The organism is Microtetraspora fusca, assembly GCF_001570365.1.
Taxonomy (GTDB): Bacteria; Actinomycetota; Actinomycetes; order Streptosporangiales; family Streptosporangiaceae; genus Microtetraspora; species Microtetraspora fusca.
This window is the reverse complement of record NZ_BBYK01000046.1, coordinates 1-57,251: the sequence shown is the minus strand read 5'-3', so window position 1 is coordinate 57,251 and position 57,251 is coordinate 1. Positions and strand designations below refer to the sequence as shown.

At 70.6% G+C, this 57,251-nt stretch carries 49 protein-coding genes and 1 pseudogene (1 of these 50 running past the window's edge); 31 read left to right on the top strand and 19 right to left on the bottom strand.

Annotated features, from left to right (window positions below; genetic code table 11):
* A protein-coding gene (locus AWQ68_RS15625) for a cyclodeaminase/cyclohydrolase family protein (protein ID WP_245655931.1) crosses the window boundary here: on the bottom strand, nt 1-343 show its 5' portion. It extends 311 nt beyond the left edge of the window; the window shows 343 of its 654 coding nt (coding positions 1-343); it begins with the start codon at nt 341-343; its stop codon lies off the left edge, out of view.
* Between the two features lie 92 nt (nt 344-435).
* On the opposite strand from AWQ68_RS15625, the gene AWQ68_RS40850 reads away from it, so the two are divergent.
* Nucleotides 436-1,812, top strand: coding sequence for a CoA transferase (locus AWQ68_RS40850; RefSeq protein ID WP_084464039.1), 1,377 nt, complete (start codon nt 436-438; stop codon nt 1,810-1,812).
* Here AWQ68_RS40850 and AWQ68_RS15620 read toward each other — a convergent pair.
* Entirely contained in the window at nt 1,703-3,001 is a 1,299-nt protein-coding gene (locus AWQ68_RS15620; protein ID WP_084464038.1) for an MFS transporter, read from the bottom strand. The two genes, AWQ68_RS40850 and AWQ68_RS15620, sit on opposite strands and share 110 nt — an antisense overlap.
* 70 nt (nt 3,002-3,071) lie before the next feature.
* On the opposite strand from AWQ68_RS15620, the gene AWQ68_RS15615 reads away from it, so the two are divergent.
* The 7 genes from AWQ68_RS15615 (at nt 3,072) to rlmN (ending at nt 9,696) form a co-directional block, all read left to right on the top strand.
* Nucleotides 3,072-3,716, top strand: coding sequence for an ArsR/SmtB family transcription factor (locus AWQ68_RS15615; RefSeq protein ID WP_066940996.1), 645 nt, complete (start codon nt 3,072-3,074; stop codon nt 3,714-3,716).
* Nucleotides 3,717-3,999: 283 nt separating this feature from the next.
* Complete coding sequence (gene rpsB / locus AWQ68_RS15610; protein WP_066940994.1) at nt 4,000-4,911, top strand: 30S ribosomal protein S2; 912 nt, start codon at nt 4,000-4,002, stop codon at nt 4,909-4,911.
* 156 nt (nt 4,912-5,067) lie between these two features.
* Complete coding sequence (gene tsf, locus AWQ68_RS15605) at nt 5,068-5,901, top strand: translation elongation factor Ts (RefSeq protein ID WP_066940992.1); 834 nt, start codon at nt 5,068-5,070, stop codon at nt 5,899-5,901.
* A 138-nt stretch (nt 5,902-6,039) separates the two neighbouring features.
* Entirely contained in the window at nt 6,040-6,738 is a 699-nt protein-coding gene (gene pyrH, locus AWQ68_RS15600; RefSeq protein ID WP_066941298.1) for a UMP kinase, read from the top strand.
* 9 nt (nt 6,739-6,747) lie between these two features.
* Nucleotides 6,748-7,305, top strand: a complete 558-nt coding sequence (frr, locus tag AWQ68_RS15595) for a ribosome recycling factor (RefSeq protein WP_066940990.1) — start codon at nt 6,748-6,750, stop codon at nt 7,303-7,305.
* 132 nt (nt 7,306-7,437) lie between these two features.
* Nucleotides 7,438-8,340, top strand: a complete 903-nt coding sequence (locus AWQ68_RS15590) for a phosphatidate cytidylyltransferase (RefSeq protein WP_084464036.1) — start codon at nt 7,438-7,440, stop codon at nt 8,338-8,340.
* Between the two features lie 231 nt (nt 8,341-8,571).
* Complete coding sequence (gene rlmN, locus AWQ68_RS15585; protein ID WP_066940988.1) at nt 8,572-9,696, top strand: dual-specificity RNA methyltransferase RlmN; 1,125 nt, start codon at nt 8,572-8,574, stop codon at nt 9,694-9,696.
* Between the two features lie 18 nt (nt 9,697-9,714).
* Here rlmN and AWQ68_RS15580 read toward each other — a convergent pair whose 3' ends face one another.
* Both AWQ68_RS15580 and AWQ68_RS15575 read right to left on the bottom strand, forming a co-directional pair.
* The gene (locus AWQ68_RS15580; protein WP_066940986.1) at nt 9,715-10,377 is read right to left on the bottom strand and encodes a hypothetical protein; all 663 of its coding nucleotides are present in this window, start codon (nt 10,375-10,377) and stop codon (nt 9,715-9,717) included.
* On the bottom strand, nt 10,374-11,141 hold the full coding sequence (locus AWQ68_RS15575) for an ATP-binding cassette domain-containing protein (RefSeq protein WP_066940985.1): 768 nt from the start codon (nt 11,139-11,141) through the stop codon (nt 10,374-10,376). Before AWQ68_RS15575 ends, AWQ68_RS15580 begins: the two co-directional genes overlap by 4 nt.
* An 89-nt stretch (nt 11,142-11,230) precedes the next feature.
* Between AWQ68_RS15575 and AWQ68_RS15570 the strand changes: the two genes are divergently transcribed.
* Nucleotides 11,231-12,163 carry a DivIVA domain-containing protein gene (locus tag AWQ68_RS15570; protein ID WP_157545341.1) on the top strand — a complete coding sequence of 311 codons (933 nt, stop codon included), beginning with the start codon at nt 11,231-11,233 and terminating at the stop codon, nt 12,161-12,163.
* A gap of 76 nt (nt 12,164-12,239) precedes the next feature.
* Complete coding sequence (locus AWQ68_RS15565; RefSeq protein ID WP_066940981.1) at nt 12,240-13,628, top strand: M1 family metallopeptidase; 1,389 nt, start codon at nt 12,240-12,242, stop codon at nt 13,626-13,628.
* 9 nt (nt 13,629-13,637) lie between these two features.
* On the opposite strand, the gene AWQ68_RS15560 is transcribed toward AWQ68_RS15565, so the two are convergent.
* A complete protein-coding gene (locus AWQ68_RS15560) occupies nt 13,638-15,092 on the bottom strand; it encodes a PucR family transcriptional regulator (RefSeq protein ID WP_066940979.1) in 1,455 nt (484 codons plus the stop codon).
* A gap of 256 nt (nt 15,093-15,348) precedes the next feature.
* Here AWQ68_RS15560 and AWQ68_RS15555 point away from each other — a divergent pair, with 256 nt between their 5' ends.
* The 4 genes from AWQ68_RS15555 to speB all read left to right on the top strand — a co-directional run bounded on the left by AWQ68_RS15555 (nt 15,349) and on the right by speB (nt 19,763).
* Complete coding sequence (locus AWQ68_RS15555) at nt 15,349-16,146, top strand: MHYT domain-containing protein (RefSeq protein WP_066940978.1); 798 nt, start codon at nt 15,349-15,351, stop codon at nt 16,144-16,146.
* 383 nt (nt 16,147-16,529) lie between these two features.
* Nucleotides 16,530-18,056: a purine-cytosine permease family protein gene (locus AWQ68_RS15550; RefSeq protein WP_066940976.1), complete on the top strand. Its 1,527-nt coding sequence runs from the start codon at nt 16,530-16,532 to the stop codon at nt 18,054-18,056.
* Between the two features lie 45 nt (nt 18,057-18,101).
* Nucleotides 18,102-18,809 carry a cyclase family protein gene (locus AWQ68_RS15545; RefSeq protein ID WP_066940974.1) on the top strand — a complete coding sequence of 236 codons (708 nt, stop codon included), beginning with the start codon at nt 18,102-18,104 and terminating at the stop codon, nt 18,807-18,809.
* Between the two features lie 6 nt (nt 18,810-18,815).
* A complete protein-coding gene (gene speB, locus AWQ68_RS15540) occupies nt 18,816-19,763 on the top strand; it encodes an agmatinase (RefSeq protein ID WP_066940973.1) in 948 nt (315 codons plus the stop codon).
* Nucleotides 19,764-19,776: 13 nt separating this feature from the next.
* Here the strand turns inward: speB and AWQ68_RS15535 are convergent, their stop codons facing one another.
* The 3 genes from AWQ68_RS15535 to AWQ68_RS15525 are packed head-to-tail and all read right to left on the bottom strand — an operon-like array spanning nt 19,777 to nt 20,892.
* Complete coding sequence (locus AWQ68_RS15535; protein ID WP_066940971.1) at nt 19,777-20,073, bottom strand: type II toxin-antitoxin system RelE family toxin; 297 nt, start codon at nt 20,071-20,073, stop codon at nt 19,777-19,779.
* Nucleotides 20,070-20,354: a type II toxin-antitoxin system Phd/YefM family antitoxin gene (locus AWQ68_RS15530; protein ID WP_066940969.1), complete on the bottom strand. Its 285-nt coding sequence runs from the start codon at nt 20,352-20,354 to the stop codon at nt 20,070-20,072. The genes AWQ68_RS15535 and AWQ68_RS15530 overlap by 4 nt, the downstream gene beginning before the upstream one ends.
* A 49-nt stretch (nt 20,355-20,403) precedes the next feature.
* Complete coding sequence (locus AWQ68_RS15525; RefSeq protein WP_066940968.1) at nt 20,404-20,892, bottom strand: Lrp/AsnC family transcriptional regulator; 489 nt, start codon at nt 20,890-20,892, stop codon at nt 20,404-20,406.
* Nucleotides 20,893-21,115: 223 nt separating this feature from the next.
* On the opposite strand from AWQ68_RS15525, the gene AWQ68_RS15520 reads away from it, so the two are divergent.
* From AWQ68_RS15520 to AWQ68_RS15495, 6 genes are all read left to right on the top strand, one after another.
* Nucleotides 21,116-22,549, top strand: coding sequence for a gamma-aminobutyraldehyde dehydrogenase (locus AWQ68_RS15520; protein ID WP_066940966.1), 1,434 nt, complete (start codon nt 21,116-21,118; stop codon nt 22,547-22,549).
* Between the two features lie 48 nt (nt 22,550-22,597).
* The gene (locus AWQ68_RS15515) at nt 22,598-23,740 is read left to right on the top strand and encodes an ABC transporter ATP-binding protein (RefSeq protein WP_066940965.1); all 1,143 of its coding nucleotides are present in this window, start codon (nt 22,598-22,600) and stop codon (nt 23,738-23,740) included.
* 28 nt (nt 23,741-23,768) lie between these two features.
* Nucleotides 23,769-25,028, top strand: coding sequence for a polyamine ABC transporter substrate-binding protein (locus tag AWQ68_RS15510; RefSeq protein WP_066940964.1), 1,260 nt, complete (start codon nt 23,769-23,771; stop codon nt 25,026-25,028).
* Nucleotides 25,025-25,888, top strand: coding sequence for an ABC transporter permease (locus AWQ68_RS15505; RefSeq protein ID WP_066940963.1), 864 nt, complete (start codon nt 25,025-25,027; stop codon nt 25,886-25,888). Before AWQ68_RS15510 ends, AWQ68_RS15505 begins: the two co-directional genes overlap by 4 nt.
* Nucleotides 25,885-26,664 (top strand): ABC transporter permease, encoded by a 780-nt coding sequence (locus tag AWQ68_RS15500; protein ID WP_066940962.1) that lies wholly within the window; start codon nt 25,885-25,887, stop codon nt 26,662-26,664. Before AWQ68_RS15505 ends, AWQ68_RS15500 begins: the two co-directional genes overlap by 4 nt.
* A 161-nt stretch (nt 26,665-26,825) precedes the next feature.
* Complete coding sequence (locus AWQ68_RS15495; RefSeq protein WP_084464033.1) at nt 26,826-28,220, top strand: NAD(P)/FAD-dependent oxidoreductase; 1,395 nt, start codon at nt 26,826-26,828, stop codon at nt 28,218-28,220.
* 51 nt (nt 28,221-28,271) lie between these two features.
* Here AWQ68_RS15495 and AWQ68_RS15490 read toward each other — a convergent pair whose 3' ends face one another.
* From AWQ68_RS15490 to AWQ68_RS15475, 4 genes are all read right to left on the bottom strand, one after another.
* A complete protein-coding gene (locus tag AWQ68_RS15490; protein WP_066940960.1) occupies nt 28,272-29,153 on the bottom strand; it encodes a phosphotriesterase family protein in 882 nt (293 codons plus the stop codon).
* A gap of 9 nt (nt 29,154-29,162) precedes the next feature.
* Entirely contained in the window at nt 29,163-29,819 is a 657-nt protein-coding gene (locus tag AWQ68_RS15485) for a DUF998 domain-containing protein (protein WP_066940959.1), read from the bottom strand.
* Between the two features lie 158 nt (nt 29,820-29,977).
* Complete coding sequence (locus tag AWQ68_RS15480; protein ID WP_066940958.1) at nt 29,978-30,703, bottom strand: SDR family oxidoreductase; 726 nt, start codon at nt 30,701-30,703, stop codon at nt 29,978-29,980.
* A 133-nt stretch (nt 30,704-30,836) separates the two neighbouring features.
* Nucleotides 30,837-34,019: an ATP-binding protein gene (locus AWQ68_RS15475; protein WP_066940957.1), complete on the bottom strand. Its 3,183-nt coding sequence runs from the start codon at nt 34,017-34,019 to the stop codon at nt 30,837-30,839.
* An 86-nt stretch (nt 34,020-34,105) separates the two neighbouring features.
* Between AWQ68_RS15475 and AWQ68_RS15470 the strand changes: the two genes are divergently transcribed.
* On the top strand, nt 34,106-35,356 hold the full coding sequence (locus AWQ68_RS15470; RefSeq protein ID WP_066940956.1) for an FAD-binding oxidoreductase: 1,251 nt from the start codon (nt 34,106-34,108) through the stop codon (nt 35,354-35,356).
* 96 nt (nt 35,357-35,452) lie between these two features.
* A pseudogene (locus AWQ68_RS15465) lies at nt 35,453-36,121 on the top strand (SDR family oxidoreductase).
* Nucleotides 36,122-36,164: 43 nt separating this feature from the next.
* Here AWQ68_RS15465 and AWQ68_RS15460 read toward each other — a convergent pair.
* Together AWQ68_RS15460 and leuE are read right to left on the bottom strand one after the other, a co-directional pair.
* Complete coding sequence (locus AWQ68_RS15460; protein WP_066940955.1) at nt 36,165-36,800, bottom strand: VC0807 family protein; 636 nt, start codon at nt 36,798-36,800, stop codon at nt 36,165-36,167.
* Nucleotides 36,801-37,012: 212 nt separating this feature from the next.
* Nucleotides 37,013-37,705, bottom strand: a complete 693-nt coding sequence (leuE, locus tag AWQ68_RS15455; RefSeq protein WP_066940953.1) for a leucine efflux protein LeuE — start codon at nt 37,703-37,705, stop codon at nt 37,013-37,015.
* A gap of 202 nt (nt 37,706-37,907) precedes the next feature.
* Here leuE and AWQ68_RS15450 point away from each other — a divergent pair, with 202 nt between their 5' ends.
* The 7 genes from AWQ68_RS15450 to AWQ68_RS15425 all read left to right on the top strand — a co-directional run bounded on the left by AWQ68_RS15450 (nt 37,908) and on the right by AWQ68_RS15425 (nt 49,575).
* On the top strand, nt 37,908-39,296 hold the full coding sequence (locus tag AWQ68_RS15450) for a selenium-binding protein SBP56-related protein (RefSeq protein WP_066940951.1): 1,389 nt from the start codon (nt 37,908-37,910) through the stop codon (nt 39,294-39,296).
* On the top strand, nt 39,293-39,895 hold the full coding sequence (locus tag AWQ68_RS15445; protein ID WP_066940949.1) for a hypothetical protein: 603 nt from the start codon (nt 39,293-39,295) through the stop codon (nt 39,893-39,895). Before AWQ68_RS15450 ends, AWQ68_RS15445 begins: the two co-directional genes overlap by 4 nt.
* A 179-nt stretch (nt 39,896-40,074) precedes the next feature.
* Nucleotides 40,075-40,224, top strand: coding sequence for a putative ATP-grasp target RiPP (locus AWQ68_RS42490; protein ID WP_157545339.1), 150 nt, complete (start codon nt 40,075-40,077; stop codon nt 40,222-40,224).
* An 82-nt stretch (nt 40,225-40,306) separates the two neighbouring features.
* The gene (locus AWQ68_RS15440) at nt 40,307-41,314 is read left to right on the top strand and encodes an MvdC/MvdD family ATP grasp protein (RefSeq protein WP_066940948.1); all 1,008 of its coding nucleotides are present in this window, start codon (nt 40,307-40,309) and stop codon (nt 41,312-41,314) included.
* Nucleotides 41,315-41,483: 169 nt separating this feature from the next.
* Nucleotides 41,484-43,301 (top strand): TIGR04500 family putative peptide maturation system protein, encoded by a 1,818-nt coding sequence (locus tag AWQ68_RS15435; RefSeq protein ID WP_169808926.1) that lies wholly within the window; start codon nt 41,484-41,486, stop codon nt 43,299-43,301.
* 112 nt (nt 43,302-43,413) lie between these two features.
* A complete protein-coding gene (locus tag AWQ68_RS15430; RefSeq protein ID WP_066940944.1) occupies nt 43,414-45,561 on the top strand; it encodes a peptidase domain-containing ABC transporter in 2,148 nt (715 codons plus the stop codon).
* Nucleotides 45,562-45,942: 381 nt separating this feature from the next.
* A complete protein-coding gene (locus AWQ68_RS15425) occupies nt 45,943-49,575 on the top strand; it encodes a BTAD domain-containing putative transcriptional regulator (RefSeq protein WP_169808925.1) in 3,633 nt (1,210 codons plus the stop codon).
* A 239-nt stretch (nt 49,576-49,814) separates the two neighbouring features.
* Here the strand turns inward: AWQ68_RS15425 and AWQ68_RS15420 are convergent, their stop codons facing one another.
* Together AWQ68_RS15420 and AWQ68_RS15415 are read right to left on the bottom strand one after the other, a co-directional pair.
* A complete protein-coding gene (locus AWQ68_RS15420; RefSeq protein ID WP_066940940.1) occupies nt 49,815-50,606 on the bottom strand; it encodes an ABC transporter permease in 792 nt (263 codons plus the stop codon).
* On the bottom strand, nt 50,603-51,829 hold the full coding sequence (locus AWQ68_RS15415) for an ATP-binding cassette domain-containing protein (RefSeq protein ID WP_066940939.1): 1,227 nt from the start codon (nt 51,827-51,829) through the stop codon (nt 50,603-50,605). Before AWQ68_RS15415 ends, AWQ68_RS15420 begins: the two co-directional genes overlap by 4 nt.
* Nucleotides 51,830-52,195: 366 nt before the next feature.
* Here AWQ68_RS15415 and AWQ68_RS15410 point away from each other — a divergent pair, with 366 nt between their 5' ends.
* The gene (locus AWQ68_RS15410; RefSeq protein ID WP_066940937.1) at nt 52,196-53,821 is read left to right on the top strand and encodes a chitinase; all 1,626 of its coding nucleotides are present in this window, start codon (nt 52,196-52,198) and stop codon (nt 53,819-53,821) included.
* 93 nt (nt 53,822-53,914) lie between these two features.
* Here the strand turns inward: AWQ68_RS15410 and AWQ68_RS42485 are convergent, their stop codons facing one another.
* Nucleotides 53,915-54,097: a hypothetical protein gene (locus AWQ68_RS42485; protein ID WP_157545337.1), complete on the bottom strand. Its 183-nt coding sequence runs from the start codon at nt 54,095-54,097 to the stop codon at nt 53,915-53,917.
* Between the two features lie 119 nt (nt 54,098-54,216).
* Here AWQ68_RS42485 and AWQ68_RS15405 point away from each other — a divergent pair, with 119 nt between their 5' ends.
* Complete coding sequence (locus AWQ68_RS15405; protein WP_066940936.1) at nt 54,217-55,557, top strand: glycosyltransferase family protein; 1,341 nt, start codon at nt 54,217-54,219, stop codon at nt 55,555-55,557.
* An 18-nt stretch (nt 55,558-55,575) separates the two neighbouring features.
* Here the strand turns inward: AWQ68_RS15405 and AWQ68_RS15400 are convergent, their stop codons facing one another.
* Nucleotides 55,576-55,986: a hypothetical protein gene (locus tag AWQ68_RS15400; protein ID WP_066940934.1), complete on the bottom strand. Its 411-nt coding sequence runs from the start codon at nt 55,984-55,986 to the stop codon at nt 55,576-55,578.
* Between the two features lie 61 nt (nt 55,987-56,047).
* Nucleotides 56,048-57,112, bottom strand: a complete 1,065-nt coding sequence (locus tag AWQ68_RS15395; protein ID WP_066940932.1) for an AI-2E family transporter — start codon at nt 57,110-57,112, stop codon at nt 56,048-56,050.
* Between the last annotated feature and the right edge of the window lie 139 nt (nt 57,113-57,251).

Below are 57,251 nucleotides of genomic sequence, written 5' to 3'. Positions count from 1 at the left end.
CGGCGGATCTGGCGGCTTTCGCCTCGTCGGTGTCCCTGGGCAGCTTGTACGCGTCGGCGACGGCGGTGAACGCGGCCGCGTCCTCCCCGGCGAGCCGCAGCGCCGCGTTCCGCAGGCCGTCCGTCTCGGAGATGGCGCGCTCGACAGCCGCCCGGTGGTCGGCGTACTTCTCGCCCGTGCTGTAGCGGGCCACCATCCCCAGCAGGGCGGCGGCGTTCGCGGCGTGCAGGGCGGCGACCGCCCCGCCGCCGGGAGCCGGTACGCGGTCGGCGAGCCGGGTCAGGAAGTCGCTGATCTTCTCGTCGCGCATGAGCGCTCGTCCTCCGTCAGGAATGGTCACCACGCGCGGGAAATCCTCCCACGTGCCGCTCGGCGGGCGACGACAACGGCCTCGCGTCGGGAGGACACTGTCATGGACGGCCAAGAGGGGGTCCGGTGACGGAAAAGCTGATCAAAAGCCTCGGCGAGGAGGTCGGAGTCGGGCTCCCCGATGTACGGATCTCCGGGGTGGAACCTGGGCTGCCGTCGGTGTTCCGCCTCGCCACGGCCGCCGCCGTGAGCGTGGGGGCGGTCACCGCCGCAGTGGCGCGGTACAAGGCGCCGGAGCGGACACCGCGAGAGGTGAGTGTCGACGTGCGGCACGCCGCCGCCGCGTTCATGAGCGAGCGGCACTTCCGGATCGACGGCGAGGAGATCGGCCTGTGGGCGCCCCTTTCGGGCGATTACCGGACGTCCGACGGCTGGGTCCGGCTGCACTGCAACTTCGATCACCACCGGGAGGCCGCGCTCAGAGCGCTAAGGCTCCCGCCTGACGCCGGCCGAGACGCCGTCTCCCGGGCCTGCGAGAGCCGTACGAGCGTGGAGATCGAGGACGCAGTGATCCGCGAGGACGGATGCGCGGCCGCCATGCGCAGCCGGAAGGAGTGGCTGGCCCACCCGCAGGCCGAAGCGGTGGCCCGTACGCCGCTGGTCGCGCTCTCGCGCCTCGATTCCACGGGGCCCTCTCCGGACAGGGCCGCACGCACGGGTAGCCGTCCCCTGGACGGAGTACGGGTGCTCGACCTGACCAGGGTGATCGCGGGTCCGGTCGCGGCGCGGATCCTGGCGGCGCATGGCGCGGAGGTGCTCCGCGTCGGGGCCGCGCATCTGCCCGAGGTGCCCGGGTTGGTGGTGGAGACGGCGTTCGGGAAGCGGTCCTGCCACATCGACCTGCGGACCGAGGCGGACACGCTGCGCGAGCTGGTACGGCAGGCCGACGTGGTCATCCAGGCGTACCGTCCCGGGTCACTCGCCGAGCGAGGGTTCGGGCCGGAAGAGCTCGCCGGGCTGCGGCCGGGCGTGGTGTGCGTCGAGATCTCCGCGTACGGCTCGCGCGGCCCATGGGGGCGGCGCAGGGGGTTCGACAGCCTCGTCCAGATGGCGTGCGGCATCGCCCACGAAGGCGGCGACGGGACCCGCCCGTCTCCCTTGCCGTGCCAGGCGCTCGACCACGCCACCGGGTATCTGGCCGCCTTCGGCGCCGTGGCCGGGTTGCTCCGCCGTAGAGACGAGGGGGGTTCCTGGCGGGTGGAGCTGTCCCTCGCCAGGACCGCGCGGTGGCTGGATGAACTCGGCAGGATCGACCGCGCCGAGTCCGCGGACGGCGAGCCCGGGCTCGGGGTGGACGATCTGCTGGAGCGCATGGACAGCGCGTTCGGCCCGCTCACGTATGTGAGGCCGCCGGGTCGGATTGAGGGTGCTGAGCCGTACTGGGCGAGTCCTCCGCCGCGGCCGGGCGAGCACCTCGCCGGATGGGCGACAGCCACAGGCTGACGATGCAGAGCAGCGACCCGGCCGCGCAGACCCAGAGCGCGGGACGCAGCCCGAGCAACTCGCCGAGCACGCCTCCGAGAATGCCGCCCAGGGCCATCACTCCCTGGGTGGCGAAGTTCGTCGTGGCGTTGACCCGGCCGAGCAGCCCGTCGGGCGCCTCCCGCATGGTGACCGAGCCGGCGCACACGCTGTAGGACACGACGGCCACGCCAGTGATCACCTCGGCTCCGGCGATCTGGCAGAGGGCGAGCCAGAGCGGGCCGCCCGCTCCCGCCGTCGCGGCGAACCCGAGAGGGAAGAAGAGCACGGAGCCGAGGAGCACCTTGTTCTCGCCGAACCTGGCGGCCAGCCGGGACGCGAGCACGGCGCCGATCAGGCCGCCGACGCCGAAGCCGATCGCCGCGACGCCCACCAGAGGCGCGGGCAGTCCCAGGATGTTCACCGCGAAGAGGACGTAGAGCGCCATCTCGGCCGCGCCGAGCACGTTCACGATCATGCCGGTCATGCAGAGCGCGCGCAGGACGGGGTGGTTCACCAGGACGCGCATGCCCTCGCCGATCTCCCGGGCCAGCCCGCGCTTCGCGGTCGCGGCGGCGTTCTCGGGGGTCCGGATCGCCCGCAGGCAGACGGCGGACACCAGGAACGTGATCGCGTTGACCACGACCGCGACGGGCGCGGTGAGCAGGGCGACCAGCATGCCCGCCAGACCGGGCCCGCCCATCTGGGCCACGGAGAAGACCGACTGGAAGCCCGCGATGGCCGCGGTCCGCTGCGGCGCGGCGACCACGGTGGCGAGGTGCGGCGTGTTGAAGGTGCGGAACACCACTGTGCACATGCCGATCGTGAACGCGACGGCGATCAGCCAGGGGATGGTCAGCAGCCCGCCGAGCCAGGCGAGCGGCACCGACAGCGCCGTGAGGCCGGAGATCAGCTCGCACGCGACCATCACGGGCCTGCGGCGGGCCACGCGATCGGCCATCGCACCGGACGGCAGGCCGACCAGCAGGAACGGGAACGTCGAGGCGGCCGCGAGCACGCCCATCTCGATCGGGGACGCGTCCAGCGTCACGGCGGCCGTGAGCGGCACGGCCAGCTTGGCGACCTCGCTCCCGGTCTCGGAGATGGCGCGGGCGGACCAGAGGAGCCGGTAGTCCCGCTGGCGGCGAAGGGGGATCAGGGGAGTCGTCACAACTGTGAAGGTAATCCTTCATAACTGTGAAAGCAATACTTCACATCTCATGGGCTGTAGGTTCGGAGGCATGGCGAGCTCATGGCCGGAAGGGGCCCGACAGGTCACCGATGCCCGCGTGTTGCGCGCGCTGGCGCATCCCGCGCGGCTGGCCATCCTGAGCCGGCTCCAGACGGAGGGACCCGCGACCGCGACCGAGTGCGCGGAGGTCGCCGGGCTGTCCCCGAGCGCCTGCAGCTACCACCTGCGGCAACTGGCCAAGCACGGGTTGGTCGCCGACGCGCCTCCGCGGGGAGACGGCAGAGAGCGCGTCTGGCGGGCGCTCCAGCCCGGCTGGGGATTTGATTCGTCGGGGGACGAGGCCCCCGATCTCGTCGACGCGCAGAACGCCGTGATCGACACGGTGCTGGCGGAGGCGAACCGGCGGCTCGGCGACTACTTCGCCCAATCGGAGCGCGAGTCCCTGGAGTGGAGGAACTCCGCCTGGCTCACCCACACGGTGCTGCGGGTGGACGCCGAGGAGCTGCGGGAGATCGCGGAGCGGATCAGCGCGGTGATCGATCCCTACCGCGTGACCGAGCGTCCCGCCGAGGACGCGCCGACCGGCGCCCGGCTCGCGGAGCTCCACCTCCGGATGTTCCCCCGAGCGCCCCGCAGGCAGCCGTCGCAGGCCGCCCCGCTCCCCGGCGGCGAGGAGGGGCAGGAGCCCTCCTGACTCGCTGGAATGGGTGCTCGCGCCGCCGTCGCGGGGCCGGTCGCGCGAGGGGCGATTCGCTCGCGATCGCCCTGGGTGGCGGTGTCCGAGGCGGTCAAGTCCCCGGTCATCCGAAGGGACGGATCCAGGTAGACTGTTCGACGGCCTGCGGCATGCGGGCCGAATACGCACGCCCATTCACGAGTCGTCCCATCGGTCCGGTTCCTCCGGCTGGAACGACTCGGGGCGTCAGGGCGGGGGCAGTGGGCTCCCGCACGGAACCGAGTTCTGGAGGACCATCACCATGGCCCCTGTCGTCACCATGCGACAGCTGCTCGAGAGCGGCGTTCACTTCGGCCACCAGACCCGTCGGTGGAACCCGAAGATGAAGCGCTTCATCTTCACCGAGCGCAACGGCATCTACATCATCGACCTGCAGAAGTCGCTCTCGTTCATCGACCGAGCGTATGACTTCGTGAAGGAGACCGTCGCGCACGGCGGCTCCATCATGTTCATCGGCACGAAGAAGCAGGCTCAGGAGTCCATCGCCGAGCAGGCCTCGCGTGTCGGCATGCCGTACGTGAACCAGCGCTGGCTCGGTGGCATGCTCACCAACTTCTCGACCGTGCACAAGCGGCTGCAGCGTCTGAAGGAGCTCGAGGAGCTCGACTTCGACAACGTGGCCAGCTCGGGGCTCACCAAGAAGGAGCTCCTGATGCGCCGCCGTGAGAAGGAGAAGCTGGAGCGCACGCTCGGCGGCATCCGGGACATGGCCCGCGTCCCCAGCGCCATCTGGGTCGTGGACACCAAGAAGGAGCACATCGCGATCAACGAGGCCAAGAAGCTTGGCATCCCGGTCGTCGCGATCCTGGACACCAACTGCGACCCCGACGAGGTCGACTACCCGATCCCGGGTAACGACGACGCCATCCGCGCCGTCAGCCTCCTCACCCGCGTCATCGCCGACGCGGTCGCCGACGGCCTCATGACCCGCGCCGGCGCCGGCCGCGGTGACGAGAAGCCGGCGGGCGTCGCCGCCGCCGAGCCGCTGGCCGAGTGGGAGCGCGAGCTCCTCGCCGGCTCCGGCGAGAGCGCCGAGGCTCCGGCCGAGGCCGCCGCCGAGACCCCGGCTGCCGAGGCTCCGGCCGCCGAGACCCCGGCCGCCGAGACCCCGGCCGCCGAGACCCCGGCCGCCGAGGGCGAGCAGCAGGCCTAGTCCCCGGCCCGGTACGGCCCCGCCGTACGACGCCGAAGGCTCCACAGGGTGGGCGTGTCCGCCGGACGCGCCCACCCCGTCCACGAGAAAACTGATCTCACGCCGACTCTGGGATCAGGAACGACTTCCCATCAGGGTTCCGAAGAGGAAAGAACAATGGCTTCCGTGAACATGGCCGACGTCAAGCGGCTTCGCGAGCTGACCGCCGCCGGCATGATGGACTGCAAGAAGGCGCTCGAGGAGTCCGAGGGCGACTTCGACCGCGCCGTCGAGATCCTGCGCCTCAAGGGCGCCAAGGATGTCGGCAAGCGCGAGGCCCGCACCGCCTCCAACGGGCTCGTCGCCCTCAAGCAGGAGGGCGACTCCGCCGCCGCTCTGCTTGAGCTCAACTGCGAGACCGACTTCGTGGCCAAGGGTGAGCGCTTCCAGGAGCTCGCCGCCGACGTCGTCGCGCACATCCTCGCCACCCGGCCGAGCGACGTCCCGACCCTGCTCGAGTCGGAGCTGAACGGCAAGAGCGTCAAGGAGCTGCTCGACGAGGCCAACGCCGCGCTCGGCGAGAAGATCGAGATCCGTCGCTTCTCGGTGCTGGAGGGCGGCTACGTCGGCGCCTACATGCACAAGACCGACCCGCAGCTCCCGCCGGCGGTGGGCGTGCTCGTCCAGCTCGACACCCCGAACGCGGACGTGGCCAAGGACATCGCCCAGCACGCCGCCGCGATGGCCCCCAAGTTCCTCAGCCCGACCGAGGTTCCGGCCGACGTCATCGCCAAGGAGCGCGCGCTCTTCGAGGAGATGACCCGCGAGGAGGGCAAGCCCGAGGCCGCCATCAGCAAGATCGTCGATGGCCGGGTCAACGGCTGGTACAAGGACTTCACGCTGCTGGAGCAGGCGTTCGTGAAGGACAACAAGAAGAGCGTGGGCAAGTACGCCGATGAGGCGGGCGTCAAGGTTCTGGCCTTCACCCGCTACAAGGTCGGCCAGGCTTAGGCTGGGACACGACCCAGAAAAGCCAGGAGCCAATTGACCCGCAGAATCACCGAGGAGGCCGCCGTCGTGCAGGAGAACACCCAACCCGCTACGCCGGCGGCTTCGTCGCAGCACGGCCCGTTGCGCTGGAAGCGGGTGATGCTGAAGCTGTCAGGTGAGGCGTTCGCCGGAAGCGAGCCGCTCGGCATCGATCCGGCCGTGGTCGCCCAGCTCGCCGACTCCATCGCCGAGGCCGTCCGCGAGGGCGTCCAGGTCGCGGTGGTCGTCGGCGGGGGCAACATGTTCCGGGGCGCGGCCCTGTCGGAGCGCGGCATCGACCGCGGCCGGGCCGACTACATGGGCATGCTCGGCACCGTGATCAACTGTCTCGCCCTGCAGGACTTCCTGGAGAAGCGCGGCATCGACACCCGCGTGCAGACCGCGATCACGATGCAGCAGGTCGCCGAGCCGTTCCTGCCGCGCCGCGCGATCCGGCACCTGGAGAAGGGCCGAGTGGTCATCTTCGGCGCCGGGCTCGGGTCCCCGTTCTTCTCCACGGACACCTGCGCCGCGCAGCGCGCCCTGGAGGTCGGCGCCGAGGCGCTGCTCAAGGGCACCCAGGTTGACGGAGTGTACGACTCCGACCCGCGCAAGAACCCCGACGCCGTCCGGTTCGACCGGCTCGAATACGGTGAGGTGTTGACGCGGGGTCTCGGAGTCATGGACGCCACGGCGATCAGCCTGTGCATGGACAACGGCCTGCCCATCGTGGTTTTCGACCTGATGGGAGACGGGAACATCCTGCGGGCGGTCCGCGGTGAGAAGATCGGCACGCTGGTGAGTCCGGCAGGGAAATAGGGAGCCGCTGTGATCGACGAAACCCTCCTCGAGGCCGAGGAGAAGATGGACAAGGCGGTAACGGTCGCCAAGGAAGACTTCGCGGGCATCCGCACCGGCCGTGTCACGCCCTCGATGTTCAACAAGATCAACGTGGACTACTACGGATCGCCGACCCCGATCCAGCAGCTCGCGTCGTTCCACGTCCCCGAGGCCCGCATGGTCCTCATCCAGCCCTACGACAAGGGCGCGATGACCTCGATCGAGAAGGCCATCCGGGACAGCGACCTCGGTGTCAACCCCGGCAACGACGGCGCCGTGATCCGCGTCGTGTTCCCCGAGCTGTCGGAGGAGCGCCGCAAGGAGTACATCAAGGTCGCGCGCAACAAGGCCGAGAACAGCAGGGTCTCCGTGCGGAACATCCGCCGCCACGCCAAGGAGGTCCTCGACAAGCTGGTCAAGGACGGCGAGGCCGGTGAGGACGAGGTCCACCGCGCGGTGAAGGAGCTCGACGACCTGACCCAGAAGCACGTCGCCAAGATCGACGAGCTGCTGAAGCACAAGGAAGCCGAACTGCTGGAAGTCTAGGCACCGCCTGGGCACAGCCGTGATCCTTGTGCCGTGCTGTTCCCACGAACAGCGCGGCACAAGGATCACGTGTATAGGGAGTAGAACGCGTTGGACGGAACGGCTGCTGGCGACCGAGGATCGGCCGAGGACATGAGCGCCTCCTCCAGCGACGGTCGGAACACGCCGCGGAACGGGTCACCCGGCGGCTCGCCCAACGGATCCGCGCCCGCGCCGGCGCCGGGCGGCGGCCGCACCGGGCGCAACCTGCCGGTCGCGGTCGCGGTCGGCCTGGCGCTCGGCGCGCTGGTCATCGGCTCGCTGTACGTCGTCAAGGTGGTCTTCCTCGTCGTGGTCGCGGCGGCCGTGGGGCTGGGCGTCCATGAGCTGGTCCGGGCGCTCGCCGCCCGCGACGTGCGGGTTCCGCTCATCCCGCTGCTCGCCGGTATGGCCGCCATGCTGGGCGGCGCGTACTGGGGCGGGCCGGTGTCCCTCGTCGGGGCCTTCGCGGTGACCGTGATGGTGCTGCTGGCCTGGCGTATGTTCCAGGGCATCGACGGCTATGTCCGCGACGCCACCGGCAGCGTGTTCGTCGCCGTCTACCCGTCGTTGCTCGCCGGGTTCGTCCCGCTGCTGCTCGTCCCGGAGGACGGCCCGCACCGCGTGATCATCTTCATCGCTGTCACGGTCAGCAGTGATATCGGGGGATATTTCGCGGGAATTCTCTTCGGCAAGCACAAGATGTCGCCGGTCGTCAGCCCCAAGAAGACCTGGGAAGGCTTCGCCGGCTCCGCCGTCGCCTGCGTGGTGGCGGGCGCGCTGCTCGTCCACTTCCTGCTCGACGGGGCGTACTGGCAGGGCGCGGTGCTTGGCGCGGCGGCGGTGGTCTGCGCCACCCTGGGCGACCTGATCGAGTCCGTGGTCAAGCGGGACCTCGGCATCAAGGACATGGGCACGTTGCTGCCCGGCCATGGCGGCGTGATGGATCGGCTCGACTCGCTGCTCTTCACGGTGGTCCCCATATGGCTGCTGCTGCAGCTGTTCGTCCCCGCCTGACGGAGATCCGCCTGATGGAGATCCGCCCGGCGGTTCCGCGTCGCCCCCGCAGGTAAGCTACGAGGACGCCCGGCGACGGCCGCTCCGCACGCGGCCCTTCCCTGACGGGAGCACCCCCGAGGCGTCGCCCGGCGCCCCAGGCCGGGACCGCCGTGCCGTGCGTCGCGCGGGGTCCCCGCGGGTCGCCCGAGGTCCGGCGGACGAGACGAACGAGAGATCGGAAGTGACCACGTGAGCGAGCCGCAGAGCAGGAACGCCGCCCAGCTCACCCTCGTGGCGCCGCGCCGTGCCAAGCCCCAGCGCCATCTGGCCGACATGACCATGGCCGAGCGCCGCGCCGCGGTCGCCGAACTGGGCGAGAAGCCGTTCCGCGCCGACCAGCTCTCCCGGCACTACTTCGCCAAGCTGACCGCGTCGCCCGAGCAGATGACCGACCTGCCGGGCGAGACCCGTGAGCGGCTGGTGTCCCAGCTCATGCCGTCGCTGCTGACCTCCGTACGCGAGATCACCTGTGACGGGGGCACGACCCGCAAGACGCTGTGGCGGCTGTTCGACGGCTCGCTGGTCGAGTCGGTGCTCATGCGCTATCCCGACCGGGTCACGATGTGCGTCTCGTCCCAGGCCGGATGCGGCATGAACTGCCCGTTCTGCGCCACGGGCCAGGCGGGCCTGACCCGGAACATGTCCACCGCCGAGATCGTCGAGCAGGTCGTCGCCGGAGCCCGCGCGCTCGCGGCGGGCGAGGTGCCCGGCGGCCCCGGCCGGGTGAGCAACATCGTCTTCATGGGCATGGGCGAGCCGATGGCGAACTACAAGGCCGTCATCGGCGCGGTTCACCGGCTCGTCGACCCCTCACCGGAAGGGCTCGGCATCTCCGCGCGCGGCATCACCGTCTCGACCGTGGGCCTGGTGCCGGCGATCGAGAAGCTGGCGGCCGAGGGACTCCCCGTCACGCTCGCGGTGTCCCTGCACGCTCCCGACGACGAGCTGCGCGACTCCCTGGTGCCGATCAACACCAGGTGGAAGGTCGCCGAGGTGCTCGGCGCGGCCTGGGAGTACGCCGCCAAGACCAAGCGCCGGATCTCCATCGAGTACGCGCTGATCAAGGACGTCAACGACCAGGAGTGGCGGGCAGATCTGCTCGGCCGGCTGCTCAAGGGCAAGCTCGCGCACGTCAACCTCATCCCGCTGAACCCGACGCCGGGCTCGAAGTGGACCGCCTCCCGCCCCGAGGACGAGCGCGCGTTCGTCCGCAGGCTGGAGTTCCACGGCGTCGCGGTCACCGTGCGCGACACCCGCGGACGTGAGATCGACGGCGCCTGCGGGCAGCTCGCCGCCGCCGCTCCCGAGGCCTGAGCGCGGTCCCGATGCCCGTCAGGGCCGCGTACGGCGCAGCCCGCCGTACGCGGCGAGGCCGATCAGCGGCCACAGCAGCGACCACGCGGCCAGCGCGGGGAAGTGGGCGAGCAGCTCGCCGTGGTGCGCCTCCCGCATCCACATCATGAGCGGGACCGTGAGCCAGGGCAGCCCGGACAGGCTGAGCAGCAGCACCGCGAGATAGCCGAGGAGCAGTGCCAGGGTCGATGCCGCCGGCGAGCCGACGATGGGACGGCTCGTCAGCGCGCCCAGCGTGGTGCCGGCCGTGATGGCGATCACGTGCAGGCCGACGCCCGCCAGCACCGCGGCGACCTCCGGCCGGCCCGACAGGCGCAGGGTGAGCACGGCGAACGAGATCGCCGCCAGCCCGGCATTGAAGATCCACGCCGCGCCGATCCCGACGACGGCCTCGCGGCGGCCGACGGCCGTGATGGCGATCATCCGCTGTTCGTCCGGCTCGTTGTCCAGGAGCCCGCGGGCCGCCCAGGCGAAGACCGGGATCAGGATGGCGGCCGAGTCGGCCATGGCTCCCAGCTCCGCGCCAGCGGGTAGCGGGGACCCGTACAGGATCGCCAGGAGCACCAGCAGGCCGATGAGCGGCTGGAACGCCCGATGGGAGCGCACGTACGCGGCGAGCCGGAACCGGGTCAACGCGATCACTCCGCCACCTCCGCCTCGGACATCCGTACCGTGTGGCCCTCTCCGCGCAGGCGATCCGCCAGCTCGCGGGCCCGGGAGACCGCGACGACGACCTCCAGGATCGTCACGGCCTCTTCGGGAGCGGTCCGCGGCGGAGCGTCCGGCTCCGCCGCCGCGACCTCGGGAGCGACCTCGCGGGCCGTGGTCTCGCCCACCTCGATGCGGCGCAGGCCGGGAAAGCCGCGCAGCTCTCCCTGGTGGTCGCTGACGATCACCAGGCCGCCGCGCTCCGCCACCTCCGCGATGATCAGGGGGAGCTCGGCCCGGGTGGTGGCGTCCAGACCGGCGAACGGCTCGTCCAGGACCAGCAGCCCCGGATCGCCGAGGAGGGCCTGGGCCAGCCCCACCTTGTGCGCGCTGCCCATCGACAGGTCGGGCAGCCGGTGGCCGAGGAGGTCGCTCATGCCGAGCCGCTCGGCCCACGCCTCCACCTCGCGAGGATCGGCACGGCGCACGCGCGCCATGTGGCGGAGATAGCCCGCCATGGTGAAGGGCTGCCCCGAAGGGAAGCGCTCAGGTGCGTAGCCGACGACGTCCGGGCGTTCGGAGATCGTGCCGTCGAGGGGACGCAGCAGCCCGGCCAGCAACCGCAGGAGTGTGGATTTGCCCGCCCCGTTGCGTCCCACGATCTCGGTCACGTCTCCGCGCGCGAAGGCCAGATCCACATTGGAGAGCACCCACGGAGCCCTCCGGCGGTAGCGGAAGGACAGGTTCGAGACGCGCATAGGGTTCGCAGCCTATCCCGGCTCGCGCGGCCTTCCCGATACCTCCACAATGGACAGGGTTTGCCGTGCCGGACCCCGGGAGGACATGCGTGAACCGCTTTCCACGTGTCAGGGGAGTTCGTCTGGGTTACGACCCCGCCCAGGTGGACGAGCTCGTCCGGCGGATCGAGGGCACGCTGGGCCGTACCGATCTGGACGGCTCGCCGATAACGGCGGATGAGATCCGGTCGGCGGCTTTCCGGGTCAAGCGCGGCGGCTACAACGAGACGGCGGTCGACTTCGCGCTCGACGCCTTCATCGTCGCCGTGGAGGCGCTTTCGGGCCGTCCCGCGCACAGCGACGGCGCGGCCCGCTCTGGTGATCCCGGTCCCGATCACCCGCCCTCCTCCGATCCGGCCCTCGCCGGCACGGAGGCCGCGAGTACGGCCCCTGTACCCGCGGAAACGGAGCCCGAGGACGTAGGGGCCGTGGGCGTGGCGAGTCCTGCCGATGGCGCATCGTCCGGTACGGAGATCGCCGCCGATTCGGTGGGGGACGCGCGGTCGGAGGGGGAGGCACCTTCGGCGACCCCGGCCGAGCAGGCGGAGGCCGCATCGAATGCGGCACAGGCGGCCGCACCGAGCACCGTGCGGGACACCGACGCATCCGGGTCCCGGCCCGAGAGCGATCCGTCCGACCGGCCTGGTGATCCTGCCCCCGCCGCAGGGCCGTCCACCGATGGGGAAGTCTCGGAGGCGAGGCCCGTCGCGCCCGGCGACGGGGAGTTCGAGCTCCAGGCGGAGCGCGTCGAGCGGGTGGCGTTCCGGCCGGGACGGCTCGGCATGGGCTACGTCGAGGACGAGGTGGACGCGTTCCTCGACCGCGTGGTGGCGACCCTGCGCGGCACCGCCGACCGGCCGGTGACGGCGGAAGAGGTCAGGACGGCGACGTTCGCCACGGTCGTCTTCAAGACGGGCTACGCCATCGCCGACGTGGACGCGTTCCTCGCCGAGATCGCCGACGTCCTGGAGTGGCGCCCGTAAGGCGTTTTGGGCATCGGGAGGGGATGGCTTGGTCGCTATGTGACCAAGAGGTACCGCTATATAGCACCATAGGCGCATGCTGCTCAGAAGATCCCCCCTCGCGGCGATCGCCGCCGCGGCCGGCCTGGCCCTGATCGCCCCCACCGCGGCGCACGCGGACACGTTCACCCCCGGCTCGTCCGGGCTCGGCGACCCGTACTTCCCGCACGCGGGCAACGGCGGGTACGACGTGACGCACTACGACATCGCGCTGCGGTTCAGCCCGAAGACCCGCAAGCTCAGCGCCACGACGACGATCACCGCCACGGCCGTCCAGGGCCTGTCCCGCTTCAACCTCGACTTCTCCGGTCCGAAGATCAAGAAGGTGGAGGTGAACGGCAAGAAGGCCGCGTACACGCGCAAGGGCCAGGAGCTCGTGGTGACCCCGGCGAGCGGCCTGCCCTCGGGCGAGAAGTTCACCGTCAAGGTGTCCTACGCCGGCAAGCCGCGTGCCATCAACGACAAGGTGCTCGGCAAGGAGGGCTGGATCAACACGAAGGACGGCGCGGTCGTCCTCTCGGAGCCGGACGGCGCGCGGAGCTGGTTCCCGGCCAACGACAGCCCGGCGGACAAGGCGACGTTCACGTTCACCGTCACGACCCCGGTGGGGCTGACCGTCCTCGCCAACGGCGAGCCCAAGAACCCCGGCATCTCGTCCGTACGCCACGGCTGGACCACGGTGAAGTGGGAGATGAAGGAGCCGATGGCCACATACCTGGCCACGGTGGCGATCGGCAAGTTCAAGGTCACCGAGGGCACCGTGGGCGGCGTACTGAACATCACCGCCTATGACCCCTCGGTGGCGAAGCAGTCGAAGCACCTGCACCGGACCACGGCCAAGGTCATCGCGTGGGAGTCGAAGCTCTTCGGCGCCTATCCCTTCTCCTCGACCGGAGGAATCGGCGACAAGGTCAACGTCCAGTACGCGCTGGAGACCCAGGGACGGCCGGTCTACGACGGCGGCCCGACGAACGACCTGGAGATCGTGCACGAGCTGGCCCACCAGTGGTTCGGCAACAGCGTCGGCCTGCGGAGCTGGAAGGACATCTGGCTCAACGAGGGCTTCGCCAGCTACGCGGAGTGGCTGTACGAGGAGCAGCACGGCGGCCCCTCGGCACAGAAGACGTTCGCGCGCCTCTACAAGAACAAGAACGAGTTCTGGCAGATCAAGACCGGCGACCCGGGCATGAAGAACATGTTCGACTGGGACGCCATCTACCAGCGCGGGGCGATGACCCTGCACGCGCTGCGCAAGAAGATCGGTGACGAGACGTTCTTCTCGCTCCTGAAGACGTGGGCGGAGCGCAACCGCCACGCGACCGTCGTCACCCGGGACTTCATCGACCTCGCCGAGGAGGTGTCCGGGCAGGACCTCGACCCGCTGTTCGACGCCTGGCTGTACAGCGCGAAGAAGCCCGCCCTCTGACGGCGGAGGTCACGGGATGCGGCCGAGCTGCTGGGCGGCGCGCATGGCCAGCCACACCTCGGCGAAGTCACCGGTCGCGGTCAGGTCGCGGCCGGTCAGCGCGCCGAAGCGGCGCAGCCGGTACGACAGCGTGTTGGGGTGGATGTGCAGCGCCCGCGCGGCGTCGTCGGTGCGTCTGTCCCGCTCCATCCACGTCTGCACCGAGGCGATCAGCTCGGACCCGTGCGCGGCGTCGTACCGCAGCGCGTCGCCGAGGACGTGTTCGACCAGGCCGGCCAGCACGCCCGGGTCCTCCGGCAGCCACCGGCCGGTCGTGTCGTCGCCGTACGACACGAGGGGCTGGCCGGACTCGGCGGCGCGGGCGGCGGCCCACCGCGCCTCCCGCTGGGCGACCTTGAGCGAGGAGCCCGGTGGGAGGGGGCGGCTCGCGCCCGCCGCGACACCGGGGATCTCGCGCAGCGGCGCCGGATCGTGCGCGAGCACGTAGAGGTCGGGGTGGAGCCCGAGCATCAGGTGGGGGTGCTCGTCGAGCGCCCGGACGACGGCGTCCTCGTCGACGTTCCTGACCACCAGGAGCACCACGTCCCGGTCGGGTGACATCCCCATCCGGGTCAGCCTGCGCCGCGCGGTGGCCGGGTCGAGCACGTCCTGGAGCAGTTCGGCCAGGGTCTCCGCGCCCTGGCGGCGCAGCGTCTCGCGCTCGTGGCGCACCATGGCGACCTGCAGCGCCGCGACCGTGGCGATGTGCTGGACGACGGCCAGCCCGGCGGGCCGGGCGCCTTCGCGTTCGAAGGCCACGAGGAAGCCGGCCGGGCCGCCGGGGGCGTTCACGGGGACCGCGAAGCCGCCGGGGATGGTCGGCGGGGCGTCCACGGACGGCGGCAGCGACGCGATGTCCGGCGGGACGGGCACGCCGGGCAGCAGCGGCCGCCCCTGCGGGGTGCTCAGGTAGACGTCGTATCCCGACAGCCGTTCCAGCCGCCGGAAGAGCTGCGCGGGGTCGAGCCGCTCGGCGGCCAGCCAGCGCAGCGCGCCGAACACCTGCAACTGCGCGCCGAGCCGCTGCCGCGCGTCCTCCTGCACCGCCGCGGCCACCTCCTGCGCGACGGCGATGAACGGCACGGCCAGCGGGACCTCCAAAATCGGGAAGCCGCGCTCCTCGGCCGCGGCGAAGAAGGCCGGATGGAGCGGCGGCACGTTGAGTCCGGCGCTCAGCGCGAGGGCGGCCACGCCCGCGTCGTCGAGCCGGTGCAGGTACGCCCGCTGCCTGGCGCCCCCGCGGGGGACGCCGATGCCGGTGGTCATGATGACCTCCGAGCCGAGCAGCCAGGGTGTCGGGTCCTCCAGCTCGCTCACGTGCGCCCACGAGACCGAGCGGTCGAGGCCGCGCTCACCGGCCAGCACCCGGAGCTGGAGGGCGGGGAAGCGGACCAGGTCCTCCACCGTCAGCTTGTTGTCGGCCACAATCCCACGCTAGTTCTCCGTGGCCGCGCGGCACCTCCGCGGGTGCCTTCCCGAGGGGCGCGTGGCCACGCCCGGGGCTCCGACAAAATGCAAAATCGCGCTCCATATTGTCAGTGAATTCGCCTGCGCGCCCCTTCTGGGGCACGAAACGCCGCCAGAAATGGCATTTTTCGGGGAGTAACCGGCGACCCGGTGATCAGGTGCGGATCGAGCCCTCATCATCATGTCGCCGATGATCCCCCTGAAATGAGTGCTTGTGTCGAACATTGATCTTTTCTCGTATGGCGTCATTACGCCTGCCCTGGCGTACGTGATGTCGGTGCTGGGCTCGCTGATCGGCCTGATGATGGCGGGGCGGGCGCGTTCCGTCGCGGGTGTGTCGCGGTTGTGGTGGCTGGCCGGAGCGGCGTTCGCGGTCGGTGGGACCGGTGTCTGGGTCATGCACTTCGTCGGGATGCTGGGCGTACGGGTCGAGGGCACCCCGATCCGCTACGACGTGGCCCTGACGATCCTTTCCGCGCTGGTGGCGATCGTGGCCTCCGGGGCCGGTCTGGCCTGCGCGTTCCTCGGGGGAGGCCGGGGCGGCGCGCTGGTCGCGGGCGGCCTGCTGGCCGGTCTCGGCGTGGCGGGCGCGCATCAGATCGGCATGAAGGCGATGACGATGTCGGCGGAGGTGAGCGTCAACCCGGTGCTTCTCGCCGTCTCCGTGCTCGTCGCCGTGGCGGCGGCCTTCGCCGTCCTCCGGTCCGCCCTGCGCGCGCGGGGTCCGCTCCCGGTCATCGGCTCCGCCCTGGTGGCGGGTCTCCTGCTGAACGGCATGCACTACGTCGGCCTGCTGGCGCTGAGCGTCGAGCCCGTGGAGGCGCACGCGGCGCTGACGGGCGCGCAGGCGGTGGATTTCCTGCTCCCCCTGATGGTCGGCGTCGGCCTGCTCACCATCGGCCTGCTCCTGGCGGTGTTCCTGTCGCCGTCGTCGCACGAACTGCGCGAGGAGGCGGAGCTGGAGGCGATGATCGCCTCGCGCCGGGCGCGTAACGCCGACTGGATGAGCTGACCTTCCGGGCGCCCTTTCCGCCCGCCCGGCGCGTGCGTCACGGCGAGCGGGCGGAAAGGGGAACGAGGAGGCAGAAGTTATTACAGTTCGTCATGTTGAAAAAGGGAATCCGGCCGCCCCGACGAGAAAGGCGACCGGCTTTCGCGTGATTTATCTCATAGCCGTGGAACGCCGCCGGCGAATCGCGGGTGGTTCGACTCCGGTCCCCGGCGGTAGCGTCGAATCGCTGGTCCCGCATCCCGGGCCCCTTGTCGTGAGCCACAAACCCCGTGGCGCTTCTCCGTGTCTGCCCCAATTGTGTCGCCTGTCAGGTCCGCCGACACTTGCTGGGATTACCGCGCTGACCAGGAACATCACGTCCTGTAACCGTCATAGGAGAAGCCGTGGCCGAGGCGCCGCCCATCACCGAGATCGAGACCTACGGGGTCGAACGCATCCCGGACGCCGACCGTACGGCGCGGCCGCTTGACCTCTTCCGGGTGGCGTTCGGTGGCGCGAACACCTTCGCCACCTGCGTGCTCGGCGCGTTCCCCATCCTGTTCGGGCTGTCGTTCTGGCAGGGACTCGCGGCGACGCTGCTCGGCCTCGTCGTCGGCGCGCTGCTGCTCGCGCCGCTCTCGGTCTTCGGGCCGACGAACGGCACCAACAACGCCGTCTCCTCCTCGGCGCATCTCGGCGTGCACGGCCGGGTGGTCGGCTCCTTCCTGTCCCTGCTCACCGCGATCGCGTTCTTCTCGATCTCGGTGTGGTCCTCCGGCGACGCCCTGGTCGGCGGGGCGAACCGGCTCGCGGGCCTGCCCGACAGCGACCTGACCTACGCCGTCGCGTACGGCGTCTTCGCCGCGCTCGTGCTCACGGTCTGCGTGTACGGCTTCCGCTTCATGCTCTTCATCAACAAGATCGCGGTGGCGGCGGCGTCGGCGCTGTTCGTCCTCGGCGTCGTCGCCTTCGCGGGCGACTTCGACCCGTCGTATCCCGGGACCTTCGCGTCCACGGCCGATCCGATGTTCTGGCCGTCGTTCATCGGCGCGGCGCTGATCGTGCTGTCGAACCCGGTCTCGTTCGGCGCGTTCCTGGGGGACTGGTCGCGGTACATCCCCGCCTCGACCCCGCGCAAGCGCGTGATGACCGCCGCGTTCCTCAGCCAGATCGCGACCGTGCTGCCCTTCTTCTTCGGACTCTCCACCGCGTCGATCATCGCGACCAAGGCCGCGCCGTACCTGGACCCGGCGGCGCCGAACTACGTCGGCGGCCTGCTCGCGGTCGCCCCCGCGTGGTATTTCCTCCCGGTCTGCCTCATCGCACTGATCGGCGGCATGTCCACCGGCACCACTTCGCTGTACGGCACCGGCCTGGACTTCTCCAGCGTCTTCCCCCGGTTCAGCCGCGTGCAGGCGACCGTCTTCATCGGCACGCTGTCCATCGTCTTCATCTTCATCGGCCGGTTCGCCGCGAACCTGACGGCCAGCATCTCGACCTTCGCCACGCTCATCATCACCTGCACCGCGCCCTGGATGGTGATCATGATCCTGGGCTACGTCACCCGGCGCGGCTGGTACGACCCGGACGCGCTGCAGGTCTTCAACCGGCGGCAGAGCGGCGGCCGCTACTGGTTCACGCACGGCTGGAACTGGCGGGGCATGACCGCCTGGCTCGGGTCGGCGCTCACGGCCGTCCTGTTCACCAACATCCCCGGCCAGTTCGTCGGCCCCTTCGGCGAGATCGCCGGCGGCATCGACATCTCGCTGCCGCTCGGCCTCGCGCTCGCCGCGGTCCTCTACCTCGGCCTGCTCTTCGTCTTCCCCGAGCCGCGCGCGGTGTACGGCCCGGCCGGCCCGCGTCTGGTGCGCGCGGCCGACACACCGGTCCCGCCTATCGTGGAGGCCGGCGCGGCCCTGGCCGAGGCGTAGGGCGTGTCGCCGCACTCAGGCCCTGCCACCGCCCGGGGAGACAGCATGATCATCGATCTGTCCGTGCCGATCGAGACCGGCATGCCGGTCTATCCCGGCGACCCGGAGGTGGAGGTCCGGCCCGCGCTCACCGTGGCGGCCGAGGGCGTCAACGTCCTCGGCCTGCACCTCGGGTCGCAGTCGGGCACCCACGTGGACGCGCCGTACCACGTCGACGACGGGCTCCCCACCCTCGACGAACTGCCGCTCGACCGCTTCGTCGGCCCGGCGGCGGTCGTCGACGCGCGCGGCCTGCCTCCCCGCTCCCCGATCCCCGCCGACCTCGTGGCTCCGCGGCTCAGGTCGGGGACGATCCTGCTGATCGCCACCGGCTGGGCGTCGCTGTGGGGGAGCGAGGACTACCTCGCGCACCCGTACCTCACCCGGGAGGCGGCCGAGCTGATCGTCGAGGCGGGCATCCGGACCGTCGGGATCGACGCGCTGAGCGTGGACCCCACCCCGGCGGGGGACTTCCACGCCCACCGCGTGCTGTGCGGCGCGCACGCCGTCATCGCCGAGAACCTGCGGCACCTCGACCGGCTCGTGGACCACCAGGGGGCGGGCCGCGAGATCGAGGTCTCCCTGTTTCCGCTGCGCCTGCGCGGCGCGGACGGCGCGCCCGTACGCGCCGTGGCGCGGGTGGGACCGCCCGGACCACCCGGACCACATGGACCGCATGACACCTGTTCCGATCCGATCCTGCGAAAGGACTGACCAAGAATGACCGAGCCCCGGGGACCCGTCGACTCCTCCCGCGTCCCGCGCTTCGCCGGCCCGGCGACCTTCGCCCGGCTGCCCCGCCTGGACGAGGTGGACCGAGCCGACGTGGCCGTCGTCGGCGTGCCGTTCGACACCGGCGTCTCCTACCGGCCCGGCGCGCGGTTCGGTCCCTCGGCGGTCCGCGAGGCCAGCCGCCTGCTGCGGCCCTACCACCCCGGCCTGGACGTCTCGCCGTTCGCCACCCAGCAGGTCGCCGACGCCGGCGACATCGCCTGCAACCCCTTCAACATCAACGAGGCCGTCGAGACCATCGAGGAGGCCGCCTCAACCCTGGCCGCCGACGGCACCCGGCTGGTCACCATCGGCGGTGACCACACCATCGCGCTGCCGCTGCTGCGCGCCGCCGCCCGCATCCACGGCCCGGTCGCGCTGCTGCACTTCGACGCCCACCTGGACACCTGGGACACCTACTTCGGCGCCGAGTACACCCACGGCACGCCGTTCCGGCGCGCGGTGGAGGAGGGCATCCTGGACACCGAGGCGCTCAGCCACGTCGGCACCCGGGGCCCCCTGTACGCCAAGAAGGACCTCGAGGACGACCGGCGGATGGGCTTCGGCGTCGTGACCAGCGCCGATGTGATGCGGCGCGGTGTGGACGAGGTGGTGGACGCGCTGCGGCAGCGGATCGGGGAGCGGCCGCTGTACGTGTCGATCGACATCGACGTGCTCGACCCGGCGCACGCGCCCGGCACCGGGACGCCGGAGGCGGGCGGGCTGACCAGCCGCGAGCTGCTGGAGATCCTGCGCGGCCTGGCCGGGGCGAACCTGGTCGGCGCGGACGTGGTGGAGGTCGCCCCGGCCTACGACCACGCCGAGATCACCTCGGTCGCGGCCTCGCACGTCGCCTACGACCTGGTCAGCCTCCTCGCCCTCAACGAGAAGTCCTGACCGGATGACGGTGTCAGGCGCGGTAGGCGTCCAACCGGTGGTCGATGCGGACGACGTGGACGAGGCCCTTGTCGTCGTCGACCGAGTAGACGACCCGGTACGCTCCGCGCCTGGCGGAGAGAAGCCCCGCGAGCTTTCCCCGCAGCGGCTTTCCCAGGCGGTACGGATCGTCGAGCAATGGTCGCGAGAGGAACTCCGCCACGGCGGCGGCCGCGGAGAGGCTCAAGCCGTTCGGCGGCCAAGTTTCCAGTTTCCGGGCCGCTGACGCGGCGAGGCGTATCTCGTATCGGGTCGCGTCGGCGGATGTCATCTCTCCGCTTCCTTGCGGCGGGCGATGATCTCCGCGATGCCCGCGGCGTCGACCGCGTCTCCCCGGGAGATCTCCTCCTGGGCGGCGCGGATTTCGGCCAGGGCGCCGGGGGTGCTGAGGATGTCGAGGGTCTCTTCCAGAGCGTCGAGATCCTCGGCCGAGATGAGGACCGCCGACGGGCGGCCGTGACGGGTGATGGTGACGCGGTCGTGGGTGCGCTCGACCTGGTCGACCAGCGCCGACAGGGCATCGCGCGCCTCGCCGAGGGGCAGTGTCGTCATGTGCTCAGCGTAGCCAGAACTTTCGCCAAATTCTGGCCAGCTGGCATGGCTATCTGGTGCCCCAGGTATAGGTCTGCTTCTGGAGCTTGAGGTAGACGAACGTCTCGGTCGCCCGCACCGTCGGGATCGCCCGTATCTTGCCCAGGATCTCCAGGAGGTGGCTGTCGCCCTCGCAGACCACCTCGACCATGATGTCGACGGAACCGGCCGTCAGGACGACGTAGTTGATCTCCTCTATGGAGGAGAGCTCCTGCGCGACGATGTCGAGGTCGCCCTCGCACTTGACGCCGATCATCGCCTGGCGGGGGAAGCCCAGGGTCAGGGGGTCGGTCACCGCGACGATCTGCATGACGCCCTGGTCGAGCAGGCGCTGGACGCGCTGTCGCACGGCCGCCTCGGACAACCCCACCGCTTTGCCGATGGCGGCGTACGGTTTGCGCCCGTCCATCTGGAGCTGCTCGACGATCTGCTTGGAGATGTCGTCCAGCACCACCGGACCGGATTTGCCGGCCGAGCGTACCTTGGGTGGAGTCGTCATCCCGGGGGAGTTCCTCTCTTGGAGGGGGCGAGTCAGGACTGACGCACCCGCGTTACAGGGCGGTTCCTGACATGTTGCCTTCCTGGTGTTACATGCTGTCAGTTCCGTCGTTCCTGTCAAGCGATTTCGTAGCAGTTTGGTATCTTCACCACGAAATCCCTTGTTATAGCCAAGTTATTCTGTCAGAGTCGCCGACAACCAGCACACCTCCAGGAGGTCAAGGGTGACCACCCGTCTGCAGAACTTCGTCAACGGGAAGTTCGTCGACGCCGTGAGCGGCCGTTTCTCCGACGTGATCGACCCGACCACCGGTGAGGTCTACGCCCAGGCCCCCATCTCGGGGCAGGAGGACGTCGACGCGGCCTACGCCGCCGCCGCCACCGCTTTCGAGACGTGGGGTCAGACCACACCCGCGGAGCGCTCCGCCCTGCTCCTCAAGATCGCCGACGCGATCGAGGCGCGGGCCGACGAGATCAACGAGGCCGAGTGCCGGAACACCGGAAAGCCGCGCGCCCGCATGGCGGAGGACGAGACGCCCGTCGCCGCGGACCACTTCCGGTTCTTCGCCGGTGCCGCCCGGACCCTTGAGGGCCCGACGGCGGGTGAGTTCCTCGCCGACCACACCTCGATGATCCGGCATGAGCCGATCGGTGTCATCGGTCAGGTCACCCCGTGGAACTACCCGATGATGATGGCGGTCTGGAAGATCGCGCCGGCGCTCGCCGCGGGCAACACCATCGTGCTCAAGCCGTCGGACACCACCCCGGTCTCCACCATCAAGCTCGCCGAGATCATCGGTGACGTCCTCCCCGCCGGCGTCTTCAACGTCGTCACCGGCGACCGGGAGACCGGCAGCCTCGTGGTGAGTCACCCCGCCGCGGCGATGGTCGCGATCACCGGCTCGGTCGGCGCCGGCATGGCCGTCGCCCGCTCGGCCGCCGACGACCTCAAGCGCGTCCACCTGGAGCTCGGCGGCAAGGCCCCGGTCGTGGTCTTCGAGGACGTCAAGGACATCAAGGCCGTGGCGGAGGGGATCGCCGGAGCCGGTCTCTACAACGCCGGCCAGGACTGCACCGCCGCCTGCCGCGTGCTGGTACACGAGAGCATCCACGACGAGTTCGCCGCCGCGCTGGCCGAGGCCGCCGCGGCCACCCGGCTGGGCGGGCTGGACGACGAGGAGGCCTACTTCGGCCCCCTCAACAACGCCAACCAGCTCGAGCGCGTCTCGTCCTTCTTCGAGCGGCTGCCGGAGCACGCCACGGTGCTCACCGGTGGTCACCGTGTCGGCGAGAAGGGCTACTTCTTCGCGCCGACCGTCGTCGACGGCCTCCAGCAGGACGACGAGATGGTGCAGAACGAGGTCTTCGGCCCCGTCATGACCATCCAGACGTTCACTGATGAGGCGGACGCCCTGGCCAAGGCCAACGGCGTCAAGTACGGCCTGTCGGGTTCGGTGTGGACCTCCGACCACGGCCGGGCGATGCGCATGTCCAAGCGCCTCGACTTCGGTGTGGTCTGGGTCAACACCCACATCCCGTTCGTGTCGGAGATGCCGCACGGCGGCTTCAAGCACTCGGGCTACGGCAAGGACCTTTCGGTCTTCGGACTGCACGACTACACGCGCGTCAAGCACGTGATGCACTACATCGGCGAATAGGCCGGGCGGCGCGGCCGTCCGGCCTTCTGAAAGAGGGATATGCCTGGAATGACAGAGATCCAGGCGGGTGCGGGGGTAGCCGGCGAGGCTACCCCCGACCAGGTGCCCGCCATCGAGCTCGACGAGGTCGTGAAGGAGTACGTCTCACACGGCGAGGTCGTACAGGCCGTCAAGGGCGTCAGCATGACCATCGGCGAGGGGGAGTTCTTCTCCCTCCTCGGGCCGTCGGGGTGCGGCAAGACCACTTCGATGCGGATGATCGCGGGCTTCGAGGAGCCCACCAAGGGCGTCGTCCGGCTCCACGGCCAGGATGTCACGAACGTTCCCCCGAACAAGCGTGACGTCAACATGGTGTTCCAGTCCTACGCGCTCTTCCCCCACATGAACGTATGGGACAACGTCGCGTTCGGACTCAAGCGCAAGAAGGTGCCGGACGGCGAGGTCCGGCGCCGCGTCGGCGAGATGCTGGAGATCGTCGACCTGGTCGGCCGCGAGAAGCGGCGCCCCCGCGAGATGTCCGGCGGTCAGCAGCAGCGCGTCGCGCTCGCGCGCGCCCTGGTCAACCGGCCGCGCGCGCTCCTCCTCGACGAGCCGCTCGGCGCGCTCGACCTCAAGCTGCGCCAGCACATGCAGATCGAGCTCAAGCGGATCCAGCGTGAGGTCGGCATCACGTTCGTCTACGTGACGCACGACCAGAGCGAGGCGCTCACCATGAGCGACCGCATCGCCGTCATGAACGACGGTCTCGTCGAACAACTCGCCGGCCCCCGGGAGATCTACGAGCGGCCCGCGACCAAGTTCGTCGCGGGGTTCATCGGGACGTCCAACCTGCTCAGCGGTGTCGCGCGGGCGGTGAACGGATCCTCCGCCGTGCTCGCGCTCGGCCCCGAGGACCGGGTCATCGTGCCGATCAAGGAAGCCGTCGCCGAGGGGGACACCGTCGAGCTGACCGTGCGCCCGGAGAAGATCATGATCTCCACCGAGCGGCCCGAAGGCGACCTTAGCATGGTGGAAGGGACGGTCTCCGAAGTGGTCTACCTCGGGACCTACAACAGCTACGCGGTCGCCCTGGCGGGCGGGGCGGAGATCACCGTCTTCCAGCAGAACGTGCACGACAGCACCACCACGGCCGAACGAGGCGACACGGTCTGGCTGTCGTGGCAGCCGCAGCACTCGTACGCGCTGCAGTAACACCTCTCGACACGGGAGCACGAACCCCATGAGCAACCCCTCTACACCGGACCCGTCGTTCCTCCGGGGTCTGACCCAGCGCCGCCTCGGACGTCGCGACGCCTTCCGGGTGGCCGGTTTCTCCGCCGCCGGTCTCGCTCTCGCCGCCTGCGGGGTGAAGGGGAAGGGCGTAGCCCGCCCGACCACCTCCGCCCAGGCGCAGTCCGAGGTGGAGAAGTACTGGGCCGGCAAGGTGAAGAACGGTCACGTCGACTTCGCCAACTGGCCCCTCTACATGGACCCCGACCACCCCGAGCTGAAGAAGTTCACCGAGCAGACCGGCATCACGGTGACCTACAAGGAGGTCATCCAGGAGACCACGAGCTGGTTCGCCAAGATCCAGCCGCAGCTCGCCGCCGGGCAGTCCATCGATTACGACCTGATGGTCGTCACCAACAGCATCCAGCTCACCCAGCTCATCAAGCTGGGCTACCTGGTGCCCCTCGACCACGAGAAGCTGCCGAACTTCACCAAGAACGTCGGCGAGCGGTACAAGAACGAGTCGTTCGACCCGGGCAACGTGTTCACCGTGCCGTACGCCTCGGGCATGACCGGCATCGCCTACAACCCCAAGTACATCGACACCCCGCCGACCAGCTACGCCGCGCTGTGGGATCCGAAGTACAAGGGCAAGGTCGGCATGATGTCCGACTCGCAGGAGATCGCCAACTTCGGCATGTTCATGCTGGGCATCGACCCGGAGAAGTCCACCCCGGCCGACTGGGAGAAGGCCGCGGAGAAGCTCCGGCAGCAGCGCGACTCCGGGATCGTCCGGAAGTACTACGACCAGTCGTACATCGACCCGCTGGCCAAGGGTGACATCTGGCTCTGCCAGGCGTGGTCGGGCGACGTCTTCCAGAAGAACCTCTCCGACGGCACGGACCTCAAGTTCGTGATCCCCGACGAGGGCGCCACGATCTGGACCGACAACTTCATGATCCCGAAGACGGCCGCCAACCCCGTGGACGCGATCACGCTCATCGACTTCTTCTACGAGCCGACCATCGCGGCCAGCATGGCGGAGTACATCAACTACGTCCCGCCGGTCCCGGCGGCACAGGAGATCATCCGCGCCGACGCGGCGAAGGCGACCGGCCAGGACAAGAAGACGCTCGAGATGATCGCCGACAGCCCGCTGGTGTTCCCGAGCCCGGAGGTGTACGCGAAGCTGCGCACCTACCGGACGCTCGCGGACGCCACCGAGCAGAAGAAGTTCGAAGGCATCTTCCAGCCCATCACGACCTCATGAGTAGGGTGAGGGCGGCGCTGACGCCGTACGCGCTGATCTTCCCCGGCGGTGTCTGGCTCGCGATCTTCTTCGTGGTCCCCACCGTGGTCATGCTGTCGCTGTCGCTGCAGTCCGGCAACGTGGCCGACGGGTTCGTCTTCACCTGGAACTGGCAGTCGTACGTCGACGGGCTGACGAACTACCACGACCAGATCATCCGCTCGCTGGCCTACGGCCTGGCGGCGACCCTGATCCAGATCGTCATCGGTTTCCCCGTGGCGTACTGGATCGCGTTCAAGGGCGGTCGGCACAAGTCCGTCTACCTCTTCCTCCTGCTGCTGCCGTTCCTCGTGTCGTTCGTGCTGCGGACGATCTCCTGGCAGTTCCTGCTGTCGGACAACGGCATGCTGCTCGGCCCGCTGAAGGACCTGGGGCTGCTGCCGCACGACTTCCGCGTCCTGGCCACGCCGTACGCGGTGATCGGCGGCCTGGCGTACAACTTCCTGCCGTTCATGGTGCTGCCGATGTACGTGGCGCTGGAGCGGATCGACCCGCGGGTGCTGGAAGCGGCCAACGACCTGTACGCCAACAAGTTCCAGACGTTCATCCGGGTGGTGTTCCCGCTGTCGCTGCCCGGCGTGTTCGCCGGGGTGCTGATGACGTTCGTGCCGGCCACGTCGGACTACGTCAACGCTTCGGTGCTCGGCGGCACGAACACCACGATGATCGGCAACGTCATCCAGAACCAGTACCTCGTCACGCAGGACTACCCGACGGCCTCGGCGCTGTCGTTCACCCTGATGGCGCTGCTGCTGATCGGCATCTTCGCCTACGCCAAGGCGCTCGGCACCGAGGACGTGCTGGAGGTGGCGGCGCGATGAGGCTCTTTCGCGGCCGCTGGCTGCAGCTCTACACCTGGCTCGTCATCGCCTGGCTGATCGTCCCCATCGCGGTGATGATCCTCTTCGGGTTCAACGACACGAAGGGCCGCTACAACACCACGTTCCAGGGCTTCACCCTGAAGTGGTACGGCAAGCTCTTCGAGATCGGCGACCTGACGACGGCGCTGGTGAACTCGCTGCTCATCGCCGTGCTGACGATGCTGATCGCGGGCGTGCTCGGCTCGCTCATCGGTCTCGCGCTCGGCCGGTACCGCTTCCGCGGATCCGGGACGATGAACATCGTCATGTTCGCGGCCATCTCCTGCGCCGAGATCGTGATGGGCGCGTCCCTGCTGTCGCTGTTCGTCACCCTCGCCGTCCCGCTCGGCTTCTGGACGATCGTGATCTCGCACGTGATGTTCTCGATCTCGTTCGTGGCCATCACGGTGCGGGCGCGGGTGATGACGCTGGACGCCTCCCTTGAGGAGGCGGCCCGGGACCTCGGCGCGGGCACCTGGACGACGTTCCGGCTGGTGACGCTGCCCATGATCTTCCCGGGTGTGATGGCCGGGTCGATGCTGGCGTTCGCGCTGTCCATCGACGACTTCGTCATCACCAACTTCAACTCGGGCGGCACGGTCACGTTCCCGCTGTGGATCTGGGGATCCACGCGGGTGGGCATCCCGCCGCAGGTCAACGTGATGGGTACGTTGATCTTCGCGGCCGGGTTGCTGATCGCCCTCGGCAACGCGCTCATGGCGCGTCGCCGCCGCTAGACCCCGGTTGAGCCCCCTCGCCCCGGTGAGGGGGCTCAACCACTTCCACGTCACAGGCACTCAGGGAGAGGTGAGATCGGAGCGAGGGGGATCCCGCGCGTGACCGGCCGGTTCGGGGTCACGCAACCAATCAATACGTGACACGTAGGGAAGTGAAATCTGTGGATCCGCTGAAGGCGCTTGCTGACGCGGAGCGCACGCCGTACTGGCTGGACCAGCCAGGGGCACCGGAGCCGTCACCGCGGCTCACGAACGACACCACCGCCGACCTGGCCGTCATCGGAGGTGGATTCTCCGGTCTGTGGACCGCGCTGATGGCCAAGGAGAGAGACCCCTCGCGGGACGTGGTCCTGCTGGAGGGCAAGAGCATCGGCTGGGCCGCCTCCGGACGCAACGGGGGCTTCTGCGCCGCCAGCCTCACCCACGGCCTGCTCAACGGCCAGGCCCGCTGGCCCGACGAGCTTCCCACCCTGGAGCGCCTCGGGCAGGAGAACCTCGACGAGATCGAGGCGACCGTCGAGCGGTACGACATCCGCTGCTCGTTCGAGCGGACCGGGGAGATGAACGTCGCCACCGAGGAGTGGCAGCTCGAGGGGCTGCGCGAGGCCGAGAGCGCCGCCCGCGACCTCGGTTCCGAGCCCGTCTATCTGGACCGCGACCAGGTGCGGGCGGAGGTGAACTCGCCCACCTATCTCGGCGCCCTGTGGCAGCGGGACGCCGTCGCGATGGTGGACCCGGCGCGGCTCGCCTGGGGCCTGCGGGACGCCTGCCTCCGGATGGGCGTGCGGATCTTCGAACACACCCCGGCCAGGTCCGTCTCCGACGCCGGGGAACGGCTGGACGTCGTCACCCCGCACGGGACCGTCCGGGCCCGCCGGGTGGCCCTGGGCACGGGCGTCTTCCCGCCGCTGCTGCGTCGCCTGCGGCACTTCCTGGTCCCGGTGTACGACTACGTCCTGATGACGGAGCCGCTGCCGGACCACAAGCTCGCCGAGATCGGCTGGCGCAACCGGCAGGGCATCGGCGATTCGGCCAACCAGTTCCACTACTACCGGCTGACCGACGACAACCGGATCCTGTGGGGCGGCTACGACGCCGTCTATCACAACGGCGGCCTGATCAAGGACGGATACGACCAGCGGGACGAGACCTTCGAGAAGCTGGCGCAGCACTTCTTCGCCACGTTCCCGCAGCTCGAGGGCGTCCGCTTCACCCACAGGTGGGGCGGGGTGATCGACACCTGCAGCCGGTTCGCCGCCTTCTACGGCACCGCCTACCGCTCGCGGCTCGCGTACGCGGTGGGATACACGGGGCTGGGGGTGGGAGCCACCAGGTTCGGGGCCAACGTCATGCTGGACCTGCTCGGCGGCGAGAGCACCGAGCGGACCCGGCTGCGCATGGTGCGGACCAAGCCGATGCCGTTCCCGCCCGAGCCGGCGCGGTCGGGGGTCATCCAGCTCACCCGCTGGTCGATCGCGCGGGCCGACGCCCACGAGGGGCGGCGCAACCTCTGGCTGCGCACGCTCGACGCGATGGGGCTCGGCTTCGACTCCTGACGGCACGCGGCGTCGTCCGGCGCTCCCTCCGGAGGGGGCGCCGGAACCGCGTCAGCGGTCGAGACCGGTGAGCCAGCGCAGCGCGTTGCGGCAGGTGATCAGCTCCAGCGTGCCCTCGTCGGTCCCGGCGGCGCGCATCGCGGGGACGACCTCGTCGAACAGCCGGCCGTACCCGGGCCCGCCGTAGTCCCGCAGGTGCCCCTGCCGGGACACCCCGCTGCTCAGCAGGACGCGTGCCGCGTGGCCCGCCTCGACCAGCGCGAGCGCGTGCTCGGCCTCGGTCACCTCGACGTACGCGCCCGCCTCGGCGATCTTGCGCTGGACGAGCGGGTCGGTCGCGCGGGCGCTCAGCCGGGTGGGCGGCACACCCTCGGCGAGCAGGGTCTCCAGGACGTCGAGGCCGTCCGCGGCCACCGGAAGGTCGGTGCGGGCCGAGGCCCGCGCGGCGGCGGTGAGGGCGCGCGCCTCGCTCGCAGTGGGCTGCTCGCCCCACGTCGCGGCCACGATCACGCCGGGCCGGGCGGCGGTGCCGTCGAGGCCGGTCCCGATCTCCTTGAGCAGGTCGGCGGTGAGGTCGTCCACGCCGTACCGGCGGATCAGGTCGCCGCTGAACGGCTCCGGGGCGAACCCGGTCGCGGCGACGACCGCGACCCTGGCCGCCGTGGCGATCCGCGCCAGCGCCGTCACGTCACGCCCCATGCCGAGGCAACTGTGCTCGACGACCAGGGCGAGACCCCGCTCCCGGCCCAGCTCGGCCAGCTCGGAGGTGACGTGCGTCTCCTCGTCCAGCCAGCGGTACGGGTCGGACTCGCCGCCCGTTCCCCAGCGCGTGTCGGTGCGCAGGTGCTCACCCGGAAGGACGGGCCCCTCGATCAGGGAGACGGGCAGGGCGCCCGTGACGGTCTGGATACGGGGGAAGTACGCCTCGGACATGCCGGGACACTAGCGGATGTTTCCCCTGGCGAGCGACCCGGAGGGGGTGGACGGCACGGCGCGGGCCGGACGACCACGCGTGGCGGCCGCCGCCATGGCCAGCACGAGCACGACCTCGGAGATCACCAGGGTCCGTTCGGCGAGGCCGTAGAACGCCGCGCCGCCGACCGTTTCGGCGACGGGGGAGCCCGGACGGCCCAGCAGGTACGCGGCCAGGGCGAGCACGGAGGCCAGGCTGACCGCGTCGAGCACCCGGCCGGTCGTCCGCCAGCCCGGCAGCGCCCTGGTCTGCCTGGCCAGGATCCAGGCCGCGCACGGCAGGCCGGTGAAGACGAGCGCGGTGGACCAGCGGTGGATCTCGGAGGCGTCGCTCGGCCACAGGGCGGTCAGCGTCAGCGCCACCGCGACGCCCGTGAGCAGCACTCGCGCCGCCGCGCTCCGCGCCGGCTCGACCCTGGCCAGCGCGCGGACGAGTCCGGCGATGCCCGCGACCAGCGAGAGGACACCCAGCGCGAGCAGGGGACCGGCCCCCTCCACCCAGGCGTAGCCGGCGACCGGGGCGACCAGCGGGTCCACGGCGCCGGGGTAGGCGACGTGCAGCCAGATCATGACGCTGAGAGCGAGGATCGGACCCGCGACCGCGATCCGCCCACCCGTTCCGCTCACCGTTCCACAACTCCTCACCGGCGTACCGCTCGCCCCCACGCCGCCGCCGGAGCGGGTATGGGGGATCGAATCAGAGCCTGCTGCACGCCGGTGGTCGCGGCCATCGGGGATCACCCTGAAACGGGCGGGGATTCGCCGGTCCCGATCTCAGGGATGGGTCAGGTCATGGTCTTGCCGCCGTTGACCGCGAGGCGCTGCCCGGTGACGAAACGGGCGCGGGGGGAGGCGAGGAAGGCCACGGCCTCGGCGACGTCCCCCGGCGTCCCCATGTGGCCCGCGGCCACGCCGTCCAGGTAGGCGTCGAAGTCCGCCGCGGGCAGGTCGGCGTGCCGCTCCACCGGGATCCACCCCGGCTCCACGGTGTTCACCGAGATCCCGTACGGGCCGAGTTCGCGCGCCCAGGAGCGGGTGAGGCCGTGCATCGCGGCCTTCGCCGACACGTAGTGCCCGAATTCCGGATTGCCGAGGTCGGCGACCTCGCTGCCGATATTGACGATCCGGCCCGCGCCCGCCTCCCGCATCGCGGGCAGCACGGCCTGCAGGATGAGCAGCGGCGCCTTCACGAAGAACCGGAGCTGATCCAGGTGGTCGTCCCAGGTCTGCTTCTCGACCGGCAGCAGGGGCTGCGGGCCGGTCGCGTTGTTCACCACGACGTCCACCCGGCCGATCTCGGCGATACCCCGCCGTACGGACTCCTCGTCGGTCACGTCGAAGCGGGCGAGCCGGGCGGAGCCGCCGGTGGCGCGGATCCGCTCGACGACGCGGGTCGCCCCGGCGGTGTCGTGGGCGTAGTTCACGGCGACGTCGCAGCCGTCGGCGGCGAGCCGCTCGGCGATGGCGGCGCCGAGGCCCCGGGACGCTCCGGTGACGAGTGCGGTACCCATCGGACTCCTTTCGGTCCGGGAGGGACCGCCGTCGGGCCGCGATCTCCTCCGCTTGCGGGGAACGACCCTCTCACAGCGTCGCCGCGCCTCCACAGGGTGGTGGGAGCGCGCCCACGGTGCGTCGGAGGCAGGTTCAGCTCAGATAGGACCGGCTGCGTGGCGACCACGCGACCAGGCCGAGGCGATCCTCGGTCTCGACGGCGCGCCTGGCGTGGTCGCGGGCCGTCTCCTTGTCGCCCATGGCGGCGGCGAGACCGGCGAGCAGGCCGTTCACGGAACCGCCGCAGTCGAGGCCCACTCCGGCGATGGCGAGCTCGCCCGCGTGCGGGAGCAGCCTCGCGTAGAGGAGGCCGGGATCGGGGACGCCGATCAGGGCAGACACCGCCGACCACAGCCCCATGGGGAACATCCACGTCCAGTCCTCCGGGGGTGGCGCGAACCAGCGGGCGGTCAGGCCGCGCGCCTCGTCCTCCCGGCCCGACTCGGCGAGGGCGAGCACCGCCGCCGGCCGGCTGATCGAGAAGCTCCACGGCACGCTCTCCGCCATGCCGAGCAGCGGGTCGGACATCGCCGCGAGGGTGCCCCGCGCCCGCGCCAGGCCGATGTCCGTGGCCAACCGCGCCCAGGTGAGGCCTGGCGCGCCGGTCAGTCCGATCAGCCGCAGGCCCTCGTCCCTCAGCCTCTCGGCGTCGTCGCAGCGACCGGAGAGGAGGGCGGCCGTCGCCTCCGCCAGCCGGAGCTGCCCGCTCAGCTCGGGAGAGCGCAGCTCGGCGGCGAGATCTCGGCAGCGGGCCAGCTGCACGTCCAACGCCGTGAGGTCCCCCGCTCTCGCCACCTCGGTGACGTGTTGCAGCCGAAACGCGAACTCGTCCCGGCGGGCGCCGCGCCGGGCGGCCAGGTCGATCGCCTCGATCGTCACCGGGGGCGTCCTGGTGAAATGGGACGGCCCGTGGCACGAGTGCAGAAAGGCGTTGAACGCCAGCGCGAGCAGGTCCGGATCGTCGAGCCGCCTGGCCAGGTCGAGCGCCTGCTCGGCGTAGGCCGCGCAGTCGGCGACCCGGTCGCTGTAGCGCAGCTCCAGGCCGAGCGTCGCGAGGATCCGCACCCTGGCCGCGTCGTCCCCCGCCGTCGCTCCCAGTTGGCTCTCCAGGAACCCCACCACGGCGGGTTCGTGCTCGCCGTACTCGCGGCTGCCCCACGTGGTGACCCCGCCGAAGGCCGTCGCCGCCGCGATCACCCGCGTCGGGTCGTCGAGGGCGGTGGCCAGCGCCACGGCCTTCTCGATGGCCTCGTGCGCCTTCGCGTGCTCGCCCGCGTCGCGCAGCGCCCGCCCCAGGTCCACGAGCACGTCGCAGCGCATCGGCAGCTCGGCGCTCCCGATCAGGACGGCCGCCGCGTCGCGCAGGTGGGCGACCGCCTCCGACCAGGCCGTCTGCCGTACGGCGAGCGCCGCGGCGGCCCTGGCGTACCGCACTGACTTCTCCGGGGCACCGAGCGGTCCCGCGGCGAGATAGTGCAGCGCCAGCGCGGTGACGCCGGCGCCGGTGGCCTCCAGCGCGTCCGCGACGCGGGCGTGCAGCCCACCGCGGCTCACCCTGCCGAGCGAGTCGTACAGGGCGTCCCTGATCAGCCCGTGGCGGAAGCGGTAGCCCCAGGAATCGGCGTCCTCCACGAGGAGCCCCGCGCCCAGCGCGGGGTCGAGCGCCACGAGCAGCTCCTCGCCCGTCATCCGGGCGGCCTGGGCGAGCACCGCCGGGTCGAGCGCCTCGCCCGCGACGGCGGCGAGTGTGAGTGCCTCGCGGGTACGCTCCGGCAGGGCGGAGACCCGCTGCGCGATCACGTCGCGCACTCCCTCGGGCACGCCGCCCACGGTGCCGCCGCCGCGCACCAGCGACACCAGCTCACCGAGGAAGAACGGGTTGCCGCCGCTGCGCCTGGCCAGCTCGCTCGCCAGTTCCGGCTCGCCCGGGAGCGCACGCTCGACATAGCGCGCGCACGCCTCCTCGGGCAGCACTCCCACGGTCAGGCGCTCGACCGCCGGAGCGGCGAGGCCGGCGCCGTCCCTGGAGGTCACCACGAACAGGAAGGGCAGCCGGGCGAGGTCACCCGCGATCAGCCGGAGCAGTTCCAGCGACGACGCGTCCGCGCCGTGCGCGTCCTCGAACACGACCAGCCGGCGCTCGGGCACGGCGGCGAGCGCGGCCAGGACCGCCTCGTAGACCTGGAACCGGTCCCCCTGGGGAAGCGGGCGCTCGCCGGTCACCACGCCGAGGGCCGCGTTCGCCGCCGGGCCGCCGAGGTCGCGGAGGACCTGCGCCCACGGCCAGTACGCGGGAGCGCTGGTGGCGTCCACGCAGCACACCCAGGTGGCCGGGACGCCCGACGCGGCGGCGAATCGGCGGGCCGACTCCGCCAGCGTGGTCTTCCCGACGCCCGGCTCGCCGGCCAGCAGCAGGCAGCCCCCGGCGATCCGCAACCCCTCCACCCGGTCCCGCACCACGGCCAGCTCCCGTTCCCGGCCGACCGGCTCGTCCGGCGTGCTCTCGGCGGTGTCGGGCGCCGCCGGAGCGCTCTTCCACCGGCCGCCGACCGGCAGCGACGGGCACTGGGCGAGGACCGCGGCCTCCAGGCGGCGCAGTTCCGGCCCGGGATCGATGCCGAGTTCGTCCGCGAGCAGCGTCTGGCACCGGCGATAGGCGGCCAGGGCGTCGGCCTGCCGCCCGTCCGCGTACAGCGCCCGCACGAGCTGCGCCCAGCGGCGCTCGCGCAGCGGCTGCCGCGCGATCATGCTCTCCAGCTCGGCCACGGCGCTCTCGGTCCGGCCGCCCGTCAGCCACGCCTCGACCCGATCCTCCGCCGCGGCCTCGTAGATCTCCATGAGCCTGGTCCGGTACGGCCCGGCCCACGCCGCGTCGGCGAACTCGGCGAGCGGCTCTCCCCGCCACAGCGCGAAGGCCGCCTCCAGGTCGCCCCGGGCCACCAGGTCCTCGAAGGCGAGCGCGTCGATCCGCTCGGGGGCGACGTCGAGGAGGTAGCCGGTGCCCCGGGTCAGCAGGACCGCCGGGCGGTCGCGCGGCCTGCGCTCGGGCTCCAGCGTCTGCCGGAGCTGGGCGACGTACGCCTGGAGCGTTCCGAACGGCGCGGACGGCGGCCGGTCTCCCCAGAGCCGCTCGACCAGGGCGTCGGCGGGCACGGCCCGGCCCACGTCGACGAGGAGCAGGGCCAGCAGGGCGCGGCGCATCCGGGCGGTGATGTCCAGCCGCCGCTCGCTTGTCCAGACCTCCAGATTGCCCAGCAAGCGGAAGGAGAGTGACATATCGGTAATTGAACGGGCACTGACTTGCGTCTCGCTAGTCCAAATTGTTCAGTCAGGCACAACCGCGCTCGTCCACGCTCGTCCCCATGAGAACTTTGCAGCCGGGAGACGCCGGATACGAACAGGAGACGAGTGGGTTCAACCTCGCGATCGCGCAGCGCCCCGACGTGGTGGTGCCCGCGGAGTCGGCCGAGGACGTGATCGCCGCCGTACGCCGCGCCACCGACGCGGGTTTGCCCGTCGCGATCATGGGCATGGGGCACGCGCCCGGCCTGCCCGCCGAGGGCGGCCTCCTCATCACGACGCGACGGATGAACAACGTCACGATCGACGCCGCCGCGCGCACCGCGCGGGTCCAGGCGGGAGCGAACTGGGCGGACGTGATCGGCCCGGCCTCCGAGTACGGCCTGGCCCCCCTCTCCGGATCGTCCCCGGGAGTCGGCGTGGTCGGATACACCGTCGGCGGCGGCATCGGCCTCATGTCCCGCACGTACGGCTACGCCGCGGACCGCGTACGCGCCCTGGAGATCGTGACCGCCGACGGGCGGCTCCGGCAGGTGAGCGCCGACCAGGAGCCCGACCTGTTCTGGGCGCTCAGGGGCGGCAAGGTCACCCTCGGTGTGATCACGTCGATGACGTTCGACCTCCTGCCGCACGCCCACGTCTTCGCCGGCAGCCTGATCTACCCCGGCGACGCGGCGCGCCAGGTCTTCCGCGCGTACATGGATTGGACGCGCGGCCTGACCGAGGAGACCACGACGTCCGTGGCGCTGCTCCGCCCGCCGGGTGGCGCGCCGCCCCTGGTCGCGCTCCGGGTCGTGCACACCGGCGCCGACGGCGACCGGGTGGTGGCTCCCATGCGCGCCGCGGCTCCGGTGCTGGTCGACGCGCTCGGCGACATGCCGTACCGGGACACGCACCTTGTCTACAACGACCCCGAGGGGCCGATGCCTTCGTGGGGCCGCGGAGTCCTGCTCGACGACGTGGACACGGACGCGGTACTCGCCGCCGCCGACGACTCGCTGGTGGTCGTGGAGATCCGCCATCTCGGCGGGGCGATGGCCCGCGACGCGGGCAACGCGGTGGGCTGGCGCGACGCGGCCTATGCCCTGTCCACTCACACCATCGCCTCCCCGGAGGGAGCCAAGGCGGGCGACACCTTGATGGCGGTGGCCGGTCCCCGACCCGCCCAGGTCAACCTGCTGGGCCTGACCGGCGACGCGCTGCGCGAGCAGCTCAGGGTCGCGTGGCAGCCGGAGACGGTGCGGCGGCTGGCGGAGGTCCGCCGTGCCTACGACCCGCAGGGCGTCTTCCGCTTCGGCCATCCCGTGGAGTGACGCGAGAATGACCGGTCGGCGGGCGGGAGCGCCCGCCGTGCCGTACCGCCCCCGTCCGCGGTGCCCGTGCGAGGATCGTCGGCGGGGGTGAGTCAGATGCGCGTAGTGATCGCGGGAGGCCACGGCAAGATCGCACTCCGGCTGGAACGGCTGCTCGCCGCGCGCGGCGACGAGCCGGTGGGGCTGGTACGCAACCCCGATCATCAGGACGACGTCCGGACGGCCGGGGCCGAGCCCGTGCTGTGCGACCTCGAACAGACCCGGCCGGAGTAGCTGGCCGAGATCCTGATCGGGGCCGGGGCGGTGGTCTTCGCCGCGGGCGCGGGGCCGGGCAGCGGCACGGCGCGCAAGGAGACGGTGGACCACCGCGGTTCGGTCCTGCTCGCGGACGCCGCCGAACGGGCCGGGGTCCGCCGTTTCATCCAGATCTCGACGATCGGGGCGGGCGCGCCGCCCGCGCCGGGGAGCGACGAGGTGTGGGCGGCCTACATCAACGCGAAGACGTCGGCGGAGGAGGACCTGCGCGCCCGGCCGAACCTCAACTGGACGATCCTTCGTCCCGGCCGGCTCACCGACGACAAGGGGACCGGCCTGGTGACCCTCGCGGACGTGCCGCTGGCCCGGCACGATCCGGTGTCCAGGGACGACGTCGCCGCCGTGGTCGCGGGGCTCCTCGACACGCCGGAGACCCGGCACCGGGTCCTCGAAGTGGTGGGCGGGGGCACGCCGATCCCGCTGGCGATCCGGATCCTGCTCTTCCGCTGACGCCGTCGTGAACGGCGATGCGGCAGCGGTGATGCGGTGGCGGCTACGCGGTGGCCGCGTCGAGGCTCAGCCGGCGCAGCACGCGCCGGAAGCCCCAGACGGACACGCCGATCGCCAGCGCGGTGACGGCCACCATGGCCACTGTGCGCAGCAGCAGGAAGCTGCCGATCGACTCGTTGAGGAGCAGCCAGATGTTCCCCGCCGAGTTCGCGATCAGCACGAACGCCCACAGAAGCGTGACCCGGACGAAGAACTGCCGGACCCGCTCATGCTTCAGCACGAACGTCGGCAGGTGGACGAAGTCCTGCGCGAGCTTGGCCATCAGCGGGCGGCGCAGCCGCAGGGACGCGAGGAGGACCAGGCCGAGACAGATCGTGCCGACCTCGGGCTGGATCAGGTAGACGACGGCGCTGCCGGTCCAGAAACCGAGCGCGGCCTGGGCCGTGAGCGCGACCGCGGTCAGCGTCATCGTGCCGGGAACGCGGGTGCGCCGGACGACGCGCCAGAGCATGCCCAGGTAGACCCAGGCCAGGGCCGCGCAGAGAGCGCCGTTGAACCCGATCAGAGTGAGAGCCGCGTAGAAGACGGCGAGGGGGGCGAACACCCCTTCGATCAGCATCGGCACCGCCTGCCTCAGCAGAGACGGCAGGTGCGGCGGCGTGAAGGGCGGCTGGTCCATGACTCTCCCCTGGGTGGCGGCGCGCGTGACCTCGCGGTCACCCGGGCGAGCGTGGTGGGCGTCGCCCCAGGCGGCCTGGCACCGTCGGCCCGAGGTGGTCGACCGCGGGACGGCAGCCAGAAAAGCGGGTCTTTTGTCGATATTTGCCGCTATCTGTCCGATTGAACGGCGACAATCGGCTCGCTATTCCGGTCGGCCCGCGCCCTGCCAGGTCAGCCGAGGCTGGAGGTCGCCAGCTTGGCCCCGAAGCCCAGGAAGAGCGCGCCGACGCCGGAGGTCAGCCCGGCGGAGAGCCTGCGTCGCTGCCGGAACTGGGCGGACAGGAACGTGCCGCCGAAGATCAGCATCGACAGGTAGAGCGCGCTGAAGATCTGCACGATCGTCCCCAGGATGAGGAACGAGACGGCCGGCGCGCCGTACGACGGGTCCACGAACTGGATGAAGAACGAGATGAAGAACAGGATCGCCTTCGGGTTCAGCAGGCTGATCACCAACGCCCTGCGGAACGGGTCGGTGGCGGGCTTGTCGGCGGACGCCGTCTCGGTCGCCACGCCTCCGGCGGCGACGGACTGGGCGACGGCCGTCCCGGCCGCGTCGCGAGAGCGCCACGCCGACCACGCGGCGCGCAGCATGCCGAACCCGATCCACGCCAGATAGCCCGCCCCCGCGTACTTGACGACGTTGAACAGCGTGGGGTTCGACTTGAGCAGCGACGCCACGCCGGCGGCGGACAGTACCATCAGGACCGTGTCGCCGATGAAGACCGCGGAGGCCGCCCGGTAGCCCTGCCGTACCCCGCGCTGGGCCGCCGTGGAGAGCACGTAGAGCGAGTTGGGTCCGGGCAGCAGGATGATCAGGAACGCGCCGATGACGTACGTCCAGATGTCAGTGATGCCGAAGAACATGGGGCGCGCTCCCTCCGAGTTCGCGGTGACGGACCTGTCGGCCGCATGACCCGCGCCGGCATGTTCACTCGCAAAAGATGACATATCACGCCACCTGTCGGCGTGATTCCGGCACCCCCGGGAAAGAATCCTGGAGTCACCGGAAGTGATAGAGGGCATTACCTATTGACCCGATGGGAAAAGTGGGAAGAATCTGGAGGGCATGAGCCTTTGGACGCCTGATCCCACGTTCTATCCCTCACCCCGGGACGCCGTCGCCGCTCCCCGGGAGAAGCTCGCCTACGTCGCCGCCTTCGACCGGTCCGCGGAACGGCCGGACGCGCTGGCCGTCCTCGACACCGACCCCGACTCCCCGGCGTACGGCACCGTGGTCGGCTGGACGGACCTTCCGTACACGGGTGACGAGCTCCACCACTTCGGGTGGAACGCCTGCAGCAGCGCCCTGTGCCCCAACGCGCCGCACCCGCACGTTGAGCGGCGCTACCTGATCGTGCCGGGGCTGCGCTCTTCCCGGATCTACGTCTACGACACCAAGGACCGGGTCAGCCCCGAGCTGGTCAAGGTCATCGAACCCGAGGAGCTGGGCAAACGCGCCGGATACTCCCGCCCGCACACCGTGCACTGCGGCCCCGAGGGCCTGTACGTCTCGGCGCTCGGCGGGTTCGGCGAGGACGGGCCCGGCGGCATCGCGCTGCTCGACCACACCTCCTTCGAGGTGGTCGGCCGGTGGGAGGCCGACCGCGGGTCGCAGCACCTCGCCTACGACTTCTGGTGGCACATCAACCACGACGTGCTGGTGAGCTCCGAATGGGGCACCCCGTCCATGGTCGAGGACGGCCTGGTCGGGGAGCTGCTGCTCGGCCGTAAGTACGGCCACCGCCTGCACTTCTGGGACCTGCGCAAGCGAAGGCACGTCCAGGAGATCGACCTCGGTGACCAGCACCAGATGGTCCTCGAACTGCGCCCCGCCCACGACCCGACCAAGACGTACGGCTTCGCCGGGGTCGTCACCAACGTGGAGGATCTGTCCGCGTCGATCTGGGTCTGGCACCGCGAGGGCTCCCGCTGGGAGGCGAGGAAGGTCGTCCACATCCCGGCCGAACCCGCCGCGCCCGAGGAACTGCCCGACATACTCAAGCCGTTCGGCGCCGTGCCGCCGCTGGTCACCGACATCGACCTGTCCGTGGACGACCGCCACCTCTACGTGTCCTGCTGGGGGACCGGCGAGCTGAAGCGCTACGACGTCTCCGACCCCTTCGCGCCGGTCGAGACCGGGTCCCTGCGCATCGGCGGCATCGTCGGGCGCGCTCCCCACCCGGCCGCGCCGTACGAGCGGCTCGCGGGCGGGCCGCAGATGATCGAGGTCAGTCGCGACGGCCGGCGTGTCTACGTCACCAACTCGCTCTACGGCTCCTGGGACGACCAGTTCTATCCCGACGGGGTCGGGGCGTGGATGGCCAAGGTCGACACGGAGACGTTCACGTTCGACGAGCGGTTCTTCCCGCACGGCGACGACTTCCGGGGGCTGCGGCCGCACCAGACCCGGCTGCAGGGCGGCGACGCCTCCTCGGACTCGTACTGCTACCCATGACGCTGGTCGCGGTCATCCTGCTGGGCGCCTTTCACGGGATCAACCCCGCGATGGGTTGGCTGTTCGCTGTGGCGAGGGGACTGCAGGAGCGCAGCCGCGACCGGCTCCTGCAGTCCCTCCCGGTGATCGCGCTCGGCCATCTCGCCTCGGTGGCCCTGGTGGCGCTGGTCGTCGGCGCCACCGGGTCCCTGGTGACGGGCACCGCGCTGTCGATCGGCGCGGGCGTGGTGCTCGTCGCCTTCGGCCTGTGGCGTCTGCTGTCCACACGACACTTCCGCTGGGTCGGCATGCGGCTGTCGCTCGGCCAGCTCGCCGCCTGGTCCTTCCTCATGTCGTCCGCGCACGGCGCCGGCCTCATGCTGCTGCCCGTGCTGACCCGCATCCCGGCCGGTCACCACGGCCACGCGATGTCCGGCGGCATGTTCGTGGCCGGGGTGCACACGCTCGCCATGTTCGTCACCGCGGGTGTGGTCGCGCTCGTGGTGTACGAGTTCGCCGGGCTCGCGATCCTGCGCCGAGCCTGGTTCAACCTGGACCGGATGTGGGCCGCCGCCCTGGTCGGGGCGGGCGTGTTCACCCTGGTCCAGGCGGCCTGGTGAGTCCGGCTCAGTCGTTCCCAAGTGCGCCCCAAGTTGGGGCGCAGTCCCGATCAAGTCGCGATCTCTACGTTCGGTCCCAGGTGCTCAACCGATCACCGGGACCACCGGTGATGACTGGTTCCTCGCCATACGGGGGGAACGTGGAAGACGCCGCTCTCGGGCGGCGGAAAGGGAACATTGTGTCCAAGATCAAGCTTGACGACCTCGCCTTCGACGGAGCCGAGCTCTCCGAGGGCGACCTCGGCCTCGTCGGCGGCGGCCGGATGCCCGAGATGAAGGTCACCTGGTACATCGGCGGCAAGCCCGCCGAGTGGGACATCATCAACTGAGCCGGCTCCGGGGAGGCGGGCCCGTCCCGCCTCCCCGGGTGCTCCGCGTCGCCCCAGGCGGTCGCGAGCAAGGGAAAGCGACATGCTTCTAGTACTGAGTGACCGCGGCGACGCCACTGTGGACATGGTCCTGCCCAAGATCGAGTCGAGGGGACTCCCGGTCGTGTGGTGGGACCCGGGCGACTTCCCCTCCGGAGGCCGGGTCACCGCCACCTTCATCGGTGACCGACCCTCGTTCATACTGTCCACCCAGGAGCTCGTGCTCGATCTGGCCGAGGTGACCGCCGTCTGGGTCAGGCGGCCGAACGCCCCCTCCGCCGCGATCAACATGACCGAGCCGACGCAGCGCGCGCACGTGGACCGGGTCTCCCGATTCTTCATGTCCGGGCTCTGGGAGTTGTTGCCCGTCCCGTGGTTCCCCGCCCGCCTCCCGGTGGTGGACCGGGCTCACAACAAGCTCGTCCACCTGGACCGGGCCGTCCGGCTGGGCTTCGCGATCCCCGAGACCGTGATGACGAACGACCCCGCCGCGCTCGTCCCCGCGTACGCGCGGAGTGGCGGGCGGCTGGTCGCCAAGCTCTTCGACTCGCACCGGTTCCTGCTCGACGGCCAGGACCACCGCGTCTACACCACCCTCGTGACCCGCAGGCACCTCACCTCACGCCACCGCCTCCAGCACGAGCCGGTCATCCTGCAGCCGTACGTCCCCAAGGCCGTGGAGCTGCGCGTCATGGTCGTGGGCGAGCGCGCCTTCGCCGCCGAGATCGACGCGGGAAGCTCACGGGCCGCCCGCGACGACTGGCGCCACTACGACGACGGCCGCGTGCGCTACGGCGTACACCACCTGCCCGCCGACGTCGAACGGCGCTGCCTCGACCTGGTCGCCGACCTGGGCCTCGCCTACGGCGCCATCGACCTCATCCTGCGCCCCGACGGCGAGTACGTGTTTCTGGAGATCAATCCCAACGGTGAGTGGGGCTGGCTGGAGGCCGCCACCGGCCTGCCGATCGGCGACGCCGTGGCCGAATGGCTGGTGACCGCCGCGAGACGCGGCAAGGAGGTGGCACACCACGATGAGCAGCCTTCCTGAGATCGACCGCGAGGCGCCGGAGCCGGGAACCGGGCGCGGGCCGCGGGCTATCGGAACAGCGGTGTCGGAGACAGCCGTGTCAGCGATCGGACGCGGCGTGGCGGAGCTCGGCGCTGGGACCTCTGGGGCGGAACGTGTCGGGCCGACGGCGTCCGGGTCTGAGGAGCGGATGTTCGAGGCAGTCGTGTCAGCGATCGGACGCGGCGTGGTGCAGTTCGGCGCTGGGACCTCTGGGGCGGAACGTGTCGGGCCGACGGCGTCTTCGGTCGCCTCTGAGGACCCGATGTCCGAGACAGGCGAATGTGGCTTGGCAGACTTCCGCGCTGGGATGGCGGAAGGTGGCCCAGGAGTTTTCGGGCCCGACATGCCCGCGTGCGAGCAGCGGGTTTCCAAGGCACACGTGTCAGGCATCGGGTTCGGGGCGACGGAAACGGTCGCGTCCAAGATCGAGCAGGAGATCCCGTTCGGCGTGGCGGTGGAGTCCGGAATCGAGCTGCTGCGTGCCCTGGACCGCAGGCGCTCCGGCGTCACCGCCGCCCGCCGGGCCGCTGCCACATGGGCCGCGGCGCATCCCGAGCTGGACGCCCAGCTCGTCGTCGATGCACGACCCGGCACCCCGGTCGTCGACTACGACCTGCTCGTCGCGCATCCCGACGGCGGCACGGTGGCCCTGACCGCGCCGTCCGATGACGGGATCTCCTGGCCCGTCGACCACTCCACCCACTGGGCGGCCAACCAACTCGTCAGCGTGGACGGCGCCCACCTGTCGCTGCCTGACGCCTTCCTCATGCTCCGCGGCCTGACGGGGCGGAACGGCTCGGCACACGATGACATCGTCGACCACTGCCTGCTCGTGGCCGCGTCCAGGGACGAACCGCTCGTTGACGGTGACGTCCAGGAGGCCGCCGACGCGTTCCGCCGTCGCCGTGGCCTGCACGGACGCCAGGCCGTGCTCGCCTGGCTCGACCGCATGGGCATGACGGCGGAGCAGTTCGAGGAGGAGGTGACCGCTCTCGCTCGCCGGATCCGCTTTCGCCGCCGAAAGGAGGCCGAGCTGGCACCCGGCTACCTCGCACGGCATCGTGGCGACTTCGACCGGGTCACGGCCGCCTGGGTGATCGGGCCGCATCCCTTCCCCGGGGCGGACGCCACCGAGTTCCTCGCGAACCTGCCCCGCGTTCTGGCCGACGAAGGGGCCGCCGAGGCGACGCTCTGCGAGCGCGTGGCGAGCGGCCTGCCGGAACCCCTCCGCGATGCGCCCGTCGGAGTGGTCGTCGGCCCGCTCCAGCCCGAGGCTTGGTACGCCGGAGCCCGTTCCGGCGACGGCCGTGTCGCCGGGCGCCCCTCGTATCAGGAGGGTCGCGGCGGCGTGCCTTCGAGAGGCGTGCGGGCCGGCTCCGTCAGCGTGCCTGCGGCGTCTTCGAGTGGCATGCGTTCCAGACCCGATGGCGTTCCGGGGGATGCCTCTGCACAGGGCGCGCACCCGACGGACGGCGCTCGACAGAGCAGCGGCGCAGATGCCGACAGGGCGTGGTCCACTGACGCGGACGGCAGCTTGGCGGGCAGTGGCGCGGATGCCGGTGGGACCTTGTTCAGCGGTGCGCATGTCGGTGGTGCGGGTGGCGGCTTGGCGCGCAGCAGCGCGGATGTCCACGAGGCCTTGTCCAGCGGCGCGCATGTCGATGCGGCATGGTCCACTGACGCGGGCGACGGCTTGGCGGGCAGTGGCGCGGATGCCGGTGGGACCTTGTTCAGCGGTGCGCGGTCTGGTGGCGGCGGCTTGACGGATCGCAGCAGCGCGGATGTCGGCGGGACATATTCCAGCGGTGCGGAGGCCGGCCGGACGTACTTCAGCGGCGTCGTGCTCGACCGGCGTCCCGCGGCCGACGGCGATCCTGCGGTGCTGGCCGCCGCCGGGCGGGTCGCGTTCGCCGAATGGCTCGCCGAGCGACGCGCGCGGGCCTCCGTCACCTGGCACTGGCTGTGACCGGCCAGAAGCCCGGCGCCGCCGGATCGGCCCTTCTCATCCTCTGGATCATCGTCGCGGTCCTGGTCGTGACCGTGCTCACCCTCTTCGTACGCCTCGGGACGGTGACCTCATGAGACGCCGCGTCCCCGTCGCCCAGCAGAACACGGCGACCGAGTGCGGCGCGGCCTGCCTGGCCATGGTCTTGAGCTTCCACGGCCGCCGCACCTCCCCTCACGAGCTGAACGAGCGGCTCCAGATCGGCAGGGACGGCCTCACCGCGCGCGACATCATGGCGGCGGCCCGGGCGTCGGGGCTGAAGGCGAGGGGTTCCGCGCTGGCCCCCGCCGACCTGGCCCGGCTGCCGCTTCCCGCCGTCGTTCATTGGGAGTCCAATCACTTCGTCGTCGTCGAGCGTTGGACCGAGCGCCGCATCGATGTGGTCGATCCCGCCCTGGGGCGCCGGAGACTGAGCCCTGAGGAGTTCGCGGCGGGCTTCAGCGGCGTGGTCCTCGCTTTCGAGCCCGGACGCTCGTTCCGCAGAATGCGTACGTCCGGCGGCCCGGTCGCCTGGCGGCGCGCGTTCCTGCGGACCCTTCTCCTGCGGCGACGCGGGCTGCTCGCTCAGATCGTGCTGGCCACGCTGCTGCTCCAGCTCGCCGGCCTCGCGTTGCCGACGGTGTCCGAGGTGCTGGTCGACCGGATCCTTCCGGGAAGGGACGACCAACTCCTCACCGTTCTCGGCCTGGCCGTCGGCGTGGCGGCGGTCACCCAGTTCGCCGTCGCCTACCTCCGATCGGTGCTGCTGGTCACCCTTCGGGCCCGCGCCGACGGGGACCTCACAGTCGGCCTCGTCGAGCACCTGATCGCGCTGCCGTACCGGTATTTCGCGCAGCGCGGCGCGGGCGACCTGGTCACCCGAGCCGGCAGCGTGAGCCTGTTGCGCGGGATGCTGACCGGGCAGCTGCTGTCGGCGTTGCTCGACGGGCCGCTCGCCCTCGGCTATCTGGTCCTTGTCTTCGTCCGCGATCCCGTATTCGGCGCCTGCCTCACGGGGTTGACCGTCGTCCAGCTCGCGCTGCTGATCGCGACGTCCGGCCGCATCAAAGATCTGACACAGCGCGAACTGGCCGCACTCTCGGCTACCCAGAGCCGGCTGATCGAGGCCATCGGAGGCATCGAGACGCTCAAGGCGTCCGGGGCGGAGCCGCGAGCGGTGAAGCGCTGGTCGGACCTGTTCCGCGCCCAACTCGACGCCGACGTACGGGGCGGTCTGGCGCAGGGCCTCGTGGACTCCGCTCTCGGCGCGATCCGGTTCCTGGCCCCCCTCGGGCTGCTGTGGGTCGGCGCGTGGCGGGTGCTCGACGGTTCGATGAGCCTCGGCACCCTGCTCGCGCTCAACGCGCTCGCCGTGGCCGCGCTCGCTCCGATGAGCTCCCTGATGAGCGGGTTGCAGAGCCTCCAGCAGGCCGGAGCGCACTTCGACCGGCTCTCGGACATCCTCGCGTCCCGCCCCGAGCCGTTGGACGGCATCGAAGTGCTCCGCCTGCGCGGTGAGGTGGAGCTGCGCGACGTCGGCTATCGGCACGACCCGCGCGGACCGTGGACGCTCCAGGGCGTCTCCCTCATGATCCGGCGCGGTCAGAAGGTCGCGCTCGTGGGGCCATCCGGCTCGGGCAAGAGCACACTCGCCCGCCTGCTGCTCGCGCTGCACACCCCGACCACCGGCGAGATCCGGTACGACGGCGTGCCCATGGCGGAGCTCAACCTCCGGTCGCTCCGCCGCCAGTTCGGCGTGGTGAACCAGGAGCCGTCACTTTTCACCGGTTCCATCCGGGAGAACATCGCCCTGAACGACCCGGGCGCCTCCCTCGATCGGATCACGTACGCCGCGAAGATCGCCCGCATCCACGACGAGATCGCCGCGATGCCGATGGCCTACGAGACCATGCTGGTCGAGGGCGGCGGTCTGTCCGGCGGCCAGCGGCAGCGGCTCGCGCTGGCCCGCGCGCTGCTCTCCCAGCCCAAGATCCTCCTGCTCGACGAGGCGACCAGCCATCTGGACAGCGCCACCGAGGCGGCCATCGAGGCCAACCTGGCGCGGTTGACGCAGACGAGGATCGTGATCGCCCACCGGCTGAGCACGATCCGTGACGCCGACCTCATCCTCGTCGTCGAACAGGGCCGGATCGTCGAACGCGGAACCCACGCCGACCTGCTCGCCCTGCGTGGCCGGTACGCCCGCCTCGTGGCCGCCCAGACGGTCCCTCTGCCGAGTTGAGCCGGTAATTGCCGAGTCGTTCACGAGGTTTGCCCGGATATGGACCAGTCTCTCCCGCTGGTGCGCGTGTCGCGGAGGACGGCACCGGGAGATCGTCCAGCTGTACCGACCACGGACGTGGCAACAGGCACGGCAACCGCTGAAGGTGAATCGGTAGTGACGGTGCTGGCGGTGACAGGGCGAATGAGGGCGAGCCGGTCGCGAGAGTGCGATCTCCTGTGACATGACGAGCTGAGTCGGTCTTGAAGATGCCGACTCGCCTGTCAGGGGCGAGTGAGCCGGTCGTGAGAATGGTGGTGGCAGGGCGGATGGACGGCTCAGCAATGTGCCGGGTGCAGGATGTCCGCTGTGCGGATTTCTCTCCTGGGACCGTTGGAGGTCGTGAACCCTAGCGGCGAGCGGGTCACCCTCGGCGGACTGCGGCTCCGAGCGTTGCTCGCCGGCCTGGCGCTGGAACCCGGGAGGCTCCTCACTCATGAGCGCCTCGCCGACATTCTCTGGGGCGAGGATCTGCCCGCCAACACCGTGAACGCGCTCCAGACCCTGGTCAAGCGACTTCGGGCGGCCATAGGCCCGCCCAATGTGATCGTGGGTCGTCCCGGTGGCTATCTCGTCGACGTCGATCCCGCCCACGTCGATGCCCACCGCTTCGCCCGGCTCACGCAGCGTGAACATGCCGAACGGACGCCCGAGGCAGCCGCCCGTGCGTTCGACGAGGCCCTCGCGCTCTGGCGGGGTCCGGCGCTCGCCGACCTGCACGCCGTGCCTTACCTGGCGAGCGCCGCCGCACTGCTCGAAGAACGGCGGTTGGCCGTGATCGAGGCCCGGGCGGAGGCGTACCTGACGCTCGGATGGCGGATCGACCTGTCCGCGGAGGCGGCGGAGCATCCGTTCAGAGAACGGTTGCAAGGGTTGGCGATGCGCGCTCTGGCCGCGAGCGGCAGGCAGGCCGAGGCACTCGCCCTCTATGAGAACATCCGCCAGGCGCTCACGGAGGGGCTCGGCGTCGATCCGGGGCCCGATCTCCGCGCCGCCCATCTCGCCGTCCTGCGGGGCGATCCCGTACGGCCGTCGCCCACGGCCCCGTACGGAGCCCCGCCGCATGAAGGCTGGATCGACGGTGGTGAGGTGGGAGCAGGAGACGACGTCCGGGAAGACCCCAGAATGCGCGCGTCCCACGGTCCAGGCGCCGGGAACGGAGCCGGAGTCCCTCGGTTTGCGGGGTCGAGCGGCTATGCGAGCCACGACGGGGGTAGCGAGACGAGCGGCGCCGGTCGCGGCGGGACGGAGAACGGGGCCGCCGGGGGAGCCACTCTTCAAGGCGACAGGACGTTGGGCGGCACAGCCTCCGACGGCTCGGCACCGGGCGGCGCGGCCTCCGGTGGCTCGGCACCGGGCAGCGTGGCACCGGGCGGCGCGGCCTTCGACGGCTCGGCAGGTAGCACAGTGGGGGAGGCCCGGGAAGGTTCCGCGAAGGGCCTGTGGGAAGGGACAGCACACCGCCCCGCCGCGCGCTCGGCTGATCCGCGACGGAGGCAAGCGACTGTACGGATGCCTCTGACCAGCTTTGTCGGACGGGAAGAAGAGGTCTCCCACGTCGGCGATCTGCTGCGGATCTCGCGCCTGGTGACGATCACCGGGCCAGGAGGAGTGGGCAAGACTCGGCTCGCTGTCGAGACGGCACTCGGCATCACCAGTTCCGGGGCCGACAGTTCGACGACCCTTGCTTCGGCGGCGCTCGACACGTTCCGACTCGACACGTTCCGAATGGTGGAGCTCGCTCCTCTCACCGCCCCCGTCGATGTGCCGCACGCCATCCTCGACGCGCTCGGCGTTACGGCGGACCGGTCCGTGGCGGGGGAGTGGCGAGCCGATCCCATCGATCCCGTCGCGCAGATCGTCGCCGTGCTGGGCATCCGGCGGCTCCTGCTTGTGCTGGACAACTGCGAGCACGTGATCGACACGGCGGCGTTGATCGCGCGGCGCCTTCTGGAGGAATGCCCCGGGGTGACCGTGCTCGCCACCAGCAGGGAACCGCTCGGGGTCCCGGGCGAGATGCTCGCGCCGATCCCGCCGCTGCGGCTGCCGCACGAGGGCGCGACCGTCGAAGAGGCGCGCGAATGTCCGGCCGTGCGGCTCCTCCTGGAGAGAGCGTTCGGCGCGCGGCCGGGGTTCACCCTCGACGAGTCGAACGTGAACGCTGTCGTCACCATCTGCCGTCGTCTCGACGGCATGCCCCTGGCGATCGAGCTGGCCGCGGCACGGCTGCGCGCTCTGACGCCCGCGCAGCTCGCGATACGGCTCGATGATCGTTTCCGGCTGCTCACCGCGGGCAATCGGACGGCCCTTCCGCGGCACCAGACCCTCCGCGCCGTGGTGGAGTGGAGCTGGGACCTGCTGGACCCACGAGAGCGGAAACTGGCCCGCAGGCTCGCCGTTTTCGCAGGCGGAGCGACGTTCGACGACATCGAGCGCGTGTGCGGAGACGAGTGGCCGCCCAGCGCGACGGGAAGCGGTGCCGGCCTGGACGTGCTGGAGCTCCTGCCGTCGCTGGTGGACAAGTCCCTGGTCGAGATGGCGGACGACGGCCGATATCGGATGCTGGAGACGATCCGCGCCTTCGCTCTCGAACGGCTCGGCGAAGCCGGCGAACTCGACGCGTTCCGGCATCGCCATGCCCTGCGGTTCCTGGAGCTCGTGGAGAGCGCCGAGCCGCGACTGCGTACGGCCGACCAGATCGAATGGATCGACCGGCTGATCGCCGAACAGGATGACATCCACGCCGCGCTCCGCTGGGCGCTGGATCACCGGGACGTCGAGCTGGCCGTACGGCTCTGCAGTTCGCTGAACTGGTTCTGGTGGCTCCGCGGCTATCGGGCCGAGGGCGCGGTGTGGGCCGAGCAGGTTCTCGCGCTGGCGGGGGACGAACCTCCCTCTGGCCTGGCCGGGGCGTACGCCGGCTGCCAGTTCGCGGTCAATGTCACGAAGCTGGGCTCGCTGCTCGCCGATCCCGACCGGTTGAGGATCATGGCCGCTCGGATGGACGCGCTTATCAACCGCGCCGTCCGTGAGGGCTCTCTCCATCCGATGCTGCTGATCGGCAGGGCCGTCATGGCGTTCATGGGAGGACAGGAGGAGCACGGCCTCGCCCTGCTCGATGGCTATGTGCGCTCCGACGACCTGTGGTTGGCGAGCTCGGCCCGCATGATCCGGGGCGGCTTCCAGCCTGAGCTGGACCAGTCCCGGCAGGATCTGGAGGCGGCCGTCACCGGTTTCCGGACGATCGGCGAACGCTGGGGGCTCAGCGAGGCCCTGCTCAGCCTCGCCTCGCTCCACGCCGCCCGCGGCGACCTGCCGCCCGGCCTCATAGAGGAGGTCGCGGAGCTGACCTCCGAATGGGTGAGCGCGGAAGATGCGGTCTCCACACTGACCCGGCTCGCGAGCCTGCGCGCCCAGGCGGGAGACCTCGAGGGCGCCGCCGACGACATCGCCCGGGCCAGGGCCGCCGTCACTCCCGACCTTCCCGCGCACGCCCTGGCCCAGCTCCGGATCGGTGAGGGCGAGGTGGCGCGGCGCAGAGGGGACCTCGACGGGGCGTTGCGCGTCTACGAGCAGGTCATCGCGGACCTGGACCGAATCCCCGTGATCCCCCAGCAGGAGGCCTGGGCGCACCACGCCTACGCCAGGGCGCTCGCGGACAGGGGCGACTTCGCCGCGGCACGGGAGCACCACCTGCTGGCGATGGACGCCTTGGGCGCCGCCCCCGACCTGCCCGTTCTCGCCTCGGTCGTCGCCGGATTCGCGATCACCCTGCTGCGCGCGGGCGACACGGAGCGCGCGGTCGTGCTGTTCGGCGCGGCCGACGCCATTCACGCCTCCGCCGGCGCCGACATGGATATCGAGGCGGCGACGACGGCGGCCCGTTCGGCCCTGGGCTCCCGGTTCGACGAGGCGTACGCGCGCGGCACCACCCTGTCCCGTCAGGAGATCGACCGGCTCCTCCGTTCGGCCTGACCGCCACGCGCGACGAACCAGGACGGAGACGACACCTTTGACGCGCCGGACGAAGGCGGCCCGCACACGATCCGCCGAGCGGGCAGCACGGCGCCCGCGCGAGAAGGACGGGACACCTTCCTCCGGCGGGCGGGTGCCGGATATCGATGGCCAGTCGCACGCCGTCCCCCATGGTGATCCACTCTGTTCCGGCGACGGCCGTCGGCCGAGCCGCTCGTCGATGTCGGCGACGTCCATGGTCAACGGATCCTCCTGGTGTAGCTGTGGACGGCGAGCGGGAAGAAGACGGCGACGATGGCGACGGCCCAGGCCAACGTGATCCAAAGGTGGGCCCCCAGCGGCCCTCCGGTGAGCAGGACGCGCAGCGACGCGGCCAGGTGCGAGACCGGGTTGACGTCCATCCACCAGCGGAGCCAGCCGGGCACGTTGGCCGCGGGGATGAACGCCGTGCTGCCGAACGTCAGGGGAAGCAGGACGGCGGTCGCCATGCCCTGCATCGAGGCGACGCTTCTGGCCTTGAGACCGATCCACGCGGAGGCCCAGGACAGCGCGAACGTGAACAGCAGCACGAGGGCGAGCCCGGCGAGCGTCTCGGCGAGCGAGGTGCGGACGCGGAATCCGGCGACGAGGCCGGTGAGCAGCGATGTCGTGACCGTCAGCAGCATGGTCAGGGTGTCGGCGAGGATCCGGCCGATCAGCGGGGCCGACCTCGCGATCGGCAGGCTGCGGAACCGGTCGAAGACGCCGTTGCCGATGTCCTCGGCGAGGTTCATGCCGGTGGTGTTGGTCGCGACCAGCGCGACCTGGACGAGCACGCCCGGCAGCAGGAACTGGGCGGTCCCCGTTTGGTCGCCCGTCATCGCACCGAACAGGCAGACGAACAACAGGATCATGAAGATCGGCTGGAGCAGGAGCTGGACGAGCCGCCCGGGCTCGTTGCGCAGCGGCACGAGACTGCGCCACGCGAGCGTGAGCCCCTGCGTGAGCGCGCCGCCCCGGGGCCGGACCCGATGAGAGGCGAGAGAGGTCATGCCATGCTCCTTCCGCTGGACTGCGGCTGCCGAGACGACACGGCGGGGCGTGGCGCCGGCGGCTCTGACGATGGTGACGGCGCCTGCCGCCCCGCGGACGCCATCCCGCCCGTGCCTGTGGACAACTGCGGGGGTGTGGACAAGTCCGGAGAGGGAGCGCTGACGAGGGCGAGGAACGCCTCGTCGAGGCTCGGCCGCCGGAGCGCATGCTCGGCGAGCGTGATCCCGGCGTCCGCCAGGCGGCGGAACACCTCGGGCACCATGGCCGGATCGACGATCGGCACGCTGAGGACGCCGTCCTCGACCGGCCCGTACGAGCGATCGGGCATCGCGCCGGACGACGCGTCGGCCATCCGCTCGGTCGCGTCCTCGGCCCGTGCCTCCGCCGTGGCCGTGCCCCCTGGAGGCCGGGGTGCCGCGTCCTTCGACAGCCGGTGGGCCGCCTGGCCGCAGCTCACATGCGGCGTGACGCCGATGACCTGGGCGAGGATGTCGTGGGCCGTCCACAGATCCCGTTCGGGCCTGATCTCCAACCGTCGGTGTCCGGCCCGGCTCTTGAGCTGGTCGGGCGTCCCGTCGGCCGCCACCCGGCCGTGGTCGATGACCACGATCCGGTCGGCGAGCTGGTCGGCCTCCTCCAGATATTGCGTGGTCAGCAACACCGTGGAGCCGCCCGCGACCTGCTCGCGCACGATGTCCCAGAGCTCGGTCCTGGCACGGGGATCGAGCCCCGTGGTCGGCTCGTCCATGAAGACGATCCGCGGGTCGGCCACCATGCTCACGGCCAGGTCGAGCCGCCGCCGCATGCCTCCCGAATAGGTTCTCGCGGCCCGGTCGCCCGCCTCGGTCAGCCCGAACCGGTCGAGCAGACCGACGGCCCGGGCCCGCGCGTCGGCCCGGCTCATCCCCAGCAGGCGGCCGATCATCATCAGGTTCTGCGTGCCGGTGAGGTTCTCGTCGACCGACGCGTACTGCCCCGTGAGACCGATCAGCTCGCGTACCTGGTGCGGCCGCGCGACCACGTCGTGCCCGCCGACGCGGGCGCTGCCGCCGTCGGGGGAGACGAGCGTGGCGAGGATCCGCACCGCCGTGGTCTTGCCCGCCCCGTTCGGACCCAGCACGGCGAGGACCTCCCCCCGGCGCACCGCCAGATTTACACCGTCGAGTGCCGTCTTGTCCCCATATCGCTTGATCAGCCCTTCGGCTTCGATCGCGTACGTCATGGGTGAAGGCTCGCCGCCCGCGCTGGCGCCCGCCTGGCACCGCCCTGGCATCCCGCTGGCGGAGCCGCGCAACGGGCGATTCCTCAGTCGATTAGGCCTTGTCCGCCCATGGACGCAGGGCTACGATCCCGGTAACTCTTAGGAAACTTTATTAAAAGAACATATCGCCTCCCACCTTCGGCGGAGGCCGGGGCGGGCCAAGGTGACCGAGCGCTCCGCCCCGACCTCGTCGTCCGCACTCAGGAGGCGGCCCTGTCCGGCGCGGGCCCGCCGTCGTGCCCGCGCGTGTCGCGCCGCCGGCGCAGTCGTGTGACCGTGCCAACGCGGCCCCGTTCTCCACGCCCCCCTCTCGAACGGAAGACGCCCATGAAGAAACCGCTGACCATCGGCGCGGCCGCGCTGCTCGCCGCCGCCGGCTTCCTCTTCACATCCGGTACGGCATATGCCGCGAACATCGCCGTGAACCCCGGGTTCGAGGACGGGCTGTCGGGGTGGACATGCTCGGCCTCATCCGGCGCCCAGGCCGTCTCGTCGCCCGTACACGCCGGGTCGAAGGCGTTGTCCGCCACGCCTGCGGGCAACGACACGGGGCGGTGCGAGCAGACGGTCGCGGTGCGTCCCTCGACGTCGTACACGCTGTCGGCCTGGGTTCGAGGCAACTACGTCTTCCTCGGCGCGACCGGCACAGGGGTGAACGCGCAGACGTGGGCGGTGCCCGGATCGTCGTGGACCCAGGTGACGACGTCGTTCACGACCGGTTCGTCCACGACGAGCGTGTCGGTCTATCTCAACGGCTGGTACGGCCAGGGGACGTACTACGCCGACGACGTGGTGCTGGACGGGCCCGGGGGCGGTCCCTCCCCGTCCGCGAGCCCCTCCGCCAGCCCTTCGGCGAGCCCGTCCGCGAGCCCCTCGCCGAGCCCGAGCGCGTCTCCCAGCGCGTCTCCCAGTGCGTCTCCGAGCAGCCCTCCGCCCGGCGGCAAGCGGTTGCTGGTGGGCTACCTGCACGCGTCCTTCGCCAACGGATCGGGATATGTCCGGATGGCCGATGCGCCCGCCGAATGGGACTTCATCAACCTCGCGTTCGGCGAGCCGACCTCCGTCACCTCGGGCGACATCCGGTTCACCCGCTGCTCGGCCGGCGAATGCCCGAGCGTCGAGAGCGACGCGGACTTCATCGCCGCCATCCGCGCCAAGCAGGCGGCGGGCAAGAAGGTGCTGATCTCGATCGGCGGGCAGAACGGCCAGGTCCAGCTCACCACGACCGCCGCCCGCGACGCCTTCGTCCAGTCCGTCTCCGCGATCATCGACAAGTACGGCCTGAACGGCCTCGACATCGACTTCGAAGGCCACTCGCTGTCACTCAACCGCGGCGACAACGACTTCAAGAACCCGACCACACCCGTGATCGTCAACCTGATCTCGGCCCTGAAGACCCTCAAGGCCAGATACGGCGCGGGCTTCGTGCTCACGATGGCGCCCGAGACGTTCTTCGTCCAGCTCGGCTACCAGTTCTACGGCCCCGGCCCGAACGGCGCCGCGGACGCCCGCTCCGGCGCGTACCTTCCCGTGATCTACGCGATGCGGGACGACCTGACGTTGCTGCACGTCCAGGACTACAACTCCGGGCCGATCATGGGCCTCGACAACCAGTACCACACCATGGGTGTGGCCGATTTCCACGTCGCCATGACCGACATGCTGCTCACCGGCTTCCCCGTGGCCGGTGGCGCCACGTTCCCGCCGCTCCGTCCCGAGCAGGTGGCGATCGGCCTGCCGGCCGCACCGTACGCGGGCAACGGATTCACCACGGTCCCCGAGGTTCAGAAGGCGTTCGGCTGCCTGGCGAAGGGCGCCGGATGCGGTTCCTACCGTCCGCACGGCGTCTTCCCCGGCCTGCGCGGCCTGATGACCTGGTCCGTCAACTGGGACAAGTACAACGGCTACGAGTTCTCGCGCAGCCACCGCGCCTACCTCGACGCGCTCGGCTGATCTCCCAAGCCGGGTGAAGGGCTGCCAGACCCTGCGGAGGCGGGCAGGTCGGGTCCGACCTGCCCGCTACGGCATACGGAGCGAGTCCCGGCGTCAGACAAACCGGGAGTCCGCCAATACGGCCACGGTATTGCGGGCCAGGTCCGCGTCCCGGCGGGCACGGTATGCGGCCCAGCGCCCCGCGTCGTGCCGGGCACTCCGCGAGGGCGACAGGAAACCGATCACCATCCCAACGAACGTGGCCACGCCGAGCACGATCCACAATCGCAACTTCATCGCTACCCCCCGACATTGCTGTAAGTAATCACAGTACGACGCTCTGTTGCGAAAATCCCCGAAATCTTCCTTCCCCGAGTGGCCGATATAGCCACCCATCGGGCAGTCTTGGGACCGTTATGGATTACGCGATTCCCACCGGCCTCGTTCTCGTCAGCGGTGTGCTGCTTGCTCTGCTGGCACAGCGGAAGGGCTGGAAGCCGTCACTGGCCGTCACTCTGGCCGTCGGCATCGGCTTCCGTGTCCTGATCATGGTGCTGTCGGCGAAGGACAGTTGGCAGCCGATCGACTTCGTGAACAGCTTCCGGCCGGCGGGTGAGGCGATCCTCAACCACCGCGACCCCGTGCTCGAAAGCAACGGCGGTTGGCACTTCCTCCCCACGATCCCGTACATGTACGGGCTGTTGCTCTGGTTCGGCATCCCGTGGGAGGTCGCGGGCCGGCTGGTGACGGTCGTCTCCGACATCGTGCTCATCCCGCTCGTGGGCAAGCTGGCCGGCGGCGCGACCGAGAAGCTCCGCGCGTTCCAGTACGCCTGCAACCCCCTCGCGATCCTGGTGGCCTCCGTGCACGGCCAGGTCGAGCCGGTCTCGCTGGTGTTCGCCGTGGCGGCGTTCGTCGTGGCCCGCGGGCCGAACGGCTGGACGCTCCCCGAGACGCTCCCGTGGCGGCGACCGGCCGAGTTCCTGCGCCGCTTCACCCATCCGACGGACGCCGATCGGGCGGCGACCGGACGCGCCCTGTGGGCCGGAGTGCTCATGGGGATGGCGCTCTGCGCGAAGAGCTGGCCGGTCATCCTGGTGCCCGGCATGCTTATGTTCCTGCCCGGACTGCGTTCCCGGGTGGTCTCGCTCATCGGTGTGGGCCTGCCGCCGGTGCTGTTCCTGCTGACGCTGCCGATCGGCGGCTGGACCGCGTGGAACCAGCTTCCCGAGGTGCTCAAGACGATAGGCCTCCGTCCCAGCGACGTCCGTCCTATCACCGGCGACTGGGGCTGGACCGCGTTGCTCAACCGAGGCGAATGGATTCTCAGCCCCACTTCCCTCAAGATCGGCCAGTACCTCATCTACGCGTCGCTCGTGGCCTGCGTGATCTGGTGGCGCAAGGCCGATCCCATCGACGTCACGATCGCGATCGTCCTGGCGTTCATGATCTTCACGCCGCGGCTGGGCGCGCAGTACCTCATGTGGTTCATGCCGTTCCTGGTCGCCCGGCCCACCCGCTGGGCGTGGCCGGTGATCATCGGGAGCACGGTCTGGGCGGCCATCGGCTATTTGGTGCTCACCCAGTTCACCGGCGCGAAATGGGGAGAACTCCACGCGCCGTGGGCGATGAGCTCCATCGTGCTGTTCCCGGTGCTCATCGCGGGGATGCCGTGGAACCGTCGCAGGGCGCTGCCGACTACGGCGCCGCACACGCCCGCCGTCACGCCCGCCGTGCAGGAGCGCGCGTCCTCCTGACGCGCGCCCGGCCGCGGGTCACCTGACGATCAGCCGGATCAGGTGGCCGTGGCTCTTGAATCCGGGACTGTCGCCGTCCAGCACACCCGTGACGCAGTCGAACACCCCCGGCTCGCGCTGCCGTACCAAGAAGACGGACTCGGCGACCGCGGAGAGGAGGCGGATCGCGTCGCGATGGATGTGCACCCCCTCCTGGTCACCGGCCAGTGAGACGGTGACCTCGTAGACGCCGTCCGGGAGGAGCCGCTGCCCGGTGAGCAGCCACTCCGAGCCGCAGGCCCGGCGCAGGTGCGGGAGCAGGTGTACCTCGGGATCCTCGGTGACCCAGCCGTCCCGCTTCATGCACTCCAGTAGCCGTCGGATCTCAGGATCCATGGCGGAGCCGTCCGCGATCCCGGTCTGCCGCTCGTCGGTGTCCCATCGCCGCATGTTTCGACCATACGCGTCGCGATGCCGGGCACCTGGGACGGCCGCCGCACGTCGTGCCAGGTCATGCGGCCGCGTCGGGAGCCTTCGCGGATGACGGCAACCGGCCGGACACGAGCGCGGCCGCCCACTTGCCGTTCGGGTCGCTGTCCACGAGCAGTGCGCGAACGAGCAGGCTGAGCGGGATCGCCAGCAGGGCGCCCAGCGGGCCGAGCACCCAGGTCCAGACGATCAGCGACAGGAACGTGACCGTCGTGGACAGCCCGACGGCGTCCCCCAGGAACTTCGGCTGGATGAAGGACTGGATCACCACGTTGATCGCGATGTAGGCGACGATCACCAGGATCATCGTCTTCGGGCCGCCTTCGAGCAGCCCCAACAGCGCGGGAGGGATCAGGCCCAGGAAGAACCCGATGTTCGGCACATAGTTCGTGATCAGCGCGAAGACGCCCCAGAGCAGGGGGAGCGGCACGTCCAGCGCGTACAGAGCCACGATGTCCAGCGCCGAGCAGATCGCGCCGAAGATCGTCGAGACGATCAGGTACCGCCTGGTCTTGTGCGTGAACGTGGTGAACGCGGTGATCAGGGCCGGCCGCTCGTCACTCGCTGCGGCCATGATCCGCGAGTAGATCGGCGCGTCCAGGCTCATGGCGAGCAGCATGACCACGATGAGGAAGAGGCTCGAGAACACGCCGAGCAGCCCGGAGAACACGCTCTGCGCCAGGTCGATCAGCTTGCCGAAATCGATGGAGGACAGAGCCTTGTTGATCTCGGCGGTGCCGTAGCCGAGCCCGGCCAGCCACCGCTGGAGCTCGGCGATGACCTCGTTGAACTGGTGCGCGTACTTGGGAGCGAGGATGGCGAGCTGGGCCGCCGCGAAGCTGAGGATGGCGATCATGCCGAGCAGCACCACGATCACGATCAGCAGGGGGATCATCACGAGCATCCACCCAGGGGCCTTGTGGCGGTAGAGCCACTCGCGCAACGGGGACACGGCGATGACGAGCGTCAGCGCGAGGATCACCGGACCGAGGATCGACTGAACCGCCTGCATACCGGCCAGGACGATGACGGCGGCAGCCGTACAGACCAACACGATCAGGGCCCGGGGAGCACGCTGTTCAGCCATCTCCCGTTTCTACCTGATCGTGGGACAAAGATCGATCGGTACTCGTATCGCCGGCTCCCGCCCCGCCGGTACGGCTGTCGCCCGGCCTGTCCCGGCGTTTCGTGGCTCGAACACTCTGGGCGTGCTGTTAATCTTGTCC

Excerpts from the sequence above, each read along its gene's own strand:
- AWQ68_RS15615 (WP_066940996.1), top strand. The coding sequence starts at position 3,072 with ATGGCGAGCTCATGGCCGGAAGGGGCCCGACAGGTCACCGATGCCCGC.
- rpsB (WP_066940994.1), top strand. The coding sequence starts at position 4,000 with ATGGCCCCTGTCGTCACCATGCGACAGCTGCTCGAGAGCGGCGTTCAC.
- tsf (WP_066940992.1), top strand. The coding sequence starts at position 5,068 with ATGGCTTCCGTGAACATGGCCGACGTCAAGCGGCTTCGCGAGCTGACC.
- pyrH (WP_066941298.1), top strand. The coding sequence starts at position 6,040 with ATGCTGAAGCTGTCAGGTGAGGCGTTCGCCGGAAGCGAGCCGCTCGGC.
- AWQ68_RS15590 (WP_084464036.1), top strand. The coding sequence starts at position 7,438 with ATGAGCGCCTCCTCCAGCGACGGTCGGAACACGCCGCGGAACGGGTCA.
- AWQ68_RS15575 (WP_066940985.1), bottom strand. The coding sequence starts at position 11,141 with ATGCGCGTCTCGAACCTGTCCTTCCGCTACCGCCGGAGGGCTCCGTGG.
- AWQ68_RS15565 (WP_066940981.1), top strand. The coding sequence starts at position 12,240 with ATGCTGCTCAGAAGATCCCCCCTCGCGGCGATCGCCGCCGCGGCCGGC.
- AWQ68_RS15545 (WP_066940974.1), top strand. The coding sequence starts at position 18,102 with ATGATCATCGATCTGTCCGTGCCGATCGAGACCGGCATGCCGGTCTAT.
- speB (WP_066940973.1), top strand. The coding sequence starts at position 18,816 with ATGACCGAGCCCCGGGGACCCGTCGACTCCTCCCGCGTCCCGCGCTTC.
- AWQ68_RS15535 (WP_066940971.1), bottom strand. The coding sequence starts at position 20,073 with ATGACATCCGCCGACGCGACCCGATACGAGATACGCCTCGCCGCGTCA.
- AWQ68_RS15530 (WP_066940969.1), bottom strand. The coding sequence starts at position 20,354 with ATGACGACACTGCCCCTCGGCGAGGCGCGCGATGCCCTGTCGGCGCTG.
- AWQ68_RS15525 (WP_066940968.1), bottom strand. The coding sequence starts at position 20,892 with ATGACGACTCCACCCAAGGTACGCTCGGCCGGCAAATCCGGTCCGGTG.
- AWQ68_RS15515 (WP_066940965.1), top strand. The coding sequence starts at position 22,598 with ATGACAGAGATCCAGGCGGGTGCGGGGGTAGCCGGCGAGGCTACCCCC.
- AWQ68_RS15510 (WP_066940964.1), top strand. The coding sequence starts at position 23,769 with ATGAGCAACCCCTCTACACCGGACCCGTCGTTCCTCCGGGGTCTGACC.
- AWQ68_RS15505 (WP_066940963.1), top strand. The coding sequence starts at position 25,025 with ATGAGTAGGGTGAGGGCGGCGCTGACGCCGTACGCGCTGATCTTCCCC.
- AWQ68_RS15500 (WP_066940962.1), top strand. The coding sequence starts at position 25,885 with ATGAGGCTCTTTCGCGGCCGCTGGCTGCAGCTCTACACCTGGCTCGTC.
- AWQ68_RS15490 (WP_066940960.1), bottom strand. The coding sequence starts at position 29,153 with ATGTCCGAGGCGTACTTCCCCCGTATCCAGACCGTCACGGGCGCCCTG.
- AWQ68_RS15480 (WP_066940958.1), bottom strand. The coding sequence starts at position 30,703 with ATGGGTACCGCACTCGTCACCGGAGCGTCCCGGGGCCTCGGCGCCGCC.
- AWQ68_RS15475 (WP_066940957.1), bottom strand. The coding sequence starts at position 34,019 with ATGTCACTCTCCTTCCGCTTGCTGGGCAATCTGGAGGTCTGGACAAGC.
- AWQ68_RS15470 (WP_066940956.1), top strand. The coding sequence starts at position 34,106 with ATGAGAACTTTGCAGCCGGGAGACGCCGGATACGAACAGGAGACGAGT.
- AWQ68_RS15460 (WP_066940955.1), bottom strand. The coding sequence starts at position 36,800 with ATGGACCAGCCGCCCTTCACGCCGCCGCACCTGCCGTCTCTGCTGAGG.
- leuE (WP_066940953.1), bottom strand. The coding sequence starts at position 37,705 with ATGTTCTTCGGCATCACTGACATCTGGACGTACGTCATCGGCGCGTTC.
- AWQ68_RS15450 (WP_066940951.1), top strand. The coding sequence starts at position 37,908 with ATGAGCCTTTGGACGCCTGATCCCACGTTCTATCCCTCACCCCGGGAC.
- AWQ68_RS15445 (WP_066940949.1), top strand. The coding sequence starts at position 39,293 with ATGACGCTGGTCGCGGTCATCCTGCTGGGCGCCTTTCACGGGATCAAC.
- AWQ68_RS15440 (WP_066940948.1), top strand. The coding sequence starts at position 40,307 with ATGCTTCTAGTACTGAGTGACCGCGGCGACGCCACTGTGGACATGGTC.
- AWQ68_RS15435 (WP_169808926.1), top strand. The coding sequence starts at position 41,484 with ATGTTCGAGGCAGTCGTGTCAGCGATCGGACGCGGCGTGGTGCAGTTC.
- AWQ68_RS15430 (WP_066940944.1), top strand. The coding sequence starts at position 43,414 with ATGAGACGCCGCGTCCCCGTCGCCCAGCAGAACACGGCGACCGAGTGC.
- AWQ68_RS15420 (WP_066940940.1), bottom strand. The coding sequence starts at position 50,606 with ATGACCTCTCTCGCCTCTCATCGGGTCCGGCCCCGGGGCGGCGCGCTC.
- AWQ68_RS15415 (WP_066940939.1), bottom strand. The coding sequence starts at position 51,829 with ATGACGTACGCGATCGAAGCCGAAGGGCTGATCAAGCGATATGGGGAC.
- AWQ68_RS15410 (WP_066940937.1), top strand. The coding sequence starts at position 52,196 with ATGAAGAAACCGCTGACCATCGGCGCGGCCGCGCTGCTCGCCGCCGCC.
- AWQ68_RS42485 (WP_157545337.1), bottom strand. The coding sequence starts at position 54,097 with ATGAAGTTGCGATTGTGGATCGTGCTCGGCGTGGCCACGTTCGTTGGG.
- AWQ68_RS15405 (WP_066940936.1), top strand. The coding sequence starts at position 54,217 with ATGGATTACGCGATTCCCACCGGCCTCGTTCTCGTCAGCGGTGTGCTG.
- AWQ68_RS15400 (WP_066940934.1), bottom strand. The coding sequence starts at position 55,986 with ATGCGGCGATGGGACACCGACGAGCGGCAGACCGGGATCGCGGACGGC.
- AWQ68_RS15395 (WP_066940932.1), bottom strand. The coding sequence starts at position 57,112 with ATGGCTGAACAGCGTGCTCCCCGGGCCCTGATCGTGTTGGTCTGTACG.